General features: G+C 64.6%; 40 protein-coding genes and 2 tRNA genes (1 of these 42 cut by a window edge). 12 read left to right on the forward strand and 30 right to left on the reverse strand.

Annotated features, from left to right (window positions below; all coding sequences use genetic code 11):
- Together AC3A6F_RS17060 and AC3A6F_RS17065 are read left to right on the forward strand one after the other, a co-directional pair.
- Window positions 1-84: the 3' end of a S24 family peptidase gene (locus AC3A6F_RS17060; RefSeq protein WP_487682761.1), read on the forward strand. It extends 651 nt beyond the left edge of the window; the window shows 84 of its 735 coding nt (coding positions 652-735); the start codon falls outside the window, past its left edge; its stop codon occupies window positions 82-84.
- On the forward strand, window positions 81-368 hold the full coding sequence (locus tag AC3A6F_RS17065) for a hypothetical protein (protein WP_487682763.1): 288 nt from the start codon (window positions 81-83) through the stop codon (window positions 366-368). The genes AC3A6F_RS17060 and AC3A6F_RS17065 overlap by 4 nt, the downstream gene beginning before the upstream one ends.
- Here the strand turns inward: AC3A6F_RS17065 and AC3A6F_RS17070 are convergent.
- Window positions 365-1,267, reverse strand: coding sequence for a LysR family transcriptional regulator (locus AC3A6F_RS17070; RefSeq protein ID WP_487682766.1), 903 nt, complete (start codon window positions 1,265-1,267; stop codon window positions 365-367). The two genes, AC3A6F_RS17065 and AC3A6F_RS17070, sit on opposite strands and share 4 nt — an antisense overlap.
- A 108-nt stretch (window positions 1,268-1,375) precedes the next feature.
- On the opposite strand from AC3A6F_RS17070, the gene AC3A6F_RS17075 reads away from it, so the two are divergent.
- Window positions 1,376-1,786, forward strand: a complete 411-nt coding sequence (locus tag AC3A6F_RS17075; protein WP_487682768.1) for a tellurite resistance TerB family protein — start codon at window positions 1,376-1,378, stop codon at window positions 1,784-1,786.
- Window positions 1,787-1,930: 144 nt separating this feature from the next.
- Complete coding sequence (locus tag AC3A6F_RS17080; protein WP_487682770.1) at window positions 1,931-2,980, forward strand: DUF4214 domain-containing protein; 1,050 nt, start codon at window positions 1,931-1,933, stop codon at window positions 2,978-2,980.
- Here the strand turns inward: AC3A6F_RS17080 and AC3A6F_RS17085 are convergent.
- From AC3A6F_RS17085 to AC3A6F_RS17105, 5 genes are read right to left on the reverse strand one after another with little or no spacing between them, the layout of a single operon-like run.
- The gene (locus AC3A6F_RS17085) at window positions 2,967-3,806 is read right to left on the reverse strand and encodes an HpcH/HpaI aldolase/citrate lyase family protein (RefSeq protein WP_487682838.1); all 840 of its coding nucleotides are present in this window, start codon (window positions 3,804-3,806) and stop codon (window positions 2,967-2,969) included. The two genes, AC3A6F_RS17080 and AC3A6F_RS17085, sit on opposite strands and share 14 nt — an antisense overlap.
- Window positions 3,806-5,179 (reverse strand): MmgE/PrpD family protein, encoded by a 1,374-nt coding sequence (locus AC3A6F_RS17090; RefSeq protein ID WP_487682772.1) that lies wholly within the window; start codon window positions 5,177-5,179, stop codon window positions 3,806-3,808. Before AC3A6F_RS17090 ends, AC3A6F_RS17085 begins: the two co-directional genes overlap by 1 nt.
- Before the next feature lie 22 nt (window positions 5,180-5,201).
- A complete protein-coding gene (locus AC3A6F_RS17095; protein ID WP_487682774.1) occupies window positions 5,202-6,380 on the reverse strand; it encodes a CaiB/BaiF CoA transferase family protein in 1,179 nt (392 codons plus the stop codon).
- A 10-nt stretch (window positions 6,381-6,390) separates the two neighbouring features.
- Window positions 6,391-7,551, reverse strand: coding sequence for an acyl-CoA dehydrogenase family protein (locus AC3A6F_RS17100; protein WP_487682776.1), 1,161 nt, complete (start codon window positions 7,549-7,551; stop codon window positions 6,391-6,393).
- Between the two features lie 33 nt (window positions 7,552-7,584).
- A complete protein-coding gene (locus tag AC3A6F_RS17105) occupies window positions 7,585-8,445 on the reverse strand; it encodes an HTD2 family dehydratase (protein WP_487682778.1) in 861 nt (286 codons plus the stop codon).
- Window positions 8,446-8,620: 175 nt separating this feature from the next.
- On the opposite strand from AC3A6F_RS17105, the gene AC3A6F_RS17110 reads away from it, so the two are divergent.
- Both AC3A6F_RS17110 and AC3A6F_RS17115 read left to right on the forward strand, forming a co-directional pair.
- Window positions 8,621-9,550 carry a LysR family transcriptional regulator gene (locus AC3A6F_RS17110; protein WP_487682780.1) on the forward strand — a complete coding sequence of 310 codons (930 nt, stop codon included), beginning with the start codon at window positions 8,621-8,623 and terminating at the stop codon, window positions 9,548-9,550.
- 122 nt (window positions 9,551-9,672) lie between these two features.
- Window positions 9,673-10,641: a tripartite tricarboxylate transporter substrate binding protein BugD gene (locus AC3A6F_RS17115; protein WP_487682782.1), complete on the forward strand. Its 969-nt coding sequence runs from the start codon at window positions 9,673-9,675 to the stop codon at window positions 10,639-10,641.
- 21 nt (window positions 10,642-10,662) lie between these two features.
- Here AC3A6F_RS17115 and AC3A6F_RS17120 read toward each other — a convergent pair.
- From AC3A6F_RS17120 to AC3A6F_RS17145, 6 genes are all read right to left on the reverse strand, one after another.
- A tRNA-Arg gene (locus tag AC3A6F_RS17120) sits at window positions 10,663-10,739 on the reverse strand.
- Between the two features lie 151 nt (window positions 10,740-10,890).
- A tRNA-Pro gene (locus AC3A6F_RS17125) sits at window positions 10,891-10,967 on the reverse strand.
- A gap of 75 nt (window positions 10,968-11,042) precedes the next feature.
- Window positions 11,043-12,383, reverse strand: a complete 1,341-nt coding sequence (gene glmM, locus AC3A6F_RS17130) for a phosphoglucosamine mutase (protein WP_487682784.1) — start codon at window positions 12,381-12,383, stop codon at window positions 11,043-11,045.
- 31 nt (window positions 12,384-12,414) lie between these two features.
- Window positions 12,415-13,275 carry a dihydropteroate synthase gene (gene folP / locus AC3A6F_RS17135; RefSeq protein ID WP_487682785.1) on the reverse strand — a complete coding sequence of 287 codons (861 nt, stop codon included), beginning with the start codon at window positions 13,273-13,275 and terminating at the stop codon, window positions 12,415-12,417.
- 173 nt (window positions 13,276-13,448) lie between these two features.
- Window positions 13,449-15,332 (reverse strand): ATP-dependent zinc metalloprotease FtsH, encoded by a 1,884-nt coding sequence (gene ftsH, locus AC3A6F_RS17140; protein WP_487682787.1) that lies wholly within the window; start codon window positions 15,330-15,332, stop codon window positions 13,449-13,451.
- 227 nt (window positions 15,333-15,559) lie between these two features.
- On the reverse strand, window positions 15,560-16,207 hold the full coding sequence (locus AC3A6F_RS17145; protein ID WP_123072169.1) for an RlmE family RNA methyltransferase: 648 nt from the start codon (window positions 16,205-16,207) through the stop codon (window positions 15,560-15,562).
- A 44-nt stretch (window positions 16,208-16,251) separates the two neighbouring features.
- On the opposite strand from AC3A6F_RS17145, the gene yhbY reads away from it, so the two are divergent.
- Window positions 16,252-16,722 carry a ribosome assembly RNA-binding protein YhbY gene (gene yhbY, locus AC3A6F_RS17150; RefSeq protein ID WP_487682789.1) on the forward strand — a complete coding sequence of 157 codons (471 nt, stop codon included), beginning with the start codon at window positions 16,252-16,254 and terminating at the stop codon, window positions 16,720-16,722.
- A 144-nt stretch (window positions 16,723-16,866) separates the two neighbouring features.
- Here the strand turns inward: yhbY and AC3A6F_RS17155 are convergent, their stop codons facing one another.
- From AC3A6F_RS17155 to AC3A6F_RS17185, 7 genes are all read right to left on the reverse strand, one after another.
- Window positions 16,867-17,304: a DUF4149 domain-containing protein gene (locus tag AC3A6F_RS17155; RefSeq protein WP_487682791.1), complete on the reverse strand. Its 438-nt coding sequence runs from the start codon at window positions 17,302-17,304 to the stop codon at window positions 16,867-16,869.
- A 38-nt stretch (window positions 17,305-17,342) separates the two neighbouring features.
- Window positions 17,343-17,816 (reverse strand): transcription elongation factor GreA, encoded by a 474-nt coding sequence (greA, locus tag AC3A6F_RS17160; protein ID WP_123072171.1) that lies wholly within the window; start codon window positions 17,814-17,816, stop codon window positions 17,343-17,345.
- 135 nt (window positions 17,817-17,951) lie between these two features.
- The gene (carB, locus tag AC3A6F_RS17165) at window positions 17,952-21,182 is read right to left on the reverse strand and encodes a carbamoyl-phosphate synthase large subunit (RefSeq protein ID WP_487682793.1); all 3,231 of its coding nucleotides are present in this window, start codon (window positions 21,180-21,182) and stop codon (window positions 17,952-17,954) included.
- 1 nt (window position 21,183) lies between these two features.
- A complete protein-coding gene (carA, locus tag AC3A6F_RS17170) occupies window positions 21,184-22,347 on the reverse strand; it encodes a glutamine-hydrolyzing carbamoyl-phosphate synthase small subunit (RefSeq protein ID WP_487682795.1) in 1,164 nt (387 codons plus the stop codon).
- A 296-nt stretch (window positions 22,348-22,643) separates the two neighbouring features.
- A complete protein-coding gene (locus AC3A6F_RS17175; protein ID WP_487682797.1) occupies window positions 22,644-23,054 on the reverse strand; it encodes a GlcG/HbpS family heme-binding protein in 411 nt (136 codons plus the stop codon).
- Window positions 23,055-23,067: 13 nt separating this feature from the next.
- Complete coding sequence (locus AC3A6F_RS17180) at window positions 23,068-23,994, reverse strand: patatin-like phospholipase family protein (protein WP_487682799.1); 927 nt, start codon at window positions 23,992-23,994, stop codon at window positions 23,068-23,070.
- A 91-nt stretch (window positions 23,995-24,085) separates the two neighbouring features.
- A complete protein-coding gene (locus AC3A6F_RS17185; RefSeq protein WP_487682801.1) occupies window positions 24,086-26,320 on the reverse strand; it encodes a TonB-dependent siderophore receptor in 2,235 nt (744 codons plus the stop codon).
- Window positions 26,321-26,490: 170 nt separating this feature from the next.
- Between AC3A6F_RS17185 and AC3A6F_RS17190 the strand changes: the two genes are divergently transcribed.
- The 4 genes from AC3A6F_RS17190 to AC3A6F_RS17205 are packed head-to-tail and all read left to right on the forward strand — an operon-like array spanning window position 26,491 to window position 29,532.
- Complete coding sequence (locus AC3A6F_RS17190; RefSeq protein ID WP_487682803.1) at window positions 26,491-27,216, forward strand: DUF4198 domain-containing protein; 726 nt, start codon at window positions 26,491-26,493, stop codon at window positions 27,214-27,216.
- Window positions 27,217-27,272: 56 nt separating this feature from the next.
- Window positions 27,273-27,560: a DUF3649 domain-containing protein gene (locus AC3A6F_RS17195; RefSeq protein ID WP_320475537.1), complete on the forward strand. Its 288-nt coding sequence runs from the start codon at window positions 27,273-27,275 to the stop codon at window positions 27,558-27,560.
- Window positions 27,557-29,191 (forward strand): PepSY-associated TM helix domain-containing protein, encoded by a 1,635-nt coding sequence (locus tag AC3A6F_RS17200; protein ID WP_487682805.1) that lies wholly within the window; start codon window positions 27,557-27,559, stop codon window positions 29,189-29,191. Before AC3A6F_RS17195 ends, AC3A6F_RS17200 begins: the two co-directional genes overlap by 4 nt.
- Window positions 29,188-29,532 carry a DUF3325 domain-containing protein gene (locus AC3A6F_RS17205; protein ID WP_487682807.1) on the forward strand — a complete coding sequence of 115 codons (345 nt, stop codon included), beginning with the start codon at window positions 29,188-29,190 and terminating at the stop codon, window positions 29,530-29,532. The genes AC3A6F_RS17200 and AC3A6F_RS17205 overlap by 4 nt, the downstream gene beginning before the upstream one ends.
- A 28-nt stretch (window positions 29,533-29,560) precedes the next feature.
- Here AC3A6F_RS17205 and AC3A6F_RS17210 read toward each other — a convergent pair whose 3' ends face one another.
- From AC3A6F_RS17210 to alr, 11 genes are all read right to left on the reverse strand, one after another.
- On the reverse strand, window positions 29,561-30,772 hold the full coding sequence (locus AC3A6F_RS17210) for an acyltransferase family protein (RefSeq protein ID WP_487682809.1): 1,212 nt from the start codon (window positions 30,770-30,772) through the stop codon (window positions 29,561-29,563).
- A 576-nt stretch (window positions 30,773-31,348) separates the two neighbouring features.
- Entirely contained in the window at window positions 31,349-32,641 is a 1,293-nt protein-coding gene (gene phoR / locus AC3A6F_RS17215; protein ID WP_487682811.1) for a phosphate regulon sensor histidine kinase PhoR, read from the reverse strand.
- Window positions 32,642-32,659: 18 nt separating this feature from the next.
- Window positions 32,660-33,346 carry a response regulator gene (locus AC3A6F_RS17220; RefSeq protein WP_109344036.1) on the reverse strand — a complete coding sequence of 229 codons (687 nt, stop codon included), beginning with the start codon at window positions 33,344-33,346 and terminating at the stop codon, window positions 32,660-32,662.
- Between the two features lie 4 nt (window positions 33,347-33,350).
- Window positions 33,351-34,049 (reverse strand): phosphate signaling complex protein PhoU, encoded by a 699-nt coding sequence (gene phoU / locus AC3A6F_RS17225; RefSeq protein WP_487682813.1) that lies wholly within the window; start codon window positions 34,047-34,049, stop codon window positions 33,351-33,353.
- A gap of 62 nt (window positions 34,050-34,111) precedes the next feature.
- Window positions 34,112-34,900, reverse strand: a complete 789-nt coding sequence (gene pstB, locus AC3A6F_RS17230) for a phosphate ABC transporter ATP-binding protein PstB (protein WP_229520015.1) — start codon at window positions 34,898-34,900, stop codon at window positions 34,112-34,114.
- 37 nt (window positions 34,901-34,937) lie between these two features.
- Window positions 34,938-35,798, reverse strand: coding sequence for a phosphate ABC transporter permease PstA (gene pstA, locus AC3A6F_RS17235; protein WP_487682816.1), 861 nt, complete (start codon window positions 35,796-35,798; stop codon window positions 34,938-34,940).
- Between the two features lie 15 nt (window positions 35,799-35,813).
- Window positions 35,814-36,746, reverse strand: a complete 933-nt coding sequence (gene pstC / locus AC3A6F_RS17240; protein WP_487682840.1) for a phosphate ABC transporter permease subunit PstC — start codon at window positions 36,744-36,746, stop codon at window positions 35,814-35,816.
- Window positions 36,747-36,936: 190 nt separating this feature from the next.
- Window positions 36,937-37,971, reverse strand: coding sequence for a phosphate ABC transporter substrate-binding protein PstS (gene pstS / locus AC3A6F_RS17245; RefSeq protein ID WP_487682818.1), 1,035 nt, complete (start codon window positions 37,969-37,971; stop codon window positions 36,937-36,939).
- Window positions 37,972-38,475: 504 nt separating this feature from the next.
- Window positions 38,476-38,826 carry a PilZ domain-containing protein gene (locus tag AC3A6F_RS17250; protein WP_487682820.1) on the reverse strand — a complete coding sequence of 117 codons (351 nt, stop codon included), beginning with the start codon at window positions 38,824-38,826 and terminating at the stop codon, window positions 38,476-38,478.
- Window positions 38,827-38,890: 64 nt separating this feature from the next.
- Window positions 38,891-40,267 carry a DNA repair protein RadA gene (gene radA / locus AC3A6F_RS17255; protein WP_487682821.1) on the reverse strand — a complete coding sequence of 459 codons (1,377 nt, stop codon included), beginning with the start codon at window positions 40,265-40,267 and terminating at the stop codon, window positions 38,891-38,893.
- A 31-nt stretch (window positions 40,268-40,298) separates the two neighbouring features.
- A complete protein-coding gene (gene alr, locus AC3A6F_RS17260) occupies window positions 40,299-41,405 on the reverse strand; it encodes an alanine racemase (RefSeq protein WP_487682823.1) in 1,107 nt (368 codons plus the stop codon).
- A gap of 159 nt (window positions 41,406-41,564) precedes the next feature.
- On the opposite strand from alr, the gene lplT reads away from it, so the two are divergent.
- Entirely contained in the window at window positions 41,565-42,824 is a 1,260-nt protein-coding gene (gene lplT, locus AC3A6F_RS17265) for a lysophospholipid transporter LplT (protein ID WP_487682825.1), read from the forward strand.
- The last annotated feature ends 272 nt before the right edge of the window (window positions 42,825-43,096 follow it).

The following is a 43,096-nucleotide window of genomic DNA, read 5'->3' on the forward strand; positions in this document are numbered from 1 at the left end:
CGCAAATACCACCGCAAGCTGTGCCAGGGCGGCGAGTGCATCGTCATCGGGCGCGTGGTGCGCAAGGAAAGCGACCGCATTTGACACTGACCGGCGGCATCGTCACCGTGCGCGGCATCCGGATGGCGCTCGTCTTCGCCCCTCCCGACTGCCTGCGGGCCGGCGCCGGCGACGCCCTGCTGGCGCGGCTCGGCCCCTGGTTCCCGCGCCTGCCGATCATGCTGGCGGCGCCCCGCGCGCATCCGACGCTGGCCTATGCGCAGTTCGATACGCACGCGCTGCTGCCGGAACTCGACCTTGCCCGCATGGTCGAACAAGAGATCGATCTCGACGGGCCGCCGCCCGACGATAGCACCTTGCCCTTCTAGGGCGTCACCTGCCCGAAGGCGCTGGGGGCGCGCTCCAGGATGCGCTGCAGCGCCGGATGGTGCACGCGCCGCTCGACCGTCACGGCATAGATCTGCTCGACGATCGAATCGATCACGCCCACCTGCTCCAGTCCATACTGCACGCACAGCGACTCCGCCAGCACGGTCGGCGCCACCATGAAACCGGCGCCTGCGCCGGCAAAGGAACCGAGCAAGGCGCCGTCGTCGAATTCGCCCACCACGATCGGACGCAGTCCATGCGCTTCGAGCCAGGCCTTGAGCTGGCTGTGCAGGGCTGCGTCCTCTCCCGGCATCAGGAAGGGCGCGCCCTTCAGGCGTTGCGGAAATGGCCCGTCCCAGCGCCGGCAGACATCGCGATGGGCGACCACGGTCACCGTGCTCGATCCCAGCAGGTGGCTGTGGCCGCGCACCGCGCCGCCGGGCGGCAGGCCCTGGTCAGAGATCAGCAGATCGAGCCGGTGCGCGCTCAGGTCGTCCATCAGGTCGGCGAAGCGCCCTTCCCGGCACACCAGGTGCATGGCCAGACCGGCGTCGCGCGCCGGTTGCAGCAGGCGAAAGGCCATCGTCTTGGCGATCACGTCGCACAGGCCGACGCGTAGCGTCTCCGTTTCCGTGAACACGCCGCGCCGCACGGCCTGCTCCAGCTCGTTGCCAAGGCTGAAGATCTGGTCGGCATAGCGCAGCACCGTCTTGCCCGCTTCGGTCAAGGCCAGCCCGCGCCCTTTCTTGCGCAGCAATTCCTCGCCAAGCTGGTCTTCCAGCACCTGCAACTGGGTACTGATCGCCTGCGGCGAGACGTGCAGCTGTTCCGCGGCGCGCGCCACGCTGCCTACTTTCGCCACAGCATGAAAGTACTGGAGATGCTTGTAATTGATCATGCAATACCACCAAAAAACAGAATGATTTCGAAAGATTATTCGATTTTACTTTCGAATGGCCGCGCCGTATATTGATGACTCTTAGTTCTTGAAGAAGCGAGGAATGCAATGAGAAGTTATCCCACCAACAGCCCGAAAGCCATGTGTCGCCTGCTGGCGCTGGCCATGATCGTCGACGGCCGCATCGCGCCGCAGGAACTTAAAAGCCTGCACCGCAGCGGCGTGCTCGAAGCGCTGCGGGTGAGCGAAGACACCTTCGACGACACGGCGGGCGAACTGACCCAGGACTTGCTGGCGACCAGCGCCGATCGCACCGCCGGCATGGTCGAGATCGCGCCCGAGACGATCGACCGCCTGCTGGACGAGGTGCGGGACGAGCTGCTCCGCGCCACGGTCCTGAAAGGCATGCTCGAGATCGTACGCGCCGACAGCCTGATCGACCACCGCGAGCGCAGGCTGCTGCGCCGCGCGATGCATGCCTGGGCCGGCTCGGGCGTCGAGGCCGGCAGCATGCACTGATGGGACGGGGCGGCGCCCTCGCATGCATACCTTGAAAGACATGCTTGCAATTTGGGCGCCGCCGTTACAAAGCGACACCAATTCAATATATTGCTGGAATAACCCAGCCATACAATAAACACCTCACATTGCGCGAGGTCCATCATGTCGAACTACTCCCCCCAGGATTCCCGGTACAACCTGACGCCGTCCGAGATGGACTGGGCCTGGCGGCTCGACCTGCGGCCGGTACACGATCCGGAACTGGGCCAGTACTACGGCCGCACCGCCCAGTTCGGCACCCATGACCCGTATGCCAGCCAGGACGACATCTTCGTCTTCCACGCCACCAGGGGGATGGCCTACACGGTCCAGAGCGGAAGTTACTTCGATCCCGTCGACCTGCGCATCCATGACGACGATGGCCGGGAGATCGCCAGCGACGATGGCAGCGGCGCCTATGGCTACGATTACGCCGCCTTCGTCGCTCCTTATACGGGCTGGTACTACATCGACGCAGCGTGGAGCCAGGGCTACTACGATACCTATGCCAGCGTGAACGTCTACGAAGACCGGGTGCCGGTGTACCTGCCAACCAACACCATCGCCGGCACCGGCGGCCACGACATGCTGTATGGCACCCGCTCGGACGACATCGTGGACGGCGGCGCCGGCATCGACACCTTCGTGCTGGAAGGCTATCGTGACGAATACACGGTCAGCCTCAAAAACGGGACGATCACGGTCGCTGACCTGCTGGGCCTGGACGGCGTCGATACCCTGCGCAACGTCGAGCGGCTGTCCTTCGAAGGCGGCGACTACATTTCCTACGAAACCGCGGGCTTTCCGGCCGAGGCCTATCGCCTGTACCAGGCGGCCTTCGACCGCACGCCGGACAAGGCGGGACTCGGGTACTGGATCGGCAAGATGGGCGACGGAGCGAGCCTGCATGCCGTGGCGGATGCTTTCGTCCACTCGCCCGAGTTCGGCAAACTCGTCGGCGCCGCAGCCAGCAATGCCGACATGATCACCGTGCTCTATGCGAACGTACTCGACCGCGCGCCGGACGCCGATGGCTTCGCCTACTGGAAAGAGGCGCTGGACAGCAAGGCGATCACCGTGGCCGACATGCTGGTGGGCTTCAGCGAAAGCCCGGAAAACCAGGCCAAGGTCATCGGCTCGCTGCAGGCCGGTTACGAATTCATCGTGAGCTGACGGGGTCTGCCAGCCCAGCCCGCAGCGCATGGGCGTCGACGATGGCTTGCGCGCGCAGGATCCCGGGCCGGTCGATCATCTTGCCGTCCAGGGCGACCGCGGCCCCGTCGGCGCGCGCCGCCGCCTCCAGTACCCGTCCGGCCCACGCCAGCTCGTCTGCGCCGGGCGTAAAGCAGCGGTTCACGGCGTCCACCTGCTTCGGATGGATGCACAGCTTGGCGCCGAACCCCATCTGCCGTGCATGCCGGGCGTCGTCGGCCAGCCGGTCGGCATCGTCGAGCGCGGTGCTCACGCCATCGACCGGCGCCGCGAGCCCGGCCAGGCGCGAGGCCAGAACCAGTTGCGAACGAAAGAACAGCAGCTCTTCGCGTTCGCCCGGGATCCCCAGGTCGAGCTGGAAGTCGATCGAGCCGAACATCAGGCGCTGCACGCCGCGCGCCGAGGCGATCGCACGCAGGTGGTCGATCCCGGTCGCGCTTTCGATCAGCGGCAGCACCGCAATGGCACCGGCCGCACGCAGGCGCGCGATATCGCCGGCCTGCTCGGCCTTCGGTAGCACCACGCCGGCCACGCCGGGCATGCGGCACAGGGCCAGGTCGTCGGCGAACCACTCGGTGTCGGCGCCGTTGATGCGCACCAGCACCGGTTTCTCTGCCGACAGCCAGGCGGCGACGGCGTCGCGCGCGACCGCCTTGTCGGCGAACGGCACCGCGTCCTCGAGGTCGACGATCACGGCATCCGCGCCGGTCGCGCAGGCCTTGTCGAAGCGCTCCGGCCGGTTGCCGGGCACGAACAGGTAGGAACGGGGCATCGGAGGCGACGCCATCATCGCGTCTCCCCTGGCGCAAGGAAATGGCCGACGACGGGCGTGCGGCCGATGTGCCAGATGCGCTCGAACACGGCGCGCATCTCGTCGTCGCTGGCGGCGGCGCCGAAGCGCGCCAGCCGCAGCGCCTTGTCTTCCAGCTCGCGCCGGCTCAGGGTATTTCCCGGGTCGCCTTTCGGTTCGTCGACCCGCGCCTTCAGTACCCGTCCGTCGGTGGTCGTGACCGTCACCTTGCCGATCCAGCGCGCCGGGTAGGCGCCGTCCACCTCGTCGTCGAGCACCATCGTCACCTTCTCGCGCAGGGCCGCGATGCGCGGGTCGTCATAGGCGTCGTCGAATTCGTTCAGGCCCGCGCTGCGGAACTGCACGATCAGGCCCAGCACCGTCCCCATCGAGAATTTCGCCTGGTGGACCGTGCGCGGATCGACCACAGGGCCGAGCACGTCGATCGCGCCCTGGTGCACGTGGGCCGTCACGGCGGCGATCTGCTCGGGACGCAGGTCTTCGGCGACCACCACCTGCAGCAACGCGTCGGCCGCCGGATGCGTGTGGCGGCACGAGGCGTGGAATTTGAACGAGGTTTCGGCCGTCGCCCAGCGCGTGCCCAGGCCATCGGTGAGCCGCGCCGGATCGGCGTCGCGCGACATGCCGGCCGCCATACCCTGCTTGCCTTCCAGGATCTGGCGCGCGCCGGTGAAGCCCTCGGCCGCCAGGTAGGCGGCCATCAGGCCGTCGCTGGCGGCCTTGGCGGTGTGCAGCTGCTTCGAATCGGCGGCGTCGCGCAGGAACTCCCACAGTCCGGCCGCTTGCGTGCCGGCCGAACCGAAGGCATCCAGCATGCGCTCGGGCGTCAGGCCCAGCAGGCGGCCGACGGCGGCCGCCGCCGCGACGGTGCCGGCGGTGCCGGTGGTATGGAAGGTCCGGTAGTGCGAGCGGCCGAGGAACTCGCCGACGCGGATGCCGACTTCGTAGCCGGCCACCGCCGCCGTCATCAGTTCGCGTCCGCTGGCGCCATTGGCCTGGGCCACGGCCAGCACGGCCGGGAACACCACGGTGGCCGGGTGGAATACCGACCCGTTATGGACGTCGTCCTGCTCGGCGTAGTGCGAGGAGGCGGCATTGACCATTGCGGCGAACAGCGGCGTCGTGGTCCGGCGCGAGATCAGCACTTCGGCGCCGCCGCCGGGGCCGGGCCCCATCGCGCGCGCGAACGATTCGATGCACTGGACCGGCCGGCCGCTCCCGCCTGCCAGCGCCGATCCGAACCAGTCGAGCATCAGGTCTTCGGCGCGCGCCATGACGGCCGGCGGGATGTCCTCATAGTGCAGCTGCGCGGCAAAGGCGGCAAGCGCCTGGCTTGGGTGGTCGCTCATGTTCTTCCTTTTATTCCTTCGTTCAAATGGCGCGCTCGGCGCGCAGGGCGGCGATGTCGGCGCTGGCGTAGCCGAGCCCGGACAGGATCGACTCGGTATGCTCGCCCAGCGCCGGCACCGGATCCATGCGCGCCTGCCAGGTGTTCGGGACCGCCGGCGGCAGCAGCGCCGGGATCGCGCCGCCCGGGATGCCGACGTCGACCCAGCGGCCGCGCGCCGCCAGTTGCGGGTGCCGCCAGAGGTCGTGCATCTCGTTCATGTGGGCGTTGGCGATCTGCGCCTCGTCGAGGCGCGCGATCACCTGCTCGGCCGTCAGCTGCGCGAAGACATCGACGATGATGGCGCGCAGTTCCTGGCGCGCCCCGGTGCGCGCCGAATTCGAGGCGAAGCGCGCATCCGTCGCCAGTTCCGGCTGGCGCAAGACCCTGGCGCAGAACTGCTCCCATTCGCGTTCGTTCTGCAGCCCGAGCATGACGGTCTTGCCGTCGCCGACCGGGAACGGCCCATACGGATAGATGGTGGCGTGGGCGGCGCCGGCGCGCGGCGGCGGCGTGGCGCCGTCGATCGCGTAGTACAGCGGATAGTTCATCCACTCGGCCATGCTCTCCAACATGGAGACGTCGATGTGGGCGCCCTCGCCCGTGCGCCCGCGCCGGATCATGGCTGCCAGGATATTCGTGTAGGCGTACATGCCTGCCGCGATGTCCGCGATCGAGCAGCCGGCCTTGGCCGGCTCGTCGGGCGAGCCGGTGATCGACAGGAAGCCCGATTCGCTCTGGATCAGCAGGTCGTAGGCCTTCTTGTCGCGGTAGGGACCATCGGCGCCATAGCCCGAGATATCGCACACGATCAGGCGCGGAAAGCGCTCCTTCAAGGCTTCCCACGACAGGCCGAGGCGCGCCGCCGCGCCCGGCGCCAGGTTCTGCACCAGCACGTCGGCCCCGGCCAGCAGGGCCTCGAGGATCGGCGCGGCCTGGCGGTGCTTGACGTCCAGCGTCAGGCTCTCCTTGGAGCGGTTGGTCCAGACGAAATGCGAGGCCATGCCGCGCGCGCGCGTGTCGTAGGCGCGTGCGAAATCGCCCACGCCGGGCCGCTCGACCTTGATCACGCGGGCGCCCAGGTCGGCCAACTGGCGGGTGCAGAACGGCGCGGCAATCGCGTGTTCCAGGGTGACGACGGTGATGCCATCGAGAGGTCGCATGTTCGATCTCCTAGTAGGAACGCGGCAGGCCGAGCACGTGTTCGGCCACGTACGACAGGATCATGTTGGTCGAGATCGGCGCGACCTGGTACAGCCGGGTCTCGCGGAACTTGCGCTCGACGTCGTATTCGGCGGCGAAGCCGAAGCCGCCGTGGAACTGCAGGCAGGCATTGGCCGCTTCCCACGACGCGTCGGCGGCCAGCATCTTGGCCATATTGGCCTGGGCGCCGCAAGGCTGGTTGGCGTCGAACAGCGCGCAGGCCTGGTAGCGCATCAGGTTGGCCGCCTCGATATTCACGAAGGCCTTGGCGATCGGGAACTGCACGCCCTGGTTCTGGCCGATCGGGCGCCCGAACACGACACGCTCGTTCACATACTTCGTGACCTTGTCGATGAACCAGTAGCCGTCGCCGATGCATTCGGCGGCGATCAGGGTGCGCTCCGCGTTCAGGCCGTCGAGGATGTACTTGAACCCCTTGCCCTCTTCGCCGATCAGGTTCTCGACCGGGATCTCGAGGTTCTCGAAGAACAGCTCGTTGGTTTCGTGGTTGACCATATTGAGGATCGGCTGCACCGCCAGGCCCTTGCCGATCGCCTCGCGCAGGTCGACGATGAAGATCGACATGCCCTCGGATTTTTTGGTCACCTCGGCCAGCGGCGTGGTGCGCGCCAGCAGGATCATCAGGTCGGAGTGCTGCACCCGCGAGATCCAGACCTTCTGGCCGTTGACGACGTAGCGGTCGCCCTTGCGCACGGCCGTGGTCTTGATCCTGGTGGTGTCGGTGCCGGTGGTCGGCTCGGTGACCGCCATCGACTGCAGGCGCAGCGCGCCGCTGGCGATCTGCGGCAGGTAGCGTTCCTTCTGGGCCGCCGAGCCGTGGCGCAGCAGCGTGCCCATATTGTACATCTGGCCATGGCAGGCGCCAGAGTTGCCGCCGGCGCGGTTGATCTCTTCCATGATGACGGACGCCTCGGTCAGGCCGAGGCCGGAACCGCCGTATTCCTGCGGGATCAGTGCCGCCATCCAGCCGGCCTGCGTCAGCGCGTCGACGAACTGCGCAGGGTAGCCACGCTCTTCGTCGATCTTGCGGAAGTACTCCGGCGGGAATTGCGCACAGAGAGAACGGACCGCATCGCGGATGTCCTGGTGCGGCAGTTCCAAGTGGATCATGTGTGTCTCCTGGATATAGTGGGATTGATGCGCTCAGCGCAGGGTCGCCTCGGCCTGCATGGCGAGTTCGCCCTGGTCGTTCTGCGCCCATAAGGCGATGGTCTTGCCGCCCGGCCCCGGCTTGCCGCAGACGGAGAACGGCGCGGTATCGAACAGCGGACCGACGGCGCGGAAGCTGAACTGCGCGATGTCCGCTCCCGGCAGCGCGCGCCGCACCAGGTCGAGCAGCAGCGTGGCGATGAGCGGGCCGTGCACGATCAGGCCGGGATAGCCTTCCACCCCGGTGACGTAGCTGCGGTCGTAGTGGATGCGGTGGCCGTTGAAGGTCAGGGCCGAATATCGAAACAGCAGCACTGGATCGGGGTGGATGGTGCGCGACCAGCGCGCGTCGGCCGGCGCCGGCCTGGCCGCCGGCGCGGCGGCGCCGGGCGCCGGCAGGTCGCGATAGACGATGTCGTGTTCCTCGGTGACGACCGGCGTCCCGTCCTGCCGGATGTCGTGCTGCACGGTGACGAACACCAGGCGGCCGCTGGCGCCCTCCTTGGCCTGCACGCTGCGGATGGTCGAGGTGCGCGCCACCGCCTCGCCGATCCGCGCCGGCGCATGGAACTCGAAGCGGCCGCCCGCCCACATGCGCCGCGGCAGCGGCACCGGCGGCAGGAAGCCACCGCGTTTCGGGTGGCCGTCCTCGCCCAGCTGCGACTGCTGGGCGATCGTGTGGAAATAGATCCAGTGCCACAGGGGCGGCAACGCCTCGCCCTGGGCGGGCGCGTCCGGATAATCCAGCGTGGCGGCCAGGGCCGCTACCGCCTCGGGCCGCAGCACGTCGTGCAGGACTTCGGTCCTGCCTACCCACTGCGCGAGCAGGCCCGCATCGAAATCGTTGGAAGTCATCGTTGGTCCCACAAGGAATCGGATGGCTCATCATAGATTTGAATGGATCACCTGCAGAAATAGAAAAACGTGATTGCTCCATCACACGCTGCAATGGCTGCTGCCATCACGAATCGCGATTGCCAAGGTGCGTGAAAGAGCATATGTTGATGGCTCATCCATTCCCGGGACGTCCATGGACATCAAGCAGATCCGTACCCTGATCGCGATCGCCGAGACCGGCAGCGCTACCCGAGCAGGCGAGCTGCTCCACCTCGTGCAGCCGGCCGTCTCGCGCCATATCCGGCTGCTGGAAGACGAATGCGGGGTGCCGCTGTTCGAGCGCGAGCGCCACGGCATGGTGCTGACCGACGCCGGCCGCACCCTGGCCGAGTACGGCCGCCGCGCGCTGCGCGAGCTGGACAAGGCGCGCGCCGAGATCGGCCCGGCGACTACGAGCGTGTCCGGACGGTTGACGATCGGCTTGCTGGCCAGCACCAGCCGGCTGCTGGCGGGCGAGCTGGTGGCGCGGGTGCGCGCCCGCTATCCGGCGGTGACGGTCAGCATCACCGTCGGCTATGCCGGCAATGTGCTCCAGTGGCTCGAAGCAGGCGACATCGAGCTGGCCCTGCTGTACGACACGCGCTCGTCCACCGGCCTGCAGGCCGAGGCGCTGGTCGACGAGCGCCTGTACGTGCTCGGCCCGCCGGGCGAATTCGCGGGCAACGAACCGTTTCCCTTGAAAGGGCTCAAGGACCGGCCGATGGTGATGCCGAACGCGGCGCACGGGCTGCGCAGCATCATCGAACACGCGCTGGCGGTGGCCGGCATTGGTGTCGACGTCGTGGCCGAGACCAATGCGCTGGACCTGCAGAAATCGCTGGTGGCCAAGGGCTTCGGCTATACGATCCTGCCTACCTCGGCCGTGCTGGAAGAACTACAGGCGGGAACGCTCTCCGGCGCCCCGGTCGGCACGCCGGACCTGTCGCGCCGCATCGTGCTGGCGCGCGCCGCCGCGCGCCGGCCCTCCCCGGCCAGCGCCGCCGCGGCCCCTATCCTGACCGCCCTGATGAAGGAGATGGTGGACCAGCAGGCCTGGCCGGGAGCGGCCTGGATCGGACGCTGAAACGAGCTATGCCGTTCCCTGATGCTGGCATCACAAAAAGGTATTTCGTGCGCCCTCCCATAAGCTCTTAGGATGGTTCAAAACAACGGGACCACCCGTCACAACGAGTACAGGAGACGACGATGCTGAAAAAACTGATGTTTGCCGGCCTGACGCTGGCCGCCGCCGGCGCCGCCCACGCGGCCGATTACCCGGCCCGGGCAATCACGATGATCATCCCTTTCTCGGCCGGCGGGCCGACCGACGTCATCGGCCGCATTCTCGGCCAGACCATGTCGAAGTCGCTCGGCCAGTCGGTCGTGGTCGAGAACGCCACCGGCGCCGGCGGCACGCTCGCCGCGGGCAAGGTGGCGCGGGCCGCGCCCGATGGCTATACCATCTTGCTGCACCATAATGGAATGAGCACCAGTCCGGCGCTGTACCGCAAGCTGGCCTTCAATCCGATGACGGATTTCGAGTACGTCGGCCAGGTGGCGGACGTGCCGATGGTGCTGCTGGCGCGCAAGGACCTGGCGCCGAAGACCCTGCCCGAACTGCTCACCTACATCAAGGCCAACAAGGACAAGCTAACGATGGGCAATGCCGGACTCGGCGCCGTCTCGCACCAGTGCGGGATGCTGTTCCTGAGCGCCATCGGCACGCCGCTCACCACCGTGCCCTACAAGGGCACGGCTCCGGCGATGAACGACCTGCTGGGCGGCCAGATCGACCTGCTGTGTGACCAGACCACCTCGACCACTTCCTACATCAAGACCGGCAAGGTGAAGGTGTATGGCGCGACCACGCGGACGCGCATCGCCTCGCTGCCCCAATTGCCGACCCTGGCCGAGCAAGGCATCGCCGGCTTCGAAATGTATGTGTGGCACGGCATGTATGCGCCCAAGGGAACGCCGAAGGCCGTGGTCGACCGGCTGGGGACGGCGCTGCGCGAAGCATTGAAGGATCCCAGCGTGAAGGCCCGGTTCGCCGAGCTCGGAACGGAACCGGTTCCGGCCGAAAAGGCCACGCCGGAAGGCTTGCGCACGCATTTGAAGGCCGAGATCGACAAGTGGGGGCCGATCTACAAGAAGGCGGGAGCCTACGCGGATTGACGGCGGTTTGTGCGATGTGATTGGCCCGCCCTGAGGGAATCGAACCCCCGACCCACGGCTTAGAAGGCCGTTGCTCTATCCGACTGAGCTAAGGGCGGATGCTGGAAGTGCGCTACTATAAACCGCAAGCATCATGCTTGCAATAAGGCCAGGCCTGTTGTCAGGCGACACCGTGGCAGCGCTGAAAACAACGCAGGACGATCAAAACAAAACAGGCCGTCCTTGGACGGCCTGTCTCGATGAATCTCTTGGTCGGAGTACAAGGATTCGAACCTTGGACCCCCTGGTCCCAAACCAGGTGCGCTACCGGGCTGCGCTACACTCCGCCGTGAGAAACATTATAAGCGATGGCGACGCGAAATGCCAGCCCCTGCCTGCATCCGACCAGGCTGGCGATGCAATCAGGCCGCCAGCTTGTCCGCGATGCGGCGCGCCATGCTCTCGGCAAGCTGTGCCTCTTTCGCTTCCACCATCACGCGGATCAGCGGTTCGGTGCCGGACGCACGGATCAGCACGCGGCCATTGTCGCCCAGCTCGCGCTCGACCGCTTCTTTCTCGGCCACCAGCGCCGAATCAAGCGTCCAGTCGAAGCCCGGCGTGACTTTCTTGTTGATCAGGGTCTGCGGGAACAGTTGCAGCTCGCTGCAGCATTCCGCCAGCGATTTATTGCCACGGACCAGCGCCGACAGCACCTGCAGCGCAGACACGATGCCGTCGCCGGTGCTGTGCTTGTCCAGCGCCAGCAGGTGGCCGGAGCCTTCGCCGCCGAACAGCCAGCCGCGCTCTTTCATCACCTCGAGCACGTAGCGGTCGCCGACCTTGGCGCGCGCGAAGCCGATGCCCATCTGCTTGAAGGCGACTTCGAGCGCCATATTCGTCATCAGGGTGCCGACGGCGCCCGCCACCGGGCCGGTGCTCATGCGGTCGCGCACCATCACGTACAGCAACTCGTCGCCGTTATAGACGCGGCCGTTGGCGTCGACCATGATCAGGCGGTCGGCGTCGCCGTCCAGCGCGATGCCGAGGTCGGCCTTGTTGGCCACCACGGCTTCGGACAGCGCCTTCGGCGCGGTGGCGCCAAAGCCGGCATTGATATTGAAGCCGTCCGGCTGGGCGCCGATCGAGATCACTTCGGCGCCGAGCTCGTGGAATACGTGCGGCGCGATGTTATAGGCGGCGCCATGGGCGCTGTCGACGACGATCTTCAGGCCGCGCAGGTCGAGTTCGTTCGGGAAGGTGCTCTTGCAGAATTCGATGTAGCGGCCCTGGGCGTCGCGCAGGCGGGTCGCGCGGCCGAGTTTGTCGGAGGCGACACAGCCCATCGGCTGGTCGATCGCTTCCTCGATCTCGAGCTCGACGGCGTCCGGCAGCTTGGTGCCGTGTTCCGAGAAGAACTTGATGCCGTTGTCCTGGAAGGGATTGTGCGAGGCCGAGATCACCACGCCGGCCTGCAGGCGCAGCGCGCGGGTCAGGTAGGCGATGGCCGGGGTCGGCATCGGGCCGGCCAGCATCGAATCGACGCCGGCGGCGGACAGGCCGGCTTCCAGCGCCGCCTCGAGCATATAGCCCGAGATGCGGGTGTCCTTGCCGATCAGGACGACCGGACGGCCGCTGCTCGACTTGCGGCCTTTGGCCAGGACGGTGCCGGCGGCATAGCCGAGACGCATCACGAATTCAGGAGTAATTGGCGCAACGCCCACCGTGCCACGAATGCCATCGGTGCCGAAATATTTCCGTGCCATCTAGTTCTCTTTTCTCTTATTGAAACGATTTTTACAGGACCGCGGGGGAATGCATCGCCGCATGCCACACCTTCAGGGCATCGATTGTCTCCGCCACATCATGCACACGCACGATTCTAGCGCCATGCGCTACCGCAGCCAATGCCGCGCCGATGCTGCCGGCCACCCGCTGTTCGACCGGCCGCCCGGTGACGGCGCCGATCATGGATTTGCGCGACATGCCGGCCAGCACCGGCAGGCCGAGTTCCTCGCGCATGCGCGGCAGGCCGCTCAGCAAGGCGTAATTGTGTTCGACCGTCTTGCCGAAGCCGAAACCGGGATCGACGCAGATGCGTTCGCGCTCGATGCCGGCCGCGGTCATCGCATCCACCCGTTCGCGCAGGAAGGCGGTCACCTCTCCCACCACGTCCCGGTACTGCGGCGCCTGCTGCATGGTTTCCGGCGTGGCCTGCATGTGCATCACGCACAGGCCGCAATCGCTGTCCACTACCGCTTCGATCGCGCCCGGCGCACGGAAACCATTGATGTCGTTGATCATGTCGGCGCCGGCGATCAGCGCTTCACGCATGACCTCGGGCTTGCAGGTATCGACCGACAGCGCGACGTCGAGCGTGCGCAGCGCATACAGGGTCGGCATCACGCGCCGCAGCTCTTCGTCGAGCGGCACGCTGGGCGAGCCGGGACGGGTCGATTCGCCGCCGATGTCGATCATCGTGGCGCCATCCCTGATCATGGTTTCGGCATGGGTCAGCGCAAATTCCAGGCCCTGGTAGCGGCCGCCGTCGGAGAACGAGTCGGGGGTAATGTTCAGGATGCCCATCACCACTGGATAGGCAGATTCGGCCCCCTCCAGCGCGAAGCTGAAGTGGCCGCATTGCAGTTTTTTGGTCATGGCGAAAAACAGCGGGGTCAGAAAAACAGCGGGGTCAGGTCTGACAATCAGACACGGCCTCGACAATAAACGTATTTAAAGGTTGAGTTCGTGTCCGAATGTCAGACCTGACCCCAGCTTTTTGCAAAACAAAAAAGGCACCCTGACGGGTGCCTTTGAGGGGGGAGACAGCGTCAGGCCGGTGCGGTGGCGTTCGGCGCCACACCGCCCGAGCCGCTGTCGCCAGGCGGCGTGCGCTTGGTCAGCACGGTCTTCGGCTGGCGCGGCTCGCGGCCGGCCATGATGTCGTTGATCTGCTCCGAATCGATGGTTTCCCAATCCAGCAGCGCCTTGGTCATCATCTCGACCTTGTCGCGGTTCTCTTCCAGCAGACGCCGTGCCAGCGCGTACTGCGTGTCGAGGATGGCGCGGATCTCGGCGTCGACCTTCTGCTGCGTCGCTTCCGAGATTGTCTTGGTGGCGCCGCCGAAGAAGCCTTCGTTCTCGCTGTCTTCGTAGACCATCACGCCCATGCTGTCGGACATGCCGAAGCGGGTCACCATCGAGCGCGCCAGCTTGGTGGCGCGCGAGAAGTCGTTCGAGGCGCCGGTCGACATCTGGCCGACAAAGATTTCTTCAGCAATACGGCCGCCGAACAGGATCGAGATTTCCTCGAGCATCTTGTCTTTGTAGCCGGACAGCGCGTCATGCTCCGGCAGCTGCCAGGTCAGGCCCAACGCGTAACCGCGCGGCATGATCGTGACCTTGTGCACCGGATCTGCCTTCGGCAACAGCTTGGCAACCACCGCGTGGCCCGACTCGTGGTAAGCCGTGTTGCGTCGTTCTTCTTCGCGCATGACCATCGACTTGCGCTCCGGACCCATATAGATCTTGTCCTTGGCATCTTCGAAGTCGATCATCTCGACCAGGCGCTTGCTGCGGCGTGCGGCGAACAACGCGGCTTCGTTGACCAGGTTGGCCAGGTCGGCGCCCGAGAAGCCCGGGGTGCCGCGCGCGAGGATGTCGGCCTTGACGTCGGTGCCGATCGGCACTTTACGCATGTGCACGTTGAGGATCTGTTCGCGGCCGCGGATGTCCGGCAGGCCCACCATCACCTGGCGGTCGAAACGGCCCGGACGCAGCAGCGCCTTATCCAGCACGTCGGCGCGGTTGGTGGCGGCGATCACGATCACGCCCGACTGGGCTTCGAAACCGTCCATCTCGACCAGCAGCTGGTTGAGGGTCTGTTCGCGCTCGTCGTTACCGCCGCCCATGCCGGCGCCACGGTGACGACCGACCGCGTCGATCTCGTCGATGAAGATGATGCAAGGCGAATGCTTCTTGGCATTCTCGAACATGTCGCGAACACGCGACGCACCGACGCCGACGAACATCTCGACGAAGTCGGAACCCGAGATCGAGAAGAACGGCACCTTGGCTTCGCCGGCGATGGCGCGCGCCAGCAGCGTTTTACCGGTACCCGGAGGACCGACCATCAGCACGCCGCGAGGAATGCGGCCGCCCAGTTTCTGGAACTTGGTGGGATCCTTGAGGAAGTCGACGATTTCCGAGACTTCTTCTTTCGCTTCGTCGCAACCGGCGACATCGGCGAAGGTGACGGTGTTATTGGTTTCGTCGAGCATGCGCGCCTTCGACTTGCCGAAGGAGAAAGCGCCGCCCTTGCCGCCACCCTGCATCTGGCGCATGAAGAACACCCAGACGCCGATCAGGAGCAGCATCGGGAACCACGAAATGAAGACCTGCTGCAGGAACGATGGTTCTTCAGGCGGCTTCACGTCGAAGCGCACGCCGTTTTCGCGCAGGTCGCCGATCAGGCCGCGGTCCAGGATGGTCGCGGTCGCGCGCACCTTGGAATCGTCGCTGCGGGTGGCGGTTATATTCGAGCCTTCGATCGTCACATCCTTGATGCGACGTTGTTTGATCTCATCGAGCAGCTCGGAATAAGCAATGGTCTTGCTGCCGCCGGCGACGCTATGGGTGTCGAACTGCTTGAACAGCATGAACAACAGCAGCGCGACGACCACCCAGATGGCGGATTTGGAAAACATATTATTCACGAGCACTCCTCCGATGCAATTGCATCTCTACCGATTTCAGTATTCTGATTTTACCCGCAATAAGCCGACACCGCCACGCGGTGCAGGCAATAGTGCCAAAATACTATGTTTTTGCGTCCCAATGGTAGCAGGCCGCCCCGTAAGGAGGCGCAAGCAGCGGGATCACGCGGCAGATGTATGGCCGCGCGCCGGGATTTCAAGGGGTAATTCTATGCCCGGATGCAGGTTTACGCCGATGGGTTCTTCAGGCCGCGCCCCAGCAGGAAAATCTCGGATGATTTGTCGCGACTCGCTTTGGGCTTGACCTGTTTCACCACCTTGAATTCGGTCCGGAATTTCTCCAGGATTTGTGTAAAACCCATGTCTTTAAAGCACTTTACCAGCAATGCCCCTTCGGGTTTCAGGTGGGCCTGCGAAAATTCGATCGCCAGATCGATTAAATGTTCCATGCGCGCCGCATCGGCATGACTGATGCCGGACAAATTGGGCGCCATATCGGACAGCACCACATCGACCCTGCGGCCGGACAGGACAGTATCCAACTGGGACAGCACTTCTTCTTCGCGGAAGTCACCCTGGATATATTGGACATCCGCGATGGCTTCCATTGGCAGGATGTCCAGGCCGATGATGGTGCCGTTAATCCCGCCGCCGTCCTTGCCTGCCAGCTTGCGCCGGGTGTACTGGGCCCAGCTGCCGGGGGTGCAACCGAGGTCGACCACGGTGTGACCGGACTTGATGAGCTTTTCAGCCTCGTCGATCTCCTTGAGTTTGTAGGCCGCACGTGCCCGATAACCCTCTTTCTGTGCAAGTTTCACGTAGGGATCGTTAATATGGTCGTGTAACCAGTTTTTGTTTAATTTGTTCTTGGCCATTCGCGTAGAATACTGCTTTTATAGGTACATCAAAAAATATAGTTATGATCAAACTCACACCGGCCGAGCGCAGCGCCCTGCGCGCAGAAGCACACGGGCTCAGTCCAGTCGTCATGATCGGCGAAGCCGGCCTTACCGAATCCGTCGTCAAGGAAATCTCGGCCAGCCTCGATGCACACGGCCTGATCAAGGTGCGCGTGTTCGGCGACGACCGCGAGGCGCGCGTCGCCATGTACGACCAGATCGCCACCGACCTCGACGCCGCCCAGGTCCAGCACATCGGCAAGCTGCTCGTCCTCTACCGTCCAAAGAAAGAGGCGGTCAAGGAGCGCAGCGGCAAATCGGGCCCGGGCATGCGCGAAGTCACCATCGTCAAGGCCAGCGCCAGCGGCACCAAGAAGCCGAGCGTCACCAAGGTCATGCTGAAGGGGAACGAACGCGTCACCGCCGGCGGCAACATCAAGCGCGCCAAGCCGCGTCAGACCAGCTCGAAAAAGAATTCGCTGAACAAGTAAAGCCGATTCAGCCGTCGGCACGTCATCCCCGCGCAGGCGGGGATCCAAGTATGCAAGCAAGCCACTTAAGAAACATTCGGTGGCTGCTTAAAAGAATTGGATCCCCGCCTCCGCGGGGATGACGTTTTTGGGCTATCGAAATGGTCAGCGCAGCCGAACGATCAGCCACGCTCCCAGCAAGCTCTGCACGAGATAGAACAGCTGCGACACCCCATGCATCACGGCGAACTGCGTCCAGTACGGCGACGCCCTCACCCCGCCCGGCCCGGCCAGCTCACGCAATTGCGCCATGGCCGGCTGCAAGCCGACGAAAATCACCAGCGTACAAGCCAGCATCGCCAGCACCAGCAGGCTGAGAAAACGCCGACGCGGCGGCGCCAGATCAAGCGACACCCGCAGCAATACCAGCAGCACGACCGCGCAGGCGATCGACAACCACGCCTGGCGCGTGAGCAGCACCGCGACCAGGTCGCCCGCCTGTACGCTACCCAGCACCGCGAACGCCGCCGGCGCCGCGATATAGCCGAGCGCCCACAAGACGCCCGCCCACAGCGCGGCCACCAGCAACCGCGCGGCCGGCAAGCGCCCTGCCCTGACTCCGCTGGCCGCCGCCCCTTCCATCAGACGTAGCGGACTTCGAGGATTTCGTATTCGCGCGGACCCGACGGGGCCTGCACTTCAACCACGTCTTCGGCAAACTTGCCGATCAGCGCACGCGCGATCGGCGAGGTCACCGAGACCTTGTTCAGTTTCAGGTCGGCTTCATCCATGCCGACGATCTGGTAGGTGACTTTCTGGCCCGATTCCAGGTCTTCGAGGTCGACCGTGGCGCCGAACACGACGCGGCCTTCGGCGTCGAGCGTCGACGGATCGATGACCTGGGCCGTGGAAAGCTTGCCTTCGAGCTCGGCGATGCGGCCTTCGACGAAGGCCTGGCGCTCCTTGGCGGCGTCGTACTCGGCGTTTTCGGACAGGTCGCCATGCGAACGCGCCTCGGCGATCGCGTCGATCACGATGCGGCGCTCCTTGGTCTTGAGCTGGTGCAGCTCTTCTTTCAGGAGTTCTGCGCCGAATTTGGTCAGTGGTGTGTTCATGGTTCTCTGCTGTTTGTGTTGTACGGGACACCCGTAGCGTCTCAAAGCGAAAACCACAGAGGCACGCGGCGCCAAGGCCGCGCGAGCTCTGTGGTTCACTTGTGTACTAAGCTGTCCTACGGGTACTGCGTGTGCTTAGTGTAAGGTTTTATGCAGGCCTTGTAAATCGTACACGCGCAGTTCGTCGATGTGACGCATGCCCTCGATTGCCGCCTCGGCGCCGAAGATCGTGGTGTAGGTCACCACGTGCGCCGCCAGTGCCGAGGTACGGATCGCGCGCGAATCGTTGATCGCGCTGCGCTTTTCCTCGACCGTGTTCACGACCATCACGATTTCACGGTTCTTGATCATGTCGACCACGTGCGGACGGCCTTCCAGCACCTTGTTCACCGAACGCACCGGGATACCGGCGGCAGCAATCACGGCCGCGGTGCCCTTGGTCGCCACCAGGTCGAAGCCAAGCGCCACCAGGTCGCGCGCCACGGCCACGGTGCGCGGCTTGTCGGACGACTTCACCGACAGGAACACCGTGCCCGATTTCGGCAGCTTGATGCCGGCCGCCAGCTGCGACTTGACGAAGGCTTCGCCGAAGGTCGTGCCCACGCCCATCACTTCGCCGGTCGACTTCATCTCCGGTCCCAGGATGGTGTCGACACCAGGGAACTTCACGAACGGGAACACGACTTCCTTGACGCTGTAGAACGGCGGGATCACCTCTTTGGTGATGCCCTGCTGCGCCAGGGTCTGGCCGACCATGCAGCGCGCTGCGATCTTGGCCAGTTGCAGGCCGGTCGCCTTCGAGACGAACGGCACGGTGCGCGAGGCGCGCGGGTTCACTTCCAGCACATAGACGGTATCGACCGTCTGGCCGTTCTCTTCCGACTGCTTGATCGCGAACTGCACGTTCATCAGGCCGACCACGTTCAGGGCCTTGGCCATCAGCGAGGCCTGACGCTTCAGTTCATCGATGGTGCTTTGGGACAGCGAGTACGGCGGCAGCGAGCAGGCCGAGTCGCCCGAGTGCACGCCGGCCTGTTCGATGTGTTCCATCACGCCGCCGATGAAGGTGGCTTCGCCGTCCGAGATGCAGTCGACGTCGACTTCGATGGCGTCGTTCAGGAAGCGGTCGAGCAGCACTGGCGAATCGTGCGAGACCTTGACCGCTTCGCGCATATAGCGCTCCAGGTCGCGCTGCTCGTGGACGATCTCCATCGCGCGGCCGCCCAGCACGTAGGAAGGACGCACCACCAGCGGGTAGCCGATCTCTTCGGCCAGCGCCAGGGCGTCGGCTTCGGTGCGCGCGGTGCGGTTCGGCGGCTGGCGCAGATCCAGCTTTTGCAGCAGCTGCTGGAAACGCTCGCGGTCTTCGGCGGCGTCGATCATGTCCGGCGAGGTGCCGATGATCGGCACGCCGTTCGCTTCCAGGTCCAGCGCCAGCTTCAACGGGGTCTGGCCGCCGTATTGCACGATCACGCCGACCGGCTTTTCCAGTTCGACGATCTCGAGCACGTCTTCCAGCGTCAGCGATTCAAAGTACAGGCGGTCCGAGGTATCGTAGTCGGTCGACACGGTCTCTGGATTGCAGTTGACCATGATGGTCTCGTAGCCGTCTTCGCGCATGGCCAGGGCCGCGTGCACGCAGCAGTAGTCGAACTCGATGCCCTGGCCGATACGGTTCGGGCCACCGCCCAGCACCATGATCTTCTTCTTGTCGGTCGGGTTCGACTCGCATTCCTCATCGTACGTCGAGTACATATAGGCGGTGTCGGTCGCGAACTCGGCGGCGCAGGTGTCGACGCGCTTGTACACCGGACGAATGTTCAATTCGTGGCGGCGGGCGCGCACGGCCATCGGCTCGACCTTCAACAGGAAGGCCAGGCGGCGGTCGGCGAAACCTTTCTGCTTGAGCTTGTACAGCAGCGGCTTGTCCAGCGACTCCAGGGTCTGGGTCTCGAGCCACAGCTCGATGTCCACGATCTCCTTGATCTGCACCAGGAACCACGGATCGATCTTGGTCAGGTTGTGCACTTCTTCCAGGGTGAAGCCCTGGGCGAAGGCGTCACCCACATACCAGATGCGGTCCGGACCAGGTTCGCCCAGCTCTTCTTCGATCTTTTCGCGGTCGCGGGTCTTTTCGTTCAGGCCGTCGACGCCGACTTCCAGGCCGCGCAGGGCTTTCTGGAACGATTCCTGGAAGGTGCGGCCCATCGCCATGACTTCACCGACCGACTTCATCTGCGTGGTCAGGTGCTTGTCGGCGGTCGGGAATTTCTCGAACGTGAAGCGCGGAATCTTGGTCACGACGTAGTCGATCGACGGCTCAAAACTGGCCGGAGTCGCGCCGCCGGTGATCTCGTTGCGCAGCTCGTCCAGCGTGAAACCGACGGCCAGCTTCGCCGCCACCTTGGCGATCGGGAAGCCGGTCGCTTTCGAGGCCAGCGCCGACGAACGCGACACGCGCGGGTTCATCTCGATGACGATCATGCGGCCGTCTTTCGGGTTGATCGAGAACTGCACGTTCGAACCGCCCGTGTCGACGCCGATCTCGCGCAGCACGTCGATCGACGCGTTACGCATGATCTGGTATTCCTTGTCGGTCAGGGTCTGCGCCGGCGCCACGGTGATCGAGTCGCCCGTGTGCACGCCCATCGGATCCAGGTTTTCGATCGAGCAGATGATGATGCAGTTGTCGTTCTTGTCCCGCACGACTTCCATCTCATACTCTTTCCAGCCGAGCAGGGATTCTTCGATCAAGAGCTCGTTGGTCGGCGAAGCCTCGAGGCCGCGCTTGCAGATCGCTTCGAATTCTTCTTCGTTGTAGGCGATGCCGCCGCCGCTGCCGCCCATCGTGAACGAAGGACGGATGATGGTCGGGAAGCCCAGCTCGCGCTGCACGGTCCAGGCTTCGTCCATCGAGTGGGCCACGCCCGAACGCGCCGAGCCCAGGCCGATCTTGGTCATCGCGTCCTTGAACTTCGAACGGTCTTCGGCCTTGTCGATGGCTTCCGGGGTCGCGCCGATCAGCTCGACCTTGTATTTATCAAGAACGCCGTGGCGGTGCAGGTCGAGTGCGCAATTGAGCGCGGTCTGGCCGCCCATGGTCGGCAGGATCGCGTCAGGACGCTCTTTCTCGATGATGCGCTCGACGACCTTCCAGGTGATCGGCTCGATATACGTCACGTCCGCCGTTTCCGGGTCGGTCATGATGGTCGCCGGGTTCGAATTGACCAGGATGACCTTGTAGCCTTCTTCGCGCAAGGCCTTGCAGGCCTGGGCGCCGGAATAGTCGAATTCGACTGCCTGGCCGATGACGATCGGGCCGGCGCCGATGATCAGGATGCTTTTGATATCACTACGTTTTGGCATATTATTTTTTCTCCGCTGCTTGCATCAGGCCGATGAAGCGGTCAAACAGATAGGCGACGTCGGTCGGACCGGGCGAGGCTTCCGGGTGGCCCTGGAAGCAGAACGCCGGCTTGTCCGTGCGGGCGAAGCCCTGCAGCGAGCCGTCGAACAGCGAGACGTGGGTCACGCGGCAGTTGGCCGGCAAGGTTTCCGGGTCGACCGCGAAGCCGTGGTTCTGCGAGGTGATCAAGACCTTCTTGCTGTCCAGGTCCTGCACCGGGTGGTTGGCGCCATGGTGGCCGAACTTCATCTTCATGGTCTTGGCGCCGGACGCCAGCGCCATGATCTGGTGACCGAGGCAGATGCCGAAGGTCGGGATGCCTTTTTCGATCAGCTCGCGCGAGGCCGCAATGGCGTAGTCGCATGGCTCGGGGTCGCCCGGGCCGTTGGCCAGGAAGATGCCGTCCGGGTTCAATGCCAGGGCGTCGGCGGCGGTCGATTGCGCCGGCAGCACGGTCACTTTGCAGCCGCGCTCGGCCAGCATGCGCAGGATGTTGCGCTTGACGCCGTAGTCGAAGGCGACCACGTGGTATTTGGGGTTGGTCTGCTTGCCGAAGCCTTCACCCAGCTTCCACTCGGTTTCGGTGAACTCGTAGGGTTCGGTCACGGACACGACCTTGGCCAGGTCCATGCCGGCCAGGCCCGGGAACGAGCGCGCCAGTTCCAGCGCCTGGGCTGGCGATGGCTCGGCGCCTTGGGCGGCGGTCAGGATCGCGCCGGCCTGGGCCCCTTTTTCGCGCAGGATGCGGGTCAGCTTGCGGGTGTCGATGCCGGCGATGGCAACCACGTTCTCTTGCTTGAGATAGTCGCCCAGCGATTGGGTCGAACGGAAGTTCGAGGCCAGGAGCGGCAGGTCACGGATGATCAGGCCGGCGGCGTGCACCTTGCCCGCTTCGACGTCGGCGCTGTTCACGCCGTAGTTGCCGATGTGCGGATAGGTCAGGGTCACGATCTGGCGCGAATAGCTCGGATCGGTCAGGATTTCCTGGTAGCCGGTGATCGCGGTGTTGAACACCACTTCGCCGGTCGTATGACCGACGGCACCAATGGAATAACCTTTGAAGATGGTCCCGTCAGCAAGTGCCAGGATGGCTGGAACGGAGGGGCCAGAAAAAAATGGCGGCAAGGGCAACTCCCGAAAAAGTTGCCGTAGCTTCGCCACGTCAGACCGACATCCAACTGTCCTGGACGCAGTCAAGCCGCCCGGTGTTGGAGGTCATGTTGAATGAGGGATGGTGGGTATGCGCTACGGCTAAGTTTGAATTAGATAAACTTCCGAATTATAGCGCGAACTCTGATGTTCGGCAATGCGGCGCTGCCACATACCCGCCAGCAAATTTACGGAAGATGACACGCCCTGCCATCTTCCCTGCCCTGCTGAAACTTATGTTGCGGGTGCAATATCGCACCCGTAACTTGTCCTCAGGTGGCGCTCAGTGCGGCGATCCCTGCCCGGGCGATCTGCACATCCTGTTCCGACTTGACACCCGAGACGCCGACGGCGCCGATCACGTGGCCGTCGACGATCACCGGCACGCCGCCTTCGAGCATGCCTTCCAGCTTCGGCGCGCTCAGGAAGGACATGCGGCCGCCATTGATCACGTCTTCATAGCTCTTCGATTCACGGCGGCCGAGCGCGGCGGTGTTGGCCTTGGCGGGCGCGATATACGACGAGACCGGCGGCGCGCCGTCCAAGCGCTGCTGCCACAGCAGGTGGCCGCCGTCGTCGACGATGGCGATCGAGACGTTCCAGCCGTTGTTGACGGCTTCGGCTTCGGCGGCGGCGCCGATTTTCTTCACGTCCGCCAGGGTCAGGTAGGGTTTGGTATTCACGGTATTGCCTTTCTTATGGAATTTGTTGCCGGAGCTTGAGCTTGGCTTTGATTTGCGGCATGACGGCGGCGGCGGCCTGCTCGCCGGCCAGGATGGCGAGATTGCGTCCGCCGAAATCGCTCGATCCCATATTGCCGAGCGCCGGCGTGATCACGATGTCGGCGTCCTTCAGTTCGAAATGGTTCAGGCGCTGACCCATGATGCTGAAGGTCTGCATCAGCACGTCGAGCGAGCTGGCCGTGGCCGCGCCTTCGGTCGCGCTCGAGATATTGACGGCGATAATAAAATCGGCGCCCATCTCGCGCACGAAACGCACCGGCACCGGCGCCACAAGGCCGCCGTCGACGTATTCCTTGTTGCCGATTTTTACGGGCTGGAACACGCTCGGCACGGCCGACGAGGCGCGCACGGCCATCCCGGTATTGCCGCGGTTGAACAGGATCGGCTGGCCGCTCTTGAGGTCGGTGGCCACGGCGCCGAAGCGCAGTTTCAGCTTTTCCATCGGCACATTGCCGATCGCCTTGTTCACATAATTCTGCAGCGCCTCGCCCTTGAGCAGGCCACTGGATTTGCTCAGCCACGGCATGGCCCAGTCCGAGATGGTCGCCTCATCCATGGCGAGAGCCGTCTTTTGCAGGGCGAAGCCGTTCAGGCCCGACGCATACAGCGAGCCGACCACCGAGCCGGCGCTGGTGCCGACCACGATCTCCGGATAGATGCCCTGGGCCTCGAGGGCCTTGATCACGCCGATATGGGCGAAGCCGCGCGCGGCGCCGCCGCCAAGGGCCAGGCCGATGCGGATCTTCTTGGGCGGCAGCGGCGCGGCCGCCGGGGCGACGACGAGCGGAGCGGCCGGGACCGGCGTCTGGACCGGCGTGCTGCCGCAGGCGCAGAGGAGCAGTGCGGCGCAGGCCGCGAGGGAGGTACGACGAGAGAGCATGGAATGTGCCGAAAAGAACGAGGCTGGGATTGTACCCCGGCTCGTTCCCCTCGACGCAAGGTCCGCTGCGGGGGCGGACCGGCAAGAGCGATTACAGGCTGCCGCGCAGGCTCAGCGACACACTGCGTGGGTCGCCGTAGTACCAGGCAAGGCCGGTCGGACCGAATTTCTTGTAATAGACCTTGTCGAACAGATTGTTCACATTGGCCTGCACCGACAGCTTGTCGCTGAAGCGCCAGGCGAGCATGGCGTTGGCGACGCCGTAACCACCCTGGGTCGCGGTCAGGCCGGCGCCGCGCACATACGAATCGCTCTGCATGTTCACGCCGCCGCCGACAGTCCAGCCCGGGCCGGAGCGGTTCGGGCTATAGCTGGTGAACAGGCGCAGCTGGTGTTTCGGATCGATGGTGCGCAGCGGCTGGCCAGTGTTGGCGGCGGTACCGCTCACGTATTTGGTACGGGTGTTGGTATAGCCAGCCATCAGCTGCCAGCCAGGCAATACTTCGCCCGACACTTCCGCTTCCAGGCCTTCGCTGCGCTCCTTGCCGCCGGCGATGCGGCAGAAGCCGGTCAGGTTGGTCGGCGGGCAGGGATTGACCGACGACGTGTCCTCGATCGCGCGGCCGACGTTTTCGACCTGGAACAAGCCCATCGAGGCGTTCAGGCGGCCGCCGAAGAACTCCCCTTTCAGGCCGAGTTCGATGTCCTCGCCGGTGACCGGTTCGAGCAGGTTGCCGTCGGCGCCGCGCGCCTCCTGCGGCGCGAAGATCTCGGTATAGCTGGCGTAGGCACTGATCTCGTTCGACAAGTCATACACGACGCCGACATACGGCGTGACTTCGCGCGTGACCTTGAAGCCGCTGCCATTGCTGCGTCGTTCGGTTTCCCACCAGCTCAGGCGGGCGCCGAGCAGGACAGCCAGCGGGTCTGCCAGCGAAAAGCGCGCCGTGGCGTAGGCGCCGTTATTGGTCGTCACGGTCGGGGCGGCGCCGCCGGCCGGCATCGTCGTCACCTCGCGCTCCGGATAGGTCGAGTACGGATCGAAGGTGCGGATGTCGATGGCCTGCTTGAACAGGGTGCCGGCGCCGTAGGTGGCGATCGTCCGGTCATACACGCGCTCGGCGCCCGCCACCAGCGTGTGCTTGCGTCCGAACAGCGTGAACGGGCCGTCGGCAACGAGGCTCAGCGCCTGCTGGCGGCTGTCGTCGCCGGTGTACTGCGACGTCGTCATGTCCATCAGGTAGGGATTGGTGGTGCCGGTGCGCGCGATATACGTCTGCTTGAAGCCATTGGCCTTGAGGCGCATCCCGAGATAACCGGCATTCGCCCGCACGCTCCAGCCATTGTCGAAGCGGTGTTCGATGCCGATCTGGGCCTGGTCGTTGTAGCGGTTCCAGCGGTTCCAGCTGGCGCCCAGGAAGGTGTCGATCGGCAGGTTCAGCGAGGAACCGTCAAAGTTGCCCGGCAAGCCGCCCCAGGCGCCGGTGGCATCGAGGTCGGTGTGCTGCAGCCAGGCGGTGACGGTGGTGCGCGGCGTCAGGTCGGCCTGGACTACGCCGTACAGCACTTCGCGGTCTTCTTCGCGCCCATTCTGGAACAAGTCCTTCTTGTCCTTGACCGCCACGACGCGGCCACGCACCGAACCGCTCTCATTGAGCGGGGTCGACACGTCCAACTCGACCCGGCGGCGGTCCCACGAGCCGACCGTCAGGCCGGCGGATGCCTGGAATGCGGCCGTCGGGAGCTTGCGCACCATATTCACGGTGGCGGAAGGGTTGCCGGAACCGCGCAACATGCCCGAGGCGCCGCGCAGCAGTTCGACCCGGTCCAGGACGGCCGTGTCCGGCTGGATGAAGTAGGCGCCGGACTGTTTGTAGCTGAGCCCATCGATCTGCATGGCATCGACGCCGAAGCCACGCGAGTTGTAGACGATGCGCTCGCTGTCGGTGTATTCGACAGTGATGCCGGCCGTATTGGTGAGCACGTCGGTCAGGTCGAGCATATTGCGCTCTTCCATCAACTGGCGGGTGATGACGGTCACCGGCTGCGGCGTGTCGCGGATGTCTTGCTCGCCCTTGAACAGGGTCGAGGAACGGGTGGTGAACGACTTGCTCTTCTCGGTGGTGGCGTCGTGCTTGCCCGTGACGTTGACGGTGGGGATCGCGACCGCGGCAATCTCTTCCGGCGCATCGGGAGCGGCAGGGGCAGCGGCCATAGCGGCCAGCGGGGACAGCAAGGCGGCGCTTGCGCACAGTGCGGTGGCCTGGCGCACGAGACGGGCGACGGGCGTTGGATGGGATACAACGGATGGCACTGGGCGCAACATGATCACTCCTTGAAAGTGTTTTGATAATGAGAATGATTCGCATTATAATTCGTGTTGAATAGTTGACGCAACGCACATATTTGCCGCTTCCGCCAAAAGAGACATGCTTTGTTTGGCAAAACGGCTAGCATCATCCGACTCGACCACACCTCATAAAGAGAATAAAGACCATGAAGAAACTGCTGCTCTCCTCGCTCCTCGCCCTTGCTGCAATCGCACCTGCCGCCCAGGCGCACCACGTCTGGCTGGAGCAGGATGGCAAGACCGTGAAGCTGCAGTTCGGCGAGTTCGGCCTGAACCAGCGCGAAACCACGCCCGGCCTGCTGGACAAGTTCATCGCGCCTCGCGCGACCCTGCTCAAGGCTTCCGGAGAAACCGCGCTCACGCTGGAAAAGACGGCCAAGGGCTATGTGGTGGGCGGCGCCAGCCTGGCGGCGGGCGACGCGATCGTGGCCGAAGACAATGCCTATCCAGGCTGGGAAACGACCAAGGACGGCAAGACGAGTCGGCACATCTGGATCCCGGCCGCGCGCCTGGCGACCAGCTTCGCCGCGCAGCAGCCGAAGCTGGCGCTGGACATCGTCCCGACAGGCGCCGCCGGCGAATTCAAGGTGTTTTACAAAGGCCAGCCACTGCCGAAGGCGAAGGTGGCGATCACCGTGCCGAGCGGCTGGTCGAAGGAAGCGCTGGCCGACGCCAACGGCGCGGTGAAGTTCGACCTGCCGTGGAAAGGCACCTATGTGCTGGAGACGGCGCATACCGACAAGACCGGCGGCGAGCGCGCCGGCGTGCAGTACGCCAGCGCCAGCCACACCTCGTCGCTGACCGTGGTGCAGCCGAAAGGCATCGCGGCCCTGGCCGCGGGCCCTGCGCTGGCGCCGGGCGCCGAGCACTGATCGCCGTCGACGCCGTCCGTTTCAGATAGAAAGGCCCGAAGTTCATGACGACTCTCATGACTACCCTCACCTGGCGCTACCGCGGCGGCGTGGCCGCGCGCGCGGTCGCGGCCATCGCCGGCGGCTATGTGCTGACCTCGATCGCCAGCGCCCTGATCGCCATCGCACTGCCGCTGCCGCGCGCCGACGCCGTCACCATCGCCACCCTGCTCTCCTTCGTGGTCTATACCTGCGTCATCCTGTGGGTGTTCGCCACGACCAGCGCGCTGCGCGCCTGGGTCGGGGTGGTCGCAACGAGCAGCGTATTGGGCGCTGTGTTATGGATCGCCGGGAGGGCGTCATGAAAGAAGGCTTGCGCCAATCGATGGCCTGGGTGCACACCTGGTCGGGCCTGCTGGTGTGCTGGCTGCTGCTGCTGGTGTTCATGGGCGGCACCGCCGCCTACTACAAGCACGAGATCACGTTCTGGATGAAGCCCGAGCTGCACAAGGCGGCAGATGCGCCGTCGCGGGTGACGCCGGCCGAATCGGCCGCGCTCGCGGTGCGCGAGCTGCAGCAGCGCGCGCCAAAGGCCAATGCCTGGTTCCTCGACCTGCCGCACGAGCGCAATCCGCTGATCTACGCCAGCTGGACCAATCCGCCGAAGAAGGGCATGACCCGCGAAGAGCGGCGCGCGGCCTTCCGCACCCAGAACTTCACGCTCGATCCGATGACCGGCGAGAACACCGCCGCGCCGCGCGACACCCGCGGCGGCGAGTTCCTGTATCGCCTGCACTTCGACCTGTACTACATGTCGGCGATCTGGGGCCGCTGGATCGTCGGCATCGCCGCCATGTTCATGCTGGTCGCCATCGTCAGCGGCGTGATCACGCACAAGCGCATCTTCAAGGACTTCTTCACCTTCCGTCCCAGGAAGGGCCAGCGCTCGTGGCTGGACGCGCACAATGCCACCGCGGTGCTGGCGCTGCCATTCCACCTGATGATCACGTACACCGGCCTGGTCACGCTGATGTTCATGTACATGCCCTCGCCCACCAAGGCGCTGTACGGCGCCGAGCAGAACGCCATGTTCGCGGACGTGTTCCCGAACGCCGAACGGGTGAAGCCGGCCAGGCAATTCGCGCCGCTGGCCGACATCGCGCCGATGCTGGCGCAGGCGGAGCGCGCCTGGGGCCAGGCGCCGACCCGGATCGTCGTGAGCAATCCGAACGACGCCAATGCCCGCATCGCCCTGCATCGTCCTTCGGGCCAGCAGTTGTCGAACATCGAGCCGACCATGACCTTCGACGGCGCCAGCGGCGCGCTGCTGTCCGGGGCCAAGCCGATGAGCACGACGCTGGACGCGCGCGCCGCGGTCTACGGCCTGCACGTGGCCCACTTCGCCGACCCGCTGCTGCGCGCGCTGTTCTTCGTGTGCGGCCTGGCCGGCACCGCGATGGTCGCCACCGGCGCCCTGCTGTGGGGCGTGAAGGAGCGCCAGAAATACGCCAAGGCGATCGCGCAAGGCGGCAAGGCCGGCTTCGGGGTGCGCCTGGTCGACGCCCTGAACATCGGCGCCATCGCCGGCCTGCCGATCGCCTTCGCGGTCTACTTCTGGGCCAACCGCCTGCTGCCGGTCGAGATCGCGCAGCGCACGAACCTCGAGGCCAACTGCTTCTTCATCGCCTGGGGCCTGGCCGCGCTGCTGGCGCAGATTCGCCCGACGCGCGCGATGTGGCGCTTCCAGCTGACGCTGGGCGCGGTGCTGCTGGCCGTGATTCCGGTGCTCAATGCGCTCACCACCGACACCCACCTGGGCGTGAGCCTGTTCGGCGGCCCGGCCCTGCGTGCGGTGGCCGGATTCGACCTGGTAGTGCTGGCGCTCGGCCTGCTGCTCGGCTACGCGGCCTGGTGGCTGGGCAGGCCGAAGAAGCCGGCGGCAGCGACGAAACCCGCGCCGACCGACGTGACGACCAACAAGCTGGAGGCTGCATGAGTGCGCTGATCCTGGCCGGCACCGCGCTGGCCTATACCGGCTTCGCCGCCAAGGGCCTGTCGATGGACCGCCATTACGCCGACATCCACGGCCGCGGCGCGGAACCGGATGCGCGCCTGCGCCTGCGCTTGCGCCTGCTGGGCTGGCTCGCACTGGCGCTGTCCTTCGGCGCCTGCATCGCGGCCAGCGGCTGGCATATCGGACCGGTCGTGTGGTGCGGCGTGCTGTCGCTGTCCGCCTGGAGCGTCACGCTGCTGCTGCAGTATGCGCCGCGCCGGGCGATCCAGGCCGCGTGGATCGGCGTGCCGGCGCTGGCGCTGCTGGTGGCCGGCCTGGTCTGAGGCGGATCCTGCAGCAGATTTGCGCGGCCTATTTCGGCAGCCGCTCGTCGGCGCCCGGGGCCATCCTGATCCGCACGCCGGAACCGCGCACCCACCTCGCGCCCCGGACGATCGCCTGCCTGAGGGCCGGTTCGGCGAACGCGGCGATCAGCCAGGCCACGGCCAGCGTTGCGGCGATGGCCAGCATCAGGGCGGCCGGCCGGCCCAGGCCCTTGTCGCTGGCGGCAACGAGCATCGCCCCGCCGACGACTTCGTGCACCAGGTAGAACGGATAAGTCACCAGGCCGAGCATCCGTATCCTGGCCCCCGTGCGCGCCGAAGGCGTCCAGCGTTTCGCATTGACCAGTGAGACGCGGATCGCCGCCAGCAGCGCCGCGAAGGCCAGCAGCGCGCCAACCGTCACCCACCTGATGTCCAGCGGCCCCGCGGCGCCGGCGGCAAAGATCGTCGTCAGGCTCACCGAGCGGCAGATGATCTCGAGCGCCGCCGCCCCCAGGGACAGCCCGAACAGGACCCGGTCGCTGCGGTCCAGCGCCTGCCGCTGCGTCGCCATCCACAGATAGATCCCGATCGCAAAGAAGACACCGTGGCGCAGCAGCAGCATGTTCTTCAGGCCGTAGCCGAGGTCTAGCACGCCCGGCCCCGACGTCGAGACCTGCAGATAGAACAGGGAGACCAGGTAGGCGCTGCTGGCCACGGCCAGCAGGCGCGCCACCGCGCGCAGCCGCACCCGTCCCCGCAGCACTGCAATGAACACCAGGGAATAGAAGGCGATCTCGATCGGCAAGGTCCAGTAGGCGGTGGCCAGCGCCTGCTCGCCCACCAGCACCACGGAGCTGCCCAGCGCCCACCACTCGGGATTCACGCCAATGCCCAGCGCGTAATAGGCCGGCGTGGGCACGACCGACAGGATCGCGAAGCTGATCGCAGCGGCGATCCAGGCTGCCGGATACAGGCGCAGGAAGCGATTGCGCGCGAAGCGGTACGGCGTGGAGGCGATGGCCGAGTTGGCGATGACGACGCCCGAGATGACGAAGAAGACCTGTACCCCGACCCACCCGAATGGCATGATATGGGCTTCATTCGGGATCCGCCACGTAAAATGAAACAGCGCCACCATCAGCGCACAGCCGAAGCGGACGAGGTCCAGGCCGAAGGCATAGGATGCGTGATGCGGTGATAAAGTGTTGCTGCTCAAATCTTGCCTCCGAAGTAAGGAGGCAACGATAAACAAAAGCACGCCACTTGTCTAAAGATATGTCCGCCTAACCGCATTCCCGACACATCGCATCGCCCCGATGGCCCAACCGGAACGCCCTGCCTCATCGGCCCACACCTCAGCACCTCACGCCGGCCCGCAATTAGGGTCAGAGTCGAATTACCGAGCAATTTCCTATTTTCGGACACTACTCTTCTCTATCCACCATTTCCCAGCCACAGCTTTCTGAAAAGACAATTAGGGTCAGAGTCGAATTGTTTGACAACTTTTAAAGTTGCTCGATAATTCGACTCTGACCCTCATGCGTTTTGCAACAAAAATGGGCGACTCAACTGTTTTCAGGCAGGTTTCTCGGACAGTTCTTCTGAAAGTACATTGTTCATACCTGAACAATTTCCCCTCAGCGAAGAAACACCCAAAAATTAATTAGGGTCAGAGTCGATTTATTGAGCAATTACCTAGAATTGCCATTAATTCGACTCTGACCCTAATTATCCTGCGAGCAAAATGCATCAGGGCTCGTGAAGCGAACACAGAGCCCCTCAGTATTTCACAAAGTTGTCAAACAATTCGACTCTGACCCTAATTGTGAAGGGGTCAGGCGGGTAGTGAGGTGTTGGGGAGCGAGGCGGAGAAGGTGCTGCCTTTGCCAGGCTGCGAGGTGATCGTCAGCTTGCCGCCGTGGCGCAGCAGGACGTGCTTGACGATCGCCAGGCCGAGGCCGGTGCCCTGCGTTTCGCGCGAACGGCTCTTGTCGACGCGGTAGAAACGCTCGGTCAGGCGCGGGATGTGTTCGGGGTCGATGCCGATGCCGCAATCCGTCACCGCGAAACTGAGCGCGTCGGCGCCGCGCGTCCAGGCCAGGCGGATCGTGCCGCCGTTGGGCGAGTAGCGCACCGCGTTCGACGCCAGGTTGGCGAAGGCGCTGCGCAGCTCTTCCATGCTGCCCATCACGTCGGGGCCGTCGACCGCGACCTCGATCTGGTGCCGTCCGCCCGATAGCGCGCGCGCCTCGGCCGCGATCGAGTCGATCAGGCTGCGCACGTCCACCTTCTCGCGCTTGAGGGGATATTCGTCCGACTCCAGCCGCGACAGGGTCAGCATGTCCTGGATCAGGCGCTGCATGCGGTGCGCCTGCTCCGTCATCAGGTTCAGGTGCGACATCCGCGTGGCGACGTCGATGCCCGGATCCGACAGCGCGATCTCGAGGAAGCCCACGATCACCGTCAGCGGCGTGCGTAGTTCGTGCGAGGCGTTGGCGATGAAGTCGCGCCGCATCGCTTCGATGCGCTCGGTGTCGGTGGCGTCGTGCGTCACCAGGATCTGGCGCCGGTTCTCGAACGGGATGATGCGGCATTCCAGCTTGCGGCCGCGGAACGACAGCGTCAGCGGCTGCTCGTATCGGCCCAGCACGATGTAGTCGATGAAGTCCGGATGGCGCACCAGGTTGGTCACGCGCAGCCCCTTGTCGCGCTCCATCGTCAGGCCCAGGTGTTTCTCCACCGCCGGATTGCACCACTCCAGGAACAGCACGTCGTCCATGATGGCCACGCCTTCCGGCAGCAGGTGCATGGCCTGGCGAAAGCGCGCCAGCCATTCGGTCAATTCGGCCTGGTGGCGCTCGTCATCGCGCCGCAGGCGGTACAGACGGGCAAACGCATCGGTCCAGGCGCCCCAGCCGTCCGGCAGGCGCGTGCTGTGAGGCTCGTCCAGCCACTCGCCCAGCTTGTGCAGGTACGACAATTGCGTGAACACGGCAACCGCCATCCCGGCCAGCGCCAGCGCCAGCGCGGCCACGAGACCGAACCACCACCACACCACGCCGGACAGGGCGAACAGCAGCGCCGTGCGCAGCAGCGCCGGCACCCAAAACAGCAGCTTGGGATTCATCGCGTCCTTCGACACCGCTTATTTCTCTGACAGCATGTAGCCGACGCTGCGCACCGTGCGGATCAGGCCATCGGCCGATTTCAGCGCCTTGCGCAGGCGCAGCACGTGCACGTCGACCGTGCGCTCCTCGATCACGGCGTGGTCGCCCCACACCTTGTCGAGCAGCTGGGCGCGCGAGAACACGCGCTCCCGATGCGCCATCAGGTACTTCAACAACTTGTACTCTGCATTGCCGATGTCGATCTGCTGGTTCTCGACCGTCACCGTGCAGCTGTTCGGATCGAGCGTCACCGTGCCGGCGCGCAGCGGCGCCTCGGCCAGGTGCGGCGATTTGCGGCGCAGCAGCGCGCGCGAACGCGCCAGCAGCTCGCGCGGCGAGAACGGCTTGGTGATGTAGTCGTCGGCGCCGTTGTTCAGGCCCGCCAGCTTGTCCTCTTCCATGCTTTTCGCCGTCAGCATGATCACCGGCAGGTCCTGGAAGTCGCGGTCCGCGCGCAGGCGCGACAGCAAACGCAGGCCGCTCTGGTCGGGCAGCATCCAGTCGAGCAGCAGCAGGTCGGGCTTGCCCCGGCTGATGCTCTCCCAGGCGCCGGCCGCGGTGTCGGCGGTGCGGATGTCCCAGCCTGCCTCGCGCAGCGAATAGGTCACCAGCTCGACGATCGCCGGCTCGTCTTCAACGACCAGGACCGAGGTGTTGTCTGCCATCGTGTTATTCCGCCACCTGGTCGAGCGCTACCTTGCTGTGACGGATGTCGCGGCCTTCGACCACGTAGATCACGTACTCGGCGATGTTCTTGGCATGGTCGCCGATGCGCTCGATCGCCTTGGCCACCCACAGCGTGTCCAGCGCCGACGAGATCGTGCGCGGGTCTTCCATCATATAGGTGACCATGGTGCGCAGGATGGTGCGGAACTCGTGGTCGACCACCTCGTCGCCGGCGATGATCTGCAAGGCCTGCTTGCCGTCCAGGCGCGCGAAGGCGTCCAGCGAATCGTGCAGCAGTTCCGAGGTCGCCTTGGCGATGGTGCGGATCATGTCGTAGTGGGCGAAGCCGGTCGTGCCGCGCTCGTGCAGGCTTTTCGCGGTGCGCGCGACCTTGGTCGCCTCGTCGCCGATGCGCTCCAGGTCGGTGATGACCTTGATGGTGGCCATCACGGTGCGCAGGTCGTTGGCGGTCGGCTGGCGCTTGACGATCAGGTGGCTGCAGGCGTCGTCGAGCGAGACTTCGAGCTGGTTGACGGCCTGGTCTTCGGCCATCACGCGCTCGGCGCGCGGGATGTCGCCGATGCGGAAGCACTCGAGCGCTTCCTCGAACTGGGTTTCCACCATGCCGCCCATCAGCAAGACCTGGGAACGGATGCCCTCGAGTTCCTGGTCGTACTGCTTGGATGAATGCTCGCCTGTCATAACTTCTCCGTCAAATATTCTTGTGAAGCCGGCGGGGCCGGCAAAATGAGCACCGGGTAGTATCAGCCGAAGCGGCCGGTAATATAGTCTTGCGTTTCCTTGCGCGCCGGATTCATGAAGATCTGGTCGGTCTCGCCGAATTCGACCAGCTCGCCAAGATACATGTAAGCAGTGTAATCCGAGCAACGCGCGGCTTGTTGCATATTATGGGTCACGATGGTGATCGTGTAATCTTGCTTGAGCTCGCTGATCAGTTCCTCGATCTTGGCGGTCGAGATCGGATCCAGCGCCGAGGTCGGTTCGTCGAGCAGCAGGACGTCTGGCTTGACCGCCACGCCGCGCGCGATGCACAGGCGCTGCTGCTGGCCGCCCGACAGCGACAGGCCGCTCTTGTTCAATTTGTCCTTGGCTTCTTCCCACAGCGCCGCCTTTTTCAGGGCCCACTCGACGCGCTCGTCCATCTCGCCCTTCGACAGGTTTTCGTACAAGCGCACGCCGAAGGCGATGTTGTCATAGATCGACATCGGGAATGGGGTCGGCTTCTGGAACACCATGCCGACCTTGGCGCGCAGCATGTTGACGTCGACACCAGGCTCCAGGATATTGCGCCCGCGGTACATGATCGAGCCTTCCGCGCGCTGGCCCGGGTACAGGTCGTACATCCGGTTCAGGGTGCGCAGCAGGGTCGACTTGCCGCAGCCCGACGGGCCGATGAAGGCAGTCACCTGCTTGGCGTGGATGTCGAGCGACACATTCTTGAGGCTCTGCGTTTTACCGTAAAAGAAGTTCAGGCCCTGGATTTCGATCGTCTTGGCTTTGGCGGCGGCCGGCGCCGGAGTCGTATTGAGCATGGCTTGGTTCATCACTTTGTCTTTTATCAGGATGGGATTAACGCGGGGTCTTTTGGGCAAACATGGTGCGCGAAACGATGTTCAGCAGCAGCACGGTAGCGGTCACGAGCAGTGCGCCACCCCAGGCCAGCGAACGCCAGTCGTCGTATGGGCTCATCGCGAACTGGTAGATCACGACCGGCAGGTTGGCCAGCGGCGCATTCATGTCGTGGCTGTAGAACTGGTTGTTCAGCGCGGTGAACAGCAGCGGCGCGGTCTCCCCGGCCACGCGGGCCACGGCCAGCAGCACGCCGGTCACGACGCCGGCCTTCACGGCGCGCAGGCGCACCGTCATCGCCACCTTCCAGTGCGGCGCGCCAAGGGCGTAGGCCGCTTCCAGCAGGCTCGACGGCACGAGGCGCAGCATATTGTCGGTGGTGCGCACCACGACCGGCACCGCGATCAGCGACAGCGCGATCGCGCCGGCATAGCCAGAGAAGTGCTGGACGTTGGCGACATAGATCGCATACACGAACAGGCCGATCACGATCGATGGCGCCGACAGCATGATGTCGGTCACGAAGCGGGTGATTTGCGCGAACTTGTTGTTCTCGCCGTACTCGGCAAGATAGATACCGGCCAGGATGCCGATCGGGGTGCTGACCAGGGTCGACAGGCCGACCATCATCAGCGAGCCGACGATAGCATTGCGCAGTCCGCCGCCCGGGGTGCCCGGGGCGGGGGTGTCGTTCGTGAACAGGGTACCGGCCAGGGCGCCGAAGCCGTTGTACAGCAGCGTGCCCAGGATCCAGGCCAGGAAGGTCAGGCCGATGCCCATGGCCAGCACCGACAGCGTGATGCCGACGCGGTGCGCCAGCAGGCGCTTGCGGTAGACGGGGTTCTTGATTGCGTTGTTCATCTCTGTGGCCTTCTCTTATTTGGTGCCTTCGTTGCGGGACATCCCCACCAGCATCAGCTTCGCCGCCGACAGCACGATGAAGGTGATCGCAAACAGGATCAGCGCCAGGGCGAACAGTGCCGACGAGTGCAGCGCGGTCGCCGCTTCGGCGAATTCATTGGCCAGGGTCGACGAAATCGAGTTACCGGCCGAGAACAACGAGGCCGAGATGCCGTGCGAGTTACCGATCACGAAGGTGACGGCCATGGTCTCGCCCAGTGCGCGGCCCAGGCCCAGCATCACGCCGCCGACGACGCCGTTGCGGGTGTATGGCAGCACCACCTTGCGCACCACTTCCCACCGGGTGCAGCCCAGGCCGTATGCAGATTCCTTCAGCACGGTCGGGACGATCTCGAACACGTCGCGCATCACCGAGGCGATGAAGGGGATGATCATGATCGCCAGGATCAGGCCGGCCGTCAGGATACCGATGCCCATGATCGGACCCTGGAACACCGCCCCGATCAGCGGCAGCTGGCCGAGGGTTTCCTTCAGCGCCGGCTGCACGTATTCGGCAAACAGCGGCGCGAACACGAACAGGCCCCACATGCCGTAGATGATCGACGGCACGCCGGCCAGCAATTCGACTGCGGTACCGAGCGGACGGCGCAGCCAGACCGGGCAGATCTCGGTCAGGAACAGCGCAATGCCGAAACTGATCGGGAAAGCCACCGCCAGTGCGATGATCGACGTCGCCAGGGTGCCGTAGATCGCAATCATGGCGCCATACTGGTCGTTCACCGGGTCCCACTCGACGCGGGTGATGAAGCCCAGGCCGAATTCCTTGAAGGCCGGGGCCGCGCCGATGGCCAGCGAAACGATGATACCGGCCAGCACCGCCAGCACCGAGGCCGCGAACAGCCAGGTGACTTTATGGAAGAAAAAATCCTGCAGGCGCTGGTTGCGCATGGTGTTGCGCAGGGCGGGAGTCTCAAAGGTGTCGGCCTGGGCCGCAACCTTGGCGGGCAGGTCGTTCACGGACACGGATGGATGGACGCTCATGGTGTGGTTGACTTCGCTATTAATATCGTTTTGTCAATATCGCTGGCACGCGGAAAGACCGGTCGCGCCGGCCCTTCTCGCGTTCAGGAAAGCTGGATTACCAGAGCGCCTTGCCGCTCGCGTCCTTCAGGTTGGCGCGCCAGGCGTCCTGCACCAGCTTGGTCACCTCCGCCGGCATCGGAACGTAGTCCAGGTCGGCGGCGGCAGGCGCGCCGTTCTTGTAGGCCCAGTCGAAGAATTTCAGCACTTGCTGGCCCTTGGCTGCGTCCTGGGTCTTGTGGACCAGGATGTACGAGGCGCCGGTCACGGGCCATGCGCCCTTGCCCGGCTGGTGGGTCAATACCACCGCGAAGCCCGGGGTGCCCTTCCAGTCGGCGCCTGCGGCGGCGGCCTTGAAGGCGTCGTCCGAAGGCTGCAGCCAGGTGCCGTCGGCGCCCTGCAGCTGGGTGTGCGACATCTTGTTCTTCTTGGCGTAGGCCCACTCGACGTAGCCGATGCCGCCCTTGATGCGCTGCACGTTGGCGGCCACGCCTTCATTGCCCTTGCCGCCCACGCCAACGGCCCACTTGACGGTGGTGCCGGCGCCGATGGTCGATTTCCAGGTCGGGCTGACCTTGCTCAGGTAGTCGGTCCACAGGAACGAGGTGCCCGAGCTGTCGGCGCGGCGCACGACGGTGATGTCGGTGGCCGGCAGCTTGACGCCCGGGTTCAGCGCGGCGATCTGAGGCGCGTTCCACTTGACGATCTTGCCCATGTAGATGTCGGCGATGACGGCGCCGCTCAGTTTCATCTGGCCCGGGGCGATGCCGTCCAGGTTCACGATCGGCACCACGCCGCCCATGATGGCCGGGAACTGGAACAGGCCCGATGCATTCAGTTCATTCGCCGCCAGCGGCATGTCGGACGCGCCGAAGTCGACGGTCTTGGCCTTGATCTGCTTGATGCCGGCGCCCGAACCCACCGACTGGTAGTTCAGGCCGACGCCGGAAGCCGCCTTGTACAGCTCGGCCCACTTGGCATAGATCGGGTATGGGAAGGTCGCGCCGGCGCCGGTGATGTTGACGTTCTGGGCGCTGGCGGAGAATGCCGTTGCGGCCAGGGCGATCGAGACGAAGAAGTGCTTCATGCGCATATCGGATCCTTTGGAAGTGACACCACGGGACGGTCCCGCTGACGATGAGCCGCAGTCTAACGGGCGAATATGACAGGTTCATGACATATTTGGCCAATGTGACATGAACATGACACGCGCGCAAGGATGTCATCCCCGGGCGCGACGCGGCGCGCGGATGGAAATCGGCGTCAACCGAATATTGTCATGTTCCGCATTGTGGATACTTGTAAATACACCATTGCCTGCTACCCTGAGATGGTAGTCATGACATGGAGGGGATGCCGACAGGCGTTTGTTTTATATGTTAGATCTGATGGTGATGGGGATTCTGAGCGGACTGGCCGCCCTCGTGGCGTTCGAGATTTACCAGGAAGTCCGCGGCAGTTCCTCCGATTTACACGACCGCTATCACGAATAGCGCATGGCCCGCTCAGTGGGTCAATACAGCAGGCGGCGAGGCCGATGGCGCTCGCCGCTTGTCGTATACAAGGCGCTATTGTCGAACTGCCGCCTTCATGACATTTATCGCATGAAGCGCGCCAGCGCCGTCACCGAAGCCAGGTCGGGCTGCAGGAACTGGAAGCCGACCTTGAATTCGCCGCTGCTGAAAATGCAATGCGACACCTTGACCCGCGTATTGATGGTGACGAAGCTGCCCTCGACCAGCAGGTCGAAGGCCAATTGCCCGCCCTGCCCGACCGCCAGCGGATCGGCCAGGCTGATGCTCACGCCGTTGGCGCCGACGTCGGTGGTCTTGCCGCCGATGGGCGGCTGGCCGTCCATGGCGAGCATGGCCTTGGTGCGGTACACCTTGCGTGGAGATTTTCTTTGGTCTTGATACACGTGTCTAGCCGAATACAGTGAACAAGACACAATTATAGAATCTTTCAAGAAATCCGACAGGCAATAGCCCATCCCGCTGGGCAGGTATTGACGATCAGTCGACCTCGCGCAATTTATTAAACGCCTCCTCGATGCGTTCGACAGTAATGATGCGCATGCCCTCGATCTTGCCCTTCGGCGCATTCGATTTCGGGATCACCGCCAGCGAGAAGCCCAGCTTGGCCGCTTCGCGCAAGCGTTCCTGGCCGCGCGGCGCCGGCCGGATTTCGCCGGTCAGGCCGACCTCGCCGAACACCACCAGCCCGCGCGGCAGCGGCTTGTTGCGCATCGACGAGTTGATCGCCAGGAGCACGGCAAGGTCGGCCGCCGGTTCGGTGATCTTGACGCCGCCGACCGCATTGATGAACACGTCCTGGTCGAAGGCCGCGATGCCGGCATGGCGGTGCAACACCGCCAGCAGCATCGCCAGACGATTTTGTTCCAACCCAACGGACAGGCGGCGCGCGTTGGGCAGGTGGCTGGTGTCGACCAGCGCCTGGATTTCCACCAGCAGCGGTCTCGTGCCCTCCTGGGTCACCATCACGCAGGAACCCGGCACCTGGCTGTCGTGCTGCGACAGGAACAGGGCGGAAGGATTCGACACGCCCTTCAAGCCCTTCTCGGTCATCGCGAACACGCCCAGCTCGTTCACCGCGCCGAAGCGGTTCTTGATCGCCCGCACCAGGCGGTAGCTCGACTGCGTATCGCCTTCGAAATACAGCACGGTATCGACGATGTGTTCCAGCACGCGCGGGCCGGCCAGCGCGCCCTCCTTGGTGACGTGGCCGACCAGGATGATGGTGACGCCGGTCTGCTTGGCCACCCGCGTGAGCTGGGCCGCGCACTCGCGCACCTGGGCCACCGAGCCGGGGGCCGAGGTGAGCGCATCCGAATACATGGTCTGGATCGAGTCGATCACCACCACGTCGGGCTTCAAGTCGGCGATGGTGCCGAGGATTTTCTCGAGCTGGATCTCGGCCTGCAATTTCAGGTCTTTCGCATCCACCGCCAGGCGCTTGGCGCGCAGCGCGATCTGGGCGCCGGATTCCTCGCCGCTGACGTAGAGGGTACTGCGGACGGTGGACAGGCTGGACAGCGCCTGCAGCAGCAGGGTCGACTTGCCGATGCCGGGGTCGCCGCCGATCAGGACCACGCCGCCGGCCACCAGGCCACCGCCCAGCACGCGGTCGAATTCCTCGATGCCGGTGCCGAAGCGCGGCACGTCGATCGCCTCGATGTCGGCCAGGGACAGCACCGGCGCGGTCTGCGCCAGGCTGCGGTGCGGGGTCTGCGACATGCGGTTCACGCCGGGCGTATCGACCACCGTCTCGACCATCGTGTTCCAGGCCTTGCAGTCGGCGCACTGGCCGGTCCAGCGGTTGGCGATCGCGCCGCACTCGCTGCAGGTGTAATTGGTTTTTGCTTTTGCCATCGTGCTTATATGGGGTTGGTCGGGCCGAAGTTCAACCGTCGGTGCCGAGACGGCCTTCGGTCACGCGCACGCGCGGCGCCAGTGCGCACATCAGCTCGTAGCCGATGGTGCCCGCGGCCTGGGCCACGTCGTCGATCGGCAGTCCATCGCCCCACAAGGTGACCTTGCTGCCGATGCGGGCGTTGGGGACGGGCGTCAGGTCGACGGTCATCATGTCCATCGAGACCCGGCCGACCAGGGTGGTGCGCACGCCGTCGACGATCACCGGCGTGCCGTGCGGCGCGCTGCGCGGGTAGCCGTCGGCATAGCCGCAGGCCACCACGCCGATCGTCATCGGGCCTTCGGCCTCGAAGCGGCTGCCGTAGCCGACCGTGTCGCCCGGCCCGATATGCTGGATGCCGATCACTTCCGAGCGCAGGGTCATGGTGGGACGCAGGCCGAACTCCAGGGCGCTGCGCCCGCCCGGCGTGCCGCCGTACAGCATGATGCCGGGCCGGACCCAGTCGTTCGACAGCTGGTCGGCAAGTTCAGCCTGGTGCAGCACGCCGCCCGAATTCGACAGGCTGCGCTCGCCCGCCAGGTCGGCCGCCCCCAGCTGGAAGCGCCGCACCTGCTCGGCGATCGTCAGGCGTGGATGTTCGAGTTCGTCGGCATTGGCGAAGTGGGTCATGTGGGTGATCGAGCGCACGTCGCGGATCGCGCGCAGGCGCTGCCAGGCGGCGGCATATTCAGCGGGCGGAAAGCCCAGGCGGTTCATCCCGGTGTTCATCTTGAGGTAGACGTCGATCGGGCGGTACAGCTGGGTGTACTCGAGCAGCTTGACCTGCTCGATGCTGTGCACGGCGGTGGCGATATTGTGCTCGGCTAGCATGGGCACGTCGGCCGCTTCGAAGAATCCCTCTAATAAAAGAATCGGCTTGAGCCAGCCGAGTTCGCGCAGGCGGATCGCGCTTTCCAGCTCGACCAGCGCCAGGCCGTCGGCGGTGGCAAAGCCGCGCAGCGCGCGTTCCAGGCCGTGGCCGTAGGCATCGGCCTTCACGACGGCCCAGATCTTCGCCAGCGGTGCGCAGCTGCGCGCCTGGGCGAGGTTGTGTTGCATGGAATCGAGGTGGATGGTGGCAAAGAGCGGACGCGGCATGGCAATCTTTTAAGAAAAACGGAGGGAATCCGGTATAAAACGTCAAGTGCCTATTTTACCGGAGCGGGCCACGCGCCGCCGCCCCGGCACCGTTTCCCGTTTCGCCTGTCTATGCATTCATGGTATAAAGCAACCCGGACCAGATTTGTGAATTCTCGAATGAACCGTGGTTTCTATACCATCATGGCGGCGCAGTTCTTCTCGTCGCTGGCGGATAACGCGCTCCTGTTTGTCGCGATCAGCCTGCTCGTCGCCATGGATGCGCCGGCATCGCTGACTCCGTTGCTGAAGCTGTCGTTCGTGCTGTTCTACGTCTTGCTCGCCGCTTTCGTGGGCGCCTTCGCCGATGCGCTGCCCAAGGGGCGCGTGATGTTCATCGCCAACATCATCAAGGTCTTCGGCTGTGCGCTGATGTTCTTCACCATCCATCCCCTGCTCTCGTATGCCGTGGTCGGCTTCGGCGCGGCCGTGTATTCGCCCGCCAAGTACGGCATCCTGACCGAACTGCTGCCGCCCGAAAAACTCGTGCCCGCCAATGGCTGGATCGAGGGACTGACCGTGATGTCGATCATCCTCGGCACCGTGCTCGGCGGCACCCTGGTGAGCGAGCGCGGCACGGCCTTCCTGCTGTCGTTCGACGCCTTCGCGAGCCTGGGCCTCACGACCGGCGCCGAAGCCGCGATGGCGGTGGTAGCCGGCATCTATCTGCTGGCCTCCCTGTTCAACCTGCGCATTCCGGACACCGGCGCCCGCTACGAGCACCAGGAACGCAATCCGGCCAAGCTGATCGCCGATTTCGCCAACTGCTCGGCCACCTTGTGGCGCGACAAGCTGGGCCAGATTTCGCTGGCGGTGACGACCCTGTTCTGGGGCGCCGGCGCCACCCTGCAATTCATCGTGCTGAAATGGGCGGAACGTTCGCTTGGCATGCCGCTGGACAAGGCCACGAACCTGATCGGCGTGGTCGCGATCGGCGTGGCGCTGGGCGCGGCGATGGCGGCGCGCATGATCCCGCTGCGCAAGTCGCTGACCGTGATCCCGATGGGCATCATCATGGGCCTGGTCGTGACCAGCATGGTATTCGTGCACTCGGTGACGGTGGCCTACCCGCTGCTGGCCCTGATCGGTTTCCTGTCGGGCTTCTTCGTGGTGCCAATGAACGCGCTGCTGCAGCACCGCGGCCACGTCCTGATGAGCGCTGGCCACTCGATCGCGGTGCAGAACTTCAACGAGAACCTGTCGATCCTGGTGATGCTGGCCGCCTATGCGGTCATGATCACCCTGAACCTGGACCTGAACATCATCATCGTCATCTTCGGCCTGTCGGTCGCCGGCATCATGCTCCTGATTCAGCGCCGCCACACCCTCAACCAACGCGAACACGACTCGCTCGGCCTGATCGGCGAAGGCAAACACTGACCCCCCAGAACCCCAATGAGGGTCAGTGTCGAATTGTTTGACAACGTTTCGCGCCAGCCATTGCTCGGTGAGCGATCAAGTACGTTGATTACCACAAGCACTTGCGCGGACAGCGCACTCTGTCCCCACTTGCCAGCCGGCGCGGGAAATTGCTCAATAAATCGACTCTGAGATAGCCCGGGTTTGGTGGACATTCAAAATAGGAGACAATACGTCCTATGGATGACACTACAACTTCGACGGCTAAGCGAACCGTTCGCAGCGCCGAATTC

It is taken from the genome of Massilia sp. Soil_C_3 (assembly GCF_057657035.1).

Coding starts and splice junctions, on each gene's coding strand:
- AC3A6F_RS17070 (WP_487682766.1), bottom strand. CDS start 1,267: ATGATCAATTACAAGCATCTCCAGTACTTTCATGCTGTGGCGAAAGTA.
- AC3A6F_RS17075 (WP_487682768.1), top strand. CDS start 1,376: ATGAGAAGTTATCCCACCAACAGCCCGAAAGCCATGTGTCGCCTGCTG.
- AC3A6F_RS17080 (WP_487682770.1), top strand. CDS start 1,931: ATGTCGAACTACTCCCCCCAGGATTCCCGGTACAACCTGACGCCGTCC.
- AC3A6F_RS17085 (WP_487682838.1), bottom strand. CDS start 3,806: ATGGCGTCGCCTCCGATGCCCCGTTCCTACCTGTTCGTGCCCGGCAAC.
- AC3A6F_RS17090 (WP_487682772.1), bottom strand. CDS start 5,179: ATGAGCGACCACCCAAGCCAGGCGCTTGCCGCCTTTGCCGCGCAGCTG.
- AC3A6F_RS17095 (WP_487682774.1), bottom strand. CDS start 6,380: ATGCGACCTCTCGATGGCATCACCGTCGTCACCCTGGAACACGCGATT.
- AC3A6F_RS17100 (WP_487682776.1), bottom strand. CDS start 7,551: ATGATCCACTTGGAACTGCCGCACCAGGACATCCGCGATGCGGTCCGT.
- AC3A6F_RS17105 (WP_487682778.1), bottom strand. CDS start 8,445: ATGACTTCCAACGATTTCGATGCGGGCCTGCTCGCGCAGTGGGTAGGC.
- AC3A6F_RS17110 (WP_487682780.1), top strand. CDS start 8,621: ATGGACATCAAGCAGATCCGTACCCTGATCGCGATCGCCGAGACCGGC.
- AC3A6F_RS17115 (WP_487682782.1), top strand. CDS start 9,673: ATGCTGAAAAAACTGATGTTTGCCGGCCTGACGCTGGCCGCCGCCGGC.
- glmM (WP_487682784.1), bottom strand. CDS start 12,383: ATGGCACGGAAATATTTCGGCACCGATGGCATTCGTGGCACGGTGGGC.
- folP (WP_487682785.1), bottom strand. CDS start 13,275: ATGACCAAAAAACTGCAATGCGGCCACTTCAGCTTCGCGCTGGAGGGG.
- AC3A6F_RS17145 (WP_123072169.1), bottom strand. CDS start 16,207: ATGGCCAAGAACAAATTAAACAAAAACTGGTTACACGACCATATTAAC.
- yhbY (WP_487682789.1), top strand. CDS start 16,252: ATGATCAAACTCACACCGGCCGAGCGCAGCGCCCTGCGCGCAGAAGCA.
- greA (WP_123072171.1), bottom strand. CDS start 17,816: ATGAACACACCACTGACCAAATTCGGCGCAGAACTCCTGAAAGAAGAG.
- carB (WP_487682793.1), bottom strand. CDS start 21,182: ATGCCAAAACGTAGTGATATCAAAAGCATCCTGATCATCGGCGCCGGC.
- AC3A6F_RS17180 (WP_487682799.1), bottom strand. CDS start 23,994: ATGCTCTCTCGTCGTACCTCCCTCGCGGCCTGCGCCGCACTGCTCCTC.
- AC3A6F_RS17185 (WP_487682801.1), bottom strand. CDS start 26,320: ATGTTGCGCCCAGTGCCATCCGTTGTATCCCATCCAACGCCCGTCGCC.
- AC3A6F_RS17190 (WP_487682803.1), top strand. CDS start 26,491: ATGAAGAAACTGCTGCTCTCCTCGCTCCTCGCCCTTGCTGCAATCGCA.
- AC3A6F_RS17195 (WP_320475537.1), top strand. CDS start 27,273: ATGACTACCCTCACCTGGCGCTACCGCGGCGGCGTGGCCGCGCGCGCG.
- AC3A6F_RS17200 (WP_487682805.1), top strand. CDS start 27,557: ATGAAAGAAGGCTTGCGCCAATCGATGGCCTGGGTGCACACCTGGTCG.
- AC3A6F_RS17205 (WP_487682807.1), top strand. CDS start 29,188: ATGAGTGCGCTGATCCTGGCCGGCACCGCGCTGGCCTATACCGGCTTC.
- phoR (WP_487682811.1), bottom strand. CDS start 32,641: ATGAATCCCAAGCTGCTGTTTTGGGTGCCGGCGCTGCTGCGCACGGCG.
- AC3A6F_RS17220 (WP_109344036.1), bottom strand. CDS start 33,346: ATGGCAGACAACACCTCGGTCCTGGTCGTTGAAGACGAGCCGGCGATC.
- phoU (WP_487682813.1), bottom strand. CDS start 34,049: ATGACAGGCGAGCATTCATCCAAGCAGTACGACCAGGAACTCGAGGGC.
- pstB (WP_229520015.1), bottom strand. CDS start 34,900: ATGCTCAATACGACTCCGGCGCCGGCCGCCGCCAAAGCCAAGACGATC.
- pstA (WP_487682816.1), bottom strand. CDS start 35,798: ATGAACAACGCAATCAAGAACCCCGTCTACCGCAAGCGCCTGCTGGCG.
- pstC (WP_487682840.1), bottom strand. CDS start 36,746: ATGCGCAACCAGCGCCTGCAGGATTTTTTCTTCCATAAAGTCACCTGG.
- pstS (WP_487682818.1), bottom strand. CDS start 37,971: ATGCGCATGAAGCACTTCTTCGTCTCGATCGCCCTGGCCGCAACGGCA.
- radA (WP_487682821.1), bottom strand. CDS start 40,267: ATGGCAAAAGCAAAAACCAATTACACCTGCAGCGAGTGCGGCGCGATC.
- alr (WP_487682823.1), bottom strand. CDS start 41,405: ATGCCGCGTCCGCTCTTTGCCACCATCCACCTCGATTCCATGCAACAC.
- lplT (WP_487682825.1), top strand. CDS start 41,565: ATGAACCGTGGTTTCTATACCATCATGGCGGCGCAGTTCTTCTCGTCG.